The 53,535-nt window shown below is 70.6% G+C and carries 66 protein-coding genes (1 of these 66 cut by a window edge); 60 read left to right on the plus strand and 6 right to left on the minus strand.

Going from position 1 to position 53,535, the window contains the following annotated elements; genetic code table 11:
* From ACFC1T_RS01415 to glmM, 42 genes are all read left to right on the plus strand, one after another.
* Positions 1 to 215: the end of a hypothetical protein gene (locus ACFC1T_RS01415; protein WP_375882065.1), read on the plus strand. The gene continues 1,858 nt to the left of window position 1, outside the view; the window shows 215 of its 2,073 coding nt (coding positions 1,859-2,073); its start codon lies off the left edge, out of view; it ends in the stop codon at positions 213 to 215.
* A gap of 135 nt (positions 216 to 350) precedes the next feature.
* Positions 351 to 1,673: a hypothetical protein gene (locus ACFC1T_RS01420; RefSeq protein ID WP_375882067.1), complete on the plus strand. Its 1,323-nt coding sequence runs from the start codon at positions 351 to 353 to the stop codon at positions 1,671 to 1,673.
* 84 nt (positions 1,674 to 1,757) lie between these two features.
* On the plus strand, positions 1,758 to 2,447 hold the full coding sequence (locus tag ACFC1T_RS01425; RefSeq protein WP_375882069.1) for a glycosyltransferase family 2 protein: 690 nt from the start codon (positions 1,758 to 1,760) through the stop codon (positions 2,445 to 2,447).
* The gene (locus tag ACFC1T_RS01430; protein WP_375882070.1) at positions 2,444 to 2,821 is read left to right on the plus strand and encodes a DUF2304 domain-containing protein; all 378 of its coding nucleotides are present in this window, start codon (positions 2,444 to 2,446) and stop codon (positions 2,819 to 2,821) included. The genes ACFC1T_RS01425 and ACFC1T_RS01430 overlap by 4 nt, the downstream gene beginning before the upstream one ends.
* Before the next feature lie 185 nt (positions 2,822 to 3,006).
* Positions 3,007 to 3,900 carry a glycosyltransferase family 2 protein gene (locus ACFC1T_RS01435; protein ID WP_375882072.1) on the plus strand — a complete coding sequence of 298 codons (894 nt, stop codon included), beginning with the start codon at positions 3,007 to 3,009 and terminating at the stop codon, positions 3,898 to 3,900.
* Between the two features lie 280 nt (positions 3,901 to 4,180).
* Positions 4,181 to 6,004 (plus strand): hypothetical protein, encoded by a 1,824-nt coding sequence (locus ACFC1T_RS01440; protein ID WP_375882074.1) that lies wholly within the window; start codon positions 4,181 to 4,183, stop codon positions 6,002 to 6,004.
* A gap of 392 nt (positions 6,005 to 6,396) precedes the next feature.
* Complete coding sequence (gene rpsJ / locus ACFC1T_RS01445) at positions 6,397 to 6,705, plus strand: 30S ribosomal protein S10 (protein WP_012785157.1); 309 nt, start codon at positions 6,397 to 6,399, stop codon at positions 6,703 to 6,705.
* A gap of 14 nt (positions 6,706 to 6,719) precedes the next feature.
* Positions 6,720 to 7,367 (plus strand): 50S ribosomal protein L3, encoded by a 648-nt coding sequence (gene rplC / locus ACFC1T_RS01450; protein WP_350503569.1) that lies wholly within the window; start codon positions 6,720 to 6,722, stop codon positions 7,365 to 7,367.
* 4 nt (positions 7,368 to 7,371) lie between these two features.
* Positions 7,372 to 8,049 (plus strand): 50S ribosomal protein L4, encoded by a 678-nt coding sequence (gene rplD, locus ACFC1T_RS01455; RefSeq protein WP_375882076.1) that lies wholly within the window; start codon positions 7,372 to 7,374, stop codon positions 8,047 to 8,049.
* Positions 8,049 to 8,369 (plus strand): 50S ribosomal protein L23, encoded by a 321-nt coding sequence (gene rplW, locus ACFC1T_RS01460; protein WP_063348967.1) that lies wholly within the window; start codon positions 8,049 to 8,051, stop codon positions 8,367 to 8,369. The genes rplD and rplW overlap by 1 nt, the downstream gene beginning before the upstream one ends.
* Before the next feature lie 43 nt (positions 8,370 to 8,412).
* Positions 8,413 to 9,249, plus strand: coding sequence for a 50S ribosomal protein L2 (rplB, locus tag ACFC1T_RS01465; protein WP_375882079.1), 837 nt, complete (start codon positions 8,413 to 8,415; stop codon positions 9,247 to 9,249).
* Between the two features lie 11 nt (positions 9,250 to 9,260).
* Positions 9,261 to 9,542 carry a 30S ribosomal protein S19 gene (rpsS, locus tag ACFC1T_RS01470; protein ID WP_030055821.1) on the plus strand — a complete coding sequence of 94 codons (282 nt, stop codon included), beginning with the start codon at positions 9,261 to 9,263 and terminating at the stop codon, positions 9,540 to 9,542.
* A gap of 50 nt (positions 9,543 to 9,592) precedes the next feature.
* The gene (rplV, locus tag ACFC1T_RS01475; protein WP_030055822.1) at positions 9,593 to 9,940 is read left to right on the plus strand and encodes a 50S ribosomal protein L22; all 348 of its coding nucleotides are present in this window, start codon (positions 9,593 to 9,595) and stop codon (positions 9,938 to 9,940) included.
* A complete protein-coding gene (gene rpsC / locus ACFC1T_RS01480; protein WP_188301636.1) occupies positions 9,940 to 10,764 on the plus strand; it encodes a 30S ribosomal protein S3 in 825 nt (274 codons plus the stop codon). Before rplV ends, rpsC begins: the two co-directional genes overlap by 1 nt.
* A 5-nt stretch (positions 10,765 to 10,769) precedes the next feature.
* On the plus strand, positions 10,770 to 11,189 hold the full coding sequence (gene rplP, locus ACFC1T_RS01485; RefSeq protein ID WP_030055824.1) for a 50S ribosomal protein L16: 420 nt from the start codon (positions 10,770 to 10,772) through the stop codon (positions 11,187 to 11,189).
* Positions 11,189 to 11,413, plus strand: a complete 225-nt coding sequence (gene rpmC, locus ACFC1T_RS01490) for a 50S ribosomal protein L29 (RefSeq protein WP_049649042.1) — start codon at positions 11,189 to 11,191, stop codon at positions 11,411 to 11,413. Before rplP ends, rpmC begins: the two co-directional genes overlap by 1 nt.
* Complete coding sequence (gene rpsQ / locus ACFC1T_RS01495; protein WP_030055826.1) at positions 11,413 to 11,685, plus strand: 30S ribosomal protein S17; 273 nt, start codon at positions 11,413 to 11,415, stop codon at positions 11,683 to 11,685. The genes rpmC and rpsQ overlap by 1 nt, the downstream gene beginning before the upstream one ends.
* 102 nt (positions 11,686 to 11,787) lie before the next feature.
* Entirely contained in the window at positions 11,788 to 12,159 is a 372-nt protein-coding gene (gene rplN, locus ACFC1T_RS01500; RefSeq protein ID WP_030393301.1) for a 50S ribosomal protein L14, read from the plus strand.
* Between the two features lie 15 nt (positions 12,160 to 12,174).
* Positions 12,175 to 12,486 carry a 50S ribosomal protein L24 gene (gene rplX, locus ACFC1T_RS01505; RefSeq protein ID WP_030232484.1) on the plus strand — a complete coding sequence of 104 codons (312 nt, stop codon included), beginning with the start codon at positions 12,175 to 12,177 and terminating at the stop codon, positions 12,484 to 12,486.
* Positions 12,486 to 13,055 (plus strand): 50S ribosomal protein L5, encoded by a 570-nt coding sequence (gene rplE / locus ACFC1T_RS01510; RefSeq protein ID WP_030300393.1) that lies wholly within the window; start codon positions 12,486 to 12,488, stop codon positions 13,053 to 13,055. Before rplX ends, rplE begins: the two co-directional genes overlap by 1 nt.
* A gap of 3 nt (positions 13,056 to 13,058) precedes the next feature.
* Complete coding sequence (locus ACFC1T_RS01515) at positions 13,059 to 13,244, plus strand: type Z 30S ribosomal protein S14 (protein WP_030393303.1); 186 nt, start codon at positions 13,059 to 13,061, stop codon at positions 13,242 to 13,244.
* A 269-nt stretch (positions 13,245 to 13,513) separates the two neighbouring features.
* A complete protein-coding gene (rpsH, locus tag ACFC1T_RS01520) occupies positions 13,514 to 13,921 on the plus strand; it encodes a 30S ribosomal protein S8 (protein ID WP_030280781.1) in 408 nt (135 codons plus the stop codon).
* 22 nt (positions 13,922 to 13,943) lie between these two features.
* Positions 13,944 to 14,483: a 50S ribosomal protein L6 gene (rplF, locus tag ACFC1T_RS01525; protein WP_375882084.1), complete on the plus strand. Its 540-nt coding sequence runs from the start codon at positions 13,944 to 13,946 to the stop codon at positions 14,481 to 14,483.
* Between the two features lie 3 nt (positions 14,484 to 14,486).
* Positions 14,487 to 14,870, plus strand: coding sequence for a 50S ribosomal protein L18 (rplR, locus tag ACFC1T_RS01530; RefSeq protein WP_030232494.1), 384 nt, complete (start codon positions 14,487 to 14,489; stop codon positions 14,868 to 14,870).
* A gap of 48 nt (positions 14,871 to 14,918) precedes the next feature.
* Complete coding sequence (rpsE, locus tag ACFC1T_RS01535) at positions 14,919 to 15,542, plus strand: 30S ribosomal protein S5 (protein WP_030055834.1); 624 nt, start codon at positions 14,919 to 14,921, stop codon at positions 15,540 to 15,542.
* Positions 15,542 to 15,724 carry a 50S ribosomal protein L30 gene (gene rpmD, locus ACFC1T_RS01540; protein ID WP_030055835.1) on the plus strand — a complete coding sequence of 61 codons (183 nt, stop codon included), beginning with the start codon at positions 15,542 to 15,544 and terminating at the stop codon, positions 15,722 to 15,724. The genes rpsE and rpmD overlap by 1 nt, the downstream gene beginning before the upstream one ends.
* A gap of 2 nt (positions 15,725 to 15,726) precedes the next feature.
* A complete protein-coding gene (gene rplO / locus ACFC1T_RS01545) occupies positions 15,727 to 16,179 on the plus strand; it encodes a 50S ribosomal protein L15 (protein ID WP_375882087.1) in 453 nt (150 codons plus the stop codon).
* A 339-nt stretch (positions 16,180 to 16,518) separates the two neighbouring features.
* Complete coding sequence (gene secY, locus ACFC1T_RS01550; protein ID WP_375882088.1) at positions 16,519 to 17,829, plus strand: preprotein translocase subunit SecY; 1,311 nt, start codon at positions 16,519 to 16,521, stop codon at positions 17,827 to 17,829.
* Positions 17,829 to 18,482, plus strand: coding sequence for an adenylate kinase (locus ACFC1T_RS01555; RefSeq protein WP_375882090.1), 654 nt, complete (start codon positions 17,829 to 17,831; stop codon positions 18,480 to 18,482). Before secY ends, ACFC1T_RS01555 begins: the two co-directional genes overlap by 1 nt.
* Before the next feature lie 116 nt (positions 18,483 to 18,598).
* A complete protein-coding gene (map, locus tag ACFC1T_RS01560) occupies positions 18,599 to 19,438 on the plus strand; it encodes a type I methionyl aminopeptidase (RefSeq protein ID WP_375882092.1) in 840 nt (279 codons plus the stop codon).
* A gap of 139 nt (positions 19,439 to 19,577) precedes the next feature.
* Positions 19,578 to 20,003, plus strand: coding sequence for a large conductance mechanosensitive channel protein MscL (gene mscL / locus ACFC1T_RS01565; RefSeq protein ID WP_375882094.1), 426 nt, complete (start codon positions 19,578 to 19,580; stop codon positions 20,001 to 20,003).
* A 194-nt stretch (positions 20,004 to 20,197) separates the two neighbouring features.
* Entirely contained in the window at positions 20,198 to 20,419 is a 222-nt protein-coding gene (infA, locus tag ACFC1T_RS01570) for a translation initiation factor IF-1 (RefSeq protein WP_003956442.1), read from the plus strand.
* A gap of 32 nt (positions 20,420 to 20,451) precedes the next feature.
* Complete coding sequence (rpmJ, locus tag ACFC1T_RS01575) at positions 20,452 to 20,565, plus strand: 50S ribosomal protein L36 (RefSeq protein WP_003956441.1); 114 nt, start codon at positions 20,452 to 20,454, stop codon at positions 20,563 to 20,565.
* 175 nt (positions 20,566 to 20,740) lie between these two features.
* Positions 20,741 to 21,121 carry a 30S ribosomal protein S13 gene (rpsM, locus tag ACFC1T_RS01580; RefSeq protein WP_316523629.1) on the plus strand — a complete coding sequence of 127 codons (381 nt, stop codon included), beginning with the start codon at positions 20,741 to 20,743 and terminating at the stop codon, positions 21,119 to 21,121.
* Between the two features lie 72 nt (positions 21,122 to 21,193).
* A complete protein-coding gene (gene rpsK / locus ACFC1T_RS01585) occupies positions 21,194 to 21,601 on the plus strand; it encodes a 30S ribosomal protein S11 (RefSeq protein ID WP_030232513.1) in 408 nt (135 codons plus the stop codon).
* A 130-nt stretch (positions 21,602 to 21,731) separates the two neighbouring features.
* Positions 21,732 to 22,754: a DNA-directed RNA polymerase subunit alpha gene (locus ACFC1T_RS01590; RefSeq protein WP_030055844.1), complete on the plus strand. Its 1,023-nt coding sequence runs from the start codon at positions 21,732 to 21,734 to the stop codon at positions 22,752 to 22,754.
* 127 nt (positions 22,755 to 22,881) lie between these two features.
* Entirely contained in the window at positions 22,882 to 23,361 is a 480-nt protein-coding gene (rplQ, locus tag ACFC1T_RS01595; protein WP_375882098.1) for a 50S ribosomal protein L17, read from the plus strand.
* Between the two features lie 79 nt (positions 23,362 to 23,440).
* Entirely contained in the window at positions 23,441 to 24,352 is a 912-nt protein-coding gene (gene truA, locus ACFC1T_RS01600; protein ID WP_375882101.1) for a tRNA pseudouridine(38-40) synthase TruA, read from the plus strand.
* 41 nt (positions 24,353 to 24,393) lie between these two features.
* Positions 24,394 to 26,052 (plus strand): ABC-F family ATP-binding cassette domain-containing protein, encoded by a 1,659-nt coding sequence (locus tag ACFC1T_RS01605; RefSeq protein ID WP_375882104.1) that lies wholly within the window; start codon positions 24,394 to 24,396, stop codon positions 26,050 to 26,052.
* Between the two features lie 232 nt (positions 26,053 to 26,284).
* Positions 26,285 to 26,728, plus strand: a complete 444-nt coding sequence (gene rplM, locus ACFC1T_RS01610; protein WP_030055846.1) for a 50S ribosomal protein L13 — start codon at positions 26,285 to 26,287, stop codon at positions 26,726 to 26,728.
* A gap of 45 nt (positions 26,729 to 26,773) precedes the next feature.
* Positions 26,774 to 27,283, plus strand: coding sequence for a 30S ribosomal protein S9 (gene rpsI, locus ACFC1T_RS01615; RefSeq protein ID WP_350503556.1), 510 nt, complete (start codon positions 26,774 to 26,776; stop codon positions 27,281 to 27,283).
* Positions 27,284 to 27,445: 162 nt separating this feature from the next.
* On the plus strand, positions 27,446 to 28,810 hold the full coding sequence (gene glmM, locus ACFC1T_RS01620) for a phosphoglucosamine mutase (protein WP_375882106.1): 1,365 nt from the start codon (positions 27,446 to 27,448) through the stop codon (positions 28,808 to 28,810).
* Between the two features lie 62 nt (positions 28,811 to 28,872).
* On the opposite strand, the gene coaA is transcribed toward glmM, so the two are convergent.
* A complete protein-coding gene (gene coaA, locus ACFC1T_RS01625) occupies positions 28,873 to 29,868 on the minus strand; it encodes a type I pantothenate kinase (RefSeq protein ID WP_375882109.1) in 996 nt (331 codons plus the stop codon).
* A 108-nt stretch (positions 29,869 to 29,976) separates the two neighbouring features.
* On the opposite strand from coaA, the gene glmS reads away from it, so the two are divergent.
* Positions 29,977 to 31,833 carry a glutamine--fructose-6-phosphate transaminase (isomerizing) gene (gene glmS, locus ACFC1T_RS01630; RefSeq protein WP_375882113.1) on the plus strand — a complete coding sequence of 619 codons (1,857 nt, stop codon included), beginning with the start codon at positions 29,977 to 29,979 and terminating at the stop codon, positions 31,831 to 31,833.
* 39 nt (positions 31,834 to 31,872) lie between these two features.
* Here glmS and ACFC1T_RS01635 read toward each other — a convergent pair whose 3' ends face one another.
* Positions 31,873 to 32,430 carry a Uma2 family endonuclease gene (locus ACFC1T_RS01635; RefSeq protein ID WP_375882116.1) on the minus strand — a complete coding sequence of 186 codons (558 nt, stop codon included), beginning with the start codon at positions 32,428 to 32,430 and terminating at the stop codon, positions 31,873 to 31,875.
* Positions 32,431 to 32,601: 171 nt separating this feature from the next.
* Here ACFC1T_RS01635 and ACFC1T_RS01640 point away from each other — a divergent pair, with 171 nt between their 5' ends.
* From ACFC1T_RS01640 to ACFC1T_RS01660, 5 genes are all read left to right on the plus strand, one after another.
* Complete coding sequence (locus tag ACFC1T_RS01640) at positions 32,602 to 34,077, plus strand: NAD(P)H-hydrate dehydratase (protein WP_375882118.1); 1,476 nt, start codon at positions 32,602 to 32,604, stop codon at positions 34,075 to 34,077.
* Between the two features lie 184 nt (positions 34,078 to 34,261).
* Entirely contained in the window at positions 34,262 to 35,473 is a 1,212-nt protein-coding gene (gene alr, locus ACFC1T_RS01645; RefSeq protein ID WP_375882120.1) for an alanine racemase, read from the plus strand.
* Entirely contained in the window at positions 35,470 to 36,792 is a 1,323-nt protein-coding gene (locus tag ACFC1T_RS01650) for an alpha/beta fold hydrolase (RefSeq protein ID WP_375882121.1), read from the plus strand. Before alr ends, ACFC1T_RS01650 begins: the two co-directional genes overlap by 4 nt.
* A 118-nt stretch (positions 36,793 to 36,910) precedes the next feature.
* Positions 36,911 to 37,405, plus strand: coding sequence for a tRNA (adenosine(37)-N6)-threonylcarbamoyltransferase complex ATPase subunit type 1 TsaE (tsaE, locus tag ACFC1T_RS01655; protein WP_375882122.1), 495 nt, complete (start codon positions 36,911 to 36,913; stop codon positions 37,403 to 37,405).
* 176 nt (positions 37,406 to 37,581) lie between these two features.
* The gene (locus ACFC1T_RS01660) at positions 37,582 to 37,776 is read left to right on the plus strand and encodes a hypothetical protein (protein ID WP_375882124.1); all 195 of its coding nucleotides are present in this window, start codon (positions 37,582 to 37,584) and stop codon (positions 37,774 to 37,776) included.
* 248 nt (positions 37,777 to 38,024) lie between these two features.
* Here ACFC1T_RS01660 and ACFC1T_RS01665 read toward each other — a convergent pair whose 3' ends face one another.
* Positions 38,025 to 38,591 carry a hypothetical protein gene (locus ACFC1T_RS01665; protein ID WP_375882352.1) on the minus strand — a complete coding sequence of 189 codons (567 nt, stop codon included), beginning with the start codon at positions 38,589 to 38,591 and terminating at the stop codon, positions 38,025 to 38,027.
* Between the two features lie 156 nt (positions 38,592 to 38,747).
* Here ACFC1T_RS01665 and tsaB point away from each other — a divergent pair, with 156 nt between their 5' ends.
* The 5 genes from tsaB to ACFC1T_RS01690 all read left to right on the plus strand — a co-directional run bounded on the left by tsaB (position 38,748) and on the right by ACFC1T_RS01690 (position 42,274).
* Positions 38,748 to 39,422 (plus strand): tRNA (adenosine(37)-N6)-threonylcarbamoyltransferase complex dimerization subunit type 1 TsaB, encoded by a 675-nt coding sequence (gene tsaB / locus ACFC1T_RS01670; protein ID WP_375882127.1) that lies wholly within the window; start codon positions 38,748 to 38,750, stop codon positions 39,420 to 39,422.
* A gap of 23 nt (positions 39,423 to 39,445) precedes the next feature.
* On the plus strand, positions 39,446 to 39,925 hold the full coding sequence (gene rimI / locus ACFC1T_RS01675; protein ID WP_375882355.1) for a ribosomal protein S18-alanine N-acetyltransferase: 480 nt from the start codon (positions 39,446 to 39,448) through the stop codon (positions 39,923 to 39,925).
* Positions 39,918 to 41,024, plus strand: a complete 1,107-nt coding sequence (gene tsaD, locus ACFC1T_RS01680; protein ID WP_375882129.1) for a tRNA (adenosine(37)-N6)-threonylcarbamoyltransferase complex transferase subunit TsaD — start codon at positions 39,918 to 39,920, stop codon at positions 41,022 to 41,024. The genes rimI and tsaD overlap by 8 nt, the downstream gene beginning before the upstream one ends.
* Positions 41,021 to 41,281: a hypothetical protein gene (locus ACFC1T_RS01685; RefSeq protein ID WP_375882131.1), complete on the plus strand. Its 261-nt coding sequence runs from the start codon at positions 41,021 to 41,023 to the stop codon at positions 41,279 to 41,281. Before tsaD ends, ACFC1T_RS01685 begins: the two co-directional genes overlap by 4 nt.
* Before the next feature lie 78 nt (positions 41,282 to 41,359).
* Positions 41,360 to 42,274: a polysaccharide deacetylase family protein gene (locus ACFC1T_RS01690; RefSeq protein WP_375882134.1), complete on the plus strand. Its 915-nt coding sequence runs from the start codon at positions 41,360 to 41,362 to the stop codon at positions 42,272 to 42,274.
* A gap of 186 nt (positions 42,275 to 42,460) precedes the next feature.
* Here the strand turns inward: ACFC1T_RS01690 and ACFC1T_RS01695 are convergent, their stop codons facing one another.
* On the minus strand, positions 42,461 to 43,630 hold the full coding sequence (locus ACFC1T_RS01695) for a methyltransferase domain-containing protein (protein WP_375882358.1): 1,170 nt from the start codon (positions 43,628 to 43,630) through the stop codon (positions 42,461 to 42,463).
* 296 nt (positions 43,631 to 43,926) lie between these two features.
* On the opposite strand from ACFC1T_RS01695, the gene groES reads away from it, so the two are divergent.
* The 3 genes from groES to ACFC1T_RS01710 all read left to right on the plus strand — a co-directional run bounded on the left by groES (position 43,927) and on the right by ACFC1T_RS01710 (position 47,113).
* Positions 43,927 to 44,232 carry a co-chaperone GroES gene (groES, locus tag ACFC1T_RS01700; protein WP_014136232.1) on the plus strand — a complete coding sequence of 102 codons (306 nt, stop codon included), beginning with the start codon at positions 43,927 to 43,929 and terminating at the stop codon, positions 44,230 to 44,232.
* A gap of 112 nt (positions 44,233 to 44,344) precedes the next feature.
* Complete coding sequence (gene groL / locus ACFC1T_RS01705) at positions 44,345 to 45,973, plus strand: chaperonin GroEL (RefSeq protein ID WP_375882138.1); 1,629 nt, start codon at positions 44,345 to 44,347, stop codon at positions 45,971 to 45,973.
* Positions 45,974 to 46,114: 141 nt separating this feature from the next.
* Entirely contained in the window at positions 46,115 to 47,113 is a 999-nt protein-coding gene (locus ACFC1T_RS01710) for a LysR family transcriptional regulator (protein WP_375882141.1), read from the plus strand.
* An 89-nt stretch (positions 47,114 to 47,202) separates the two neighbouring features.
* Here ACFC1T_RS01710 and ACFC1T_RS01715 read toward each other — a convergent pair whose 3' ends face one another.
* Positions 47,203 to 47,529, minus strand: coding sequence for a WhiB family transcriptional regulator (locus ACFC1T_RS01715; protein ID WP_375882144.1), 327 nt, complete (start codon positions 47,527 to 47,529; stop codon positions 47,203 to 47,205).
* Positions 47,530 to 48,091: 562 nt separating this feature from the next.
* Here ACFC1T_RS01715 and ACFC1T_RS01720 point away from each other — a divergent pair.
* The 4 genes from ACFC1T_RS01720 (at position 48,092) to ACFC1T_RS01735 (ending at position 52,822) form a co-directional block, all read left to right on the plus strand.
* Positions 48,092 to 48,703, plus strand: a complete 612-nt coding sequence (locus tag ACFC1T_RS01720) for a response regulator transcription factor (RefSeq protein WP_014136228.1) — start codon at positions 48,092 to 48,094, stop codon at positions 48,701 to 48,703.
* Between the two features lie 335 nt (positions 48,704 to 49,038).
* Positions 49,039 to 49,752 carry an RNA polymerase sigma factor ShbA gene (gene shbA, locus ACFC1T_RS01725; protein ID WP_375882147.1) on the plus strand — a complete coding sequence of 238 codons (714 nt, stop codon included), beginning with the start codon at positions 49,039 to 49,041 and terminating at the stop codon, positions 49,750 to 49,752.
* A gap of 291 nt (positions 49,753 to 50,043) precedes the next feature.
* Positions 50,044 to 51,546: an IMP dehydrogenase gene (gene guaB, locus ACFC1T_RS01730; protein WP_375882150.1), complete on the plus strand. Its 1,503-nt coding sequence runs from the start codon at positions 50,044 to 50,046 to the stop codon at positions 51,544 to 51,546.
* Positions 51,547 to 51,694: 148 nt separating this feature from the next.
* Complete coding sequence (locus ACFC1T_RS01735; protein ID WP_375882152.1) at positions 51,695 to 52,822, plus strand: GuaB3 family IMP dehydrogenase-related protein; 1,128 nt, start codon at positions 51,695 to 51,697, stop codon at positions 52,820 to 52,822.
* Positions 52,823 to 52,895: 73 nt separating this feature from the next.
* Here ACFC1T_RS01735 and ACFC1T_RS01740 read toward each other — a convergent pair whose 3' ends face one another.
* Positions 52,896 to 53,462 (minus strand): hypothetical protein, encoded by a 567-nt coding sequence (locus tag ACFC1T_RS01740; RefSeq protein WP_375882154.1) that lies wholly within the window; start codon positions 53,460 to 53,462, stop codon positions 52,896 to 52,898.
* Between the last annotated feature and the right edge of the window lie 73 nt (positions 53,463 to 53,535).

The raw sequence follows: 53,535 nt of genomic DNA on the forward strand, positions 1-53,535 counted from the left end.
AGGAGGACTACCAGCGCTCCCTCGGCAGGTTGAAGGGCGCCATCGAGAAGCTCCCCGCGCCGCACCCGACGCCGACCATCCTGACCGCCGACCGTTCCGTGGGGGAGCGGATCAAGCGGGACCTGGCCAAGAACGGCGTGACGGTCGACGTCGTGAGCGATCAGGGGATCCTCTGGACCCAGCCGTGGGGCCGTACGTTCCCCGGGACCGTCTGAGATGGCGTCCGAGGGAACGCCCGCGCGCACCGAGCATTCACGGCCACCCGCTACTATTCACAGCAATCGCACGGCTTGGCCGGCCTCGTGCGGAGGCGTGCTGCACGGCCGGCCGGTGAATTCGGTGGTCATGTGATGAAGAACCCGATCGCCAAGCTGCTTGGGGCGCTTCCCCCGGGGGCGCGGCTCGTGGTCGGTGGCACGGTCGTGCTCGGAGCTTCGGCGTACGTCTACATGGCGCTCGTGGGCTACAGCCTGAGTGCCGTGGGCAAGGCCAACGTCACCATGCTCTGGACCATCGTGATGTCCGTGGGGTGGGGACTCTTCCAGCCGGTCGAACTCGAACTGACCCGGCTGGTGGCCGCCCGCAAGGTGGCCGGACACGGGGCACTGCCCGCGGTGCGCCGGATGCTGCTCCTCGCGATGGCACTCCTGGTCGCGGTGTGCGCACTGCTGGCCGCGGCCGCGGGCCCGGTCGCCGACCTGCTGTTCAGCGGGGACAAGGCACTGGTGGTCGCCCTGGCCGGCGGCCTGGCCGGCCTCGCGGTGAGCTCGGTGGCCCGCGGTGCCCTGGCCGGCCTCGGGCTGTTCGGCCCGTACGGCACGCAGCTGGCGGTCGACGGCGGGCTGCGGATCGGCCTGGCCGCGGTGGCCGCGGCGGCCGGCCTGCACTCGGCGCTGGCCTTCGGCCTGATCCTCTTCGTCTCCCCGCTGGCCGCCTCGCTGATCGGCCTGCGCGGCACCCTCGCGGACCGCACCCCCGGCCCGGAGGTGCCCTGGAAGCAGCTGACCGGCGGCCTCGGCCTGCTGATCGCCTCGGTGATGCTGAGCCAGCTGGTGGTCAACGCGACCGTGGTCTGCGTGCGCCTGCTCTCTCCGAAGCACTCCGAGGCCTCCGACGCGCTGGTGTTCGCGATCGGCCAGGCGGTGGTGATGGCCCGGGCGCCGCTGTTCGCCTACAGCGCCCTGCAGGCCTCGATGGTCTCCGCGCTCTCCGGCGCCGCCGCGGCCGGCGACCACGCCGAGTTCCGCAAGGTGCTGACCCGTACCACCGCGATCGTCGCCGCGATGTGCATCGGCGGCGGCCTGCCGGTGATCGTGCTCGGCTCCAAGCTCAACCCGCTGCTGTTCAACGCCAAGGACGTGCTCGGCCCGCTGGACTTCGTCTGGCTGGTCTTCGGAACGCTCTGCTACGTCCTGGCGACGGTCTTCGGCCAGGCGCTGATGTCGAGCGCCCAGCACCGCCGCCAACTGGTCGGTTGGACCGCCGGTTCCGTAGCATTGGTGGCTGTCGCGCTCGCACCGGGCGATGTGGGTCTCCGGGCAGAGCTCGCGTACCTGGCGGGCTCACTGGTCAGTGCCGTCCTGATGTTGTGGTCGCTGTACCGTGCCTTCCCCTCCCGCCCCGCTGCCGTGTCGGCAGACCGGTCCGCGGCAGAGCCGCTGCGGACCTCCTGAGGGTGGGCCCAGACACCATGACCAGCACCGATAGACAGACCCGAGGCACGGGCCGCCGTGCCGTTCGCCAAGCATGGAGCACCTGTGTCCGAGTATGACAACGTCTGGCTGGTGATCCCGGCCTACAACGAAGGCCAGGTGATCGCCGACGTCGTGGAGGGGGCACGCAAGACCTTCCCGAACATCGTGGTGATCGACGACGGCTGCACCGACGACACGGCCGAGCACGTCATGACGACCGGCGCCCACCTGGTGCGGCACCCGGTCAACCTGGGGCAGGGCGCCGCGCTCCAGACCGGTCTCAAGTACGCGCTCGCCCAGGAGGGCGCCGAGTACTTCGCGACCTTCGACGCGGACGGCCAGCACCAGACCGCCGACGTCGAGAAGATGGTGGCGCTGCTGCGCGAGGGCGAGGCCGACATCGTCCTCGGCTCCCGCTTCATCGAGCAGACCGGCCAGGTGCCGTGGATCAAGCGGGTGGTGCTCCGCACCGCCGCCGCGGTCAGCCCGACCGCCCGCAAGCTCAAGCTCACGGACGCGCACAACGGGCTGCGGGTGATGAACCGCGAGGCCGCCGGCCGGATCAAGATCACCATGAACGGCATGGCGCACGCCTCGGAGATCGTCTCCTTCCTCGCCGGCTCGGACCTGCGGGTCGCCGAGGTTCCGGTGGACATCCTCTACACCGACTACTCGCGCGCCAAGGGCCAGTCCCTGATCAACGGCGTGAACATCCTCTTCGACATCTCGCTGCGGGAGCGTAACGGCCGATGAACCACCTCTGGATCCAGCTCATCCTGGTCGTGGCCGCGGTGGCCATGGCGCTCGTCTTCGTCTGGCGCTGGGACAAGGCGAACACCCGGGCGTGGAAGCGCATCGCCTTCACGCTGTTCGTGATCGTCAACGTCGTCGCGATCCTGTGGCCGAGCGGCGTGACCAAGCTGGCCACCGCGCTGGGCGTCGGCCGCGGCACCGACCTGGTGCTCTACCTGATGGTCATCGCCATGGGCTTCCTGACCCTCAACACCTACCTGCGCTTCCGCTCGCTGGAGAAGAAGATCACCGACCTGGCCCGCACCGTGGCCATCACCGAAGGTGTCCGGCACAACAACGACCGGCTCAACGCCCCGGTCGGCTCCGAGCACTGATCCCGGGCGGTCACCACAGCGCAGTACCAGTGGCGGAGGGCCGGTCCCGTTCGGGACCGGCCCTCCGCCACTGCCGACCCCGGCCGACGCGGTCGTTCGAAAAAAGCTGGTTGACTTGACCCGCCCGGCGGCCGCGGCCGGGCGGCACCGAAGCGTGATCCAGGACCAGGAGGTGCGGCGCCGTCATGAGCGTCGATTTCGTCATCCCGTACTACGGCGACCCGGAGTACCTGTTCGCCACCATCGACAGCATCCGGGCGCAGCACCAGCAGGACTGGCGGCTGACCGTGGTGGACGACCAGTACCCGGGCAACCGGGCGCTGGAGTACATCGAGGGCCTGGACGACGAGCGGATCCGCTACGTCCGCAACGAGGAGCGGCTGGGCCCCAACGGCAACACCTACAAGGCGTCGACCCTGGCCGAGCGCGAGTTCGTCTCGATGATGGGCGCCGACGACCTGCTGGAGCCGAACTACCTGGACGTCGTTCTGGAGCGGATGAAGGCCGACCCGAAGGCGATCGCGGTCCAGCCGGGCGTCAAGGTGATGGACAGCGACGGGAACCTGGTGCCGTCGCTCGGCATCGGTGACAAGGTCAAGCGCCGGATCGCCGCCCCGGCCCGGAAGGCCGGCCTGATCAGCGGCGAGGACGCGGTGAAGAGCCTGCTGTCCGGGAACTGGCTGTACACCCCGTCGCTGCTGTACCGGCAGTCCGCGCTGTCGAAGATCCCGTACCGCCCGGACATCGACGCCGTGCACGACCTGGCGTTCATGGTCGACATGCTGATGGAGGGCGGCAACCTGCTGGTCGACGAGCGCGAGGTGTTCCGCTACCGCCGCCACCAGGCCAGCGACTCCTCGAACCGGGTCAAGGACGGCAAGCGCTTCGACGAGGAGCTCCAGTACTACACCCTGATCGCCAAGGAGCTGCGGGCCAAGGGCTGGAACGCCGCGGCCCGCTCGGCCGACCTCCACCTCTCCTCCCGGCTGCACGCCCTGATGGTCGCCGCCGGGCGCCTCGGCGCGGGTGACTTCGCCCACGCCGGCGCCATGGTCGGCCGCGCCGTCCGCAGCAGCTGACCCGGTCCGCGGCGGGGCGGGGCTGAACGCCGGGCCGTCGGCTCCGCGTTGTCCGGAAGGAAGGGCGGCGCGGGCCGGCGGGCCGTTTCGCGGACGCGGTCGGACGGGCGGCACCGGTTCGGACGCACCTGGTCCACCGGATGATCACGATGACTCCACACCGGGCCGCATGGCAGACTTCCCGTGCGATCCAACGACTGGGGGTGCGTGTGGGCGACTCGCGGGCACCTGTGAAAAAGTCATGACAAGTGCTGGTTCCAACAACGAGGGAAGTGTCCCGGTGCAGCCGCTGATCGATTCTGCCCATGCGACCGACGGGCGGACATTGAAGGAGGGCGGTGACGGGAACGGGACCGCCGAGCCGAAGGCTCCTCCGGCCGCGCTCCTGCGGCTGCGGGTCCTCGCCGCCCACCGCTGGTTCTGGCCGGCGGCCGTGCTGCTCGGCTACCTCGCGCAGACGGCGTTCCGGCTGTCGCTGTCGATCCACAACTACTACCCGTCGGTGCACGCGGACGAGGACGGCTACCTCGCGATCGCGCGGGTGCTGGCCGGCAAGCCGGCCTCCGAGATGCCCACCGGCGTGATCATCCCCGGCGGCTACCCGCTGCTGATCTCGCCGGCGCTCCGGATAGCCGACAACCCGGACACCGCGTACCACCTGATCATGGTGATCAACGCGGTGCTCAACGCGCTGGTCTTCCCGCTGGCCTTCGCGGCGGCCCGCCGCCTGGGGCTGTCCCGGCCGCAGGCGTTCCTCGCCGGGTCCGCCGTCGCGCTGGTGCCGCCGGTGATCTTCTACTCCCAGTTCGTGATGACGGACGCCGTCCTCCCGGTGCTCCTGCTGATCTGGCTGATCTCGATGCACGGCTGGCTCTCGCCCGGATCGACCCGCCGCCGCGCGCTGTACGCGGCCGCGATGAGCCTGGCCGCCGGCTACTCGATGGCCACCCACGACCGCGGCGGCGTGGTCGTGGCGCTGACCGCACTGGCCCTGCTGGTGGTGCTCGCCATCGGCTGGGCGCCGCGGCTCGCCTCGCTGGCCGGGCTCGGCGCGCTCGCGGTGGCCTACCTGGGCACCAAGCTGCTGGACGGTTACGTCACGGCCCAGTTCAAGGACGTCCCGGGCGCGGGGGTCGGCAACAAGGTCTTCGACAACCTCGAGAACGGCAAGTACACCACCACGATCGTCGTCCGGACCCTCGGCGAGCTGTGGTACTTCATGACCTCCACCTACGGCCTGGGCGCGATCGCCTTCGTGCTGTGCGTGGTGGCGGTGTTCCACCGCCGCTCCACGGCGGCCGACCGGGTGGTCTCCTTCGTCATGGTCGCCCTGCTGTGCGGCACCGCGCTGGCCTCCGCCGCGGGCCTCGCGGACGACAACCGCGTCGACAACTGGGTGTACGCCCGGTACTGCGCCGTGCTGGTGCCGGTGTTCATGGTGGTCGGCCTGGTCGTGCTGTTCCGGGCCGGGAAGCGCCGGCTGCTGCAGCTGGCCGCGCTCGGCACGGTGGTCGTCGGGATCACCGGGCTCGCCGTCACCGAGTACGCGGGGCGCAAGCTCAACGTCTGGATCATCCCGTGGACGGTGCCGGACGCCCAGTTCCTCTCCTCGACCTACGACGGCCTGCACATGGGCCGCACGACCTTCGGCGCGCTCGCCGTGCTGGGCGCCTGCCTGCTGCTGCGGGTGGTCGGCGGCCGCCGGATCATCGCGGCCGTGGTGGGCTGCCTGACGCTCTTCGCGGCCTACGCGACGGTCGCCGTCACCAACAACATCGCCGAGCCGCACTCCAAGTTCCGCAAGTACGAGGCCGTCGGCCTGCCCAAGGAGGCCGGCCTGGGCAAGGGCGACAACGTGGTCCTGGACTGGGACCTCGACTGGGGCAGCCGGATGTCGCTGGCCTTCGAGGTCTACTGGGGCCGGGTCTGGACCAGCAACGTGAAGAACGGCAACACCCCGCCGGAGTCGGCCACCGCGATCCTGCTGGCCGTCTCCAAGGACCCGGGCACCAAGCCGGAGTCCAGCTGGCAGAAGCCGCTCCCGGGCTGGCACGTCGCGAAGTACAACATGGAGCGCGGCTGGGTGCTCTGGCGCAAGGGCTGAGCTGCGGTTCCACCCCTTCGGGGCCGGTGAGGTACGCCTCACCGGCCCCGATTGGCATCCGGGCTGCTCCATGTGGCAGTATGTCCAAGTTGCTCGGTTGAGTGCCGATGCTGCGCGCCTCCCGCCGGGAGGACTGGAAGCGAGTCCCATGTACTCGTCGTTCCCGTGATGGCCGTCAAGCGTGAGTTCTACGCCACGGCAGCTGCGGGGCGAAAGTACGGGAATCTTCCGGGAAGCGTGTGCGGGGCCTCGGCCCGGCCACCCCCACCCCGAAAGTTTGAAACCGACGAAGTACTTCGCCGGTTTTTTGCAAGCGCGAGTGCGACACGCCCGAGCGCGGGGGTCGGAGGAGGGTCGTGCAGTGACTAAGGACAAAGGACTACTGAGTAGCCATGGCGGGACAGAAGATCCGCATCCGGCTCAAGGCCTACGACCACGAGGTCATCGATTCCTCGGCGAAGAAGATCGTCGAGACGGTGATCCGTACTGGTGCGCAGGTCGCAGGCCCGGTGCCGCTGCCCACTGAGAAGAACGTGTACTGCGTCATCCGCTCGCCGCACAAGTACAAGGACTCGCGCGAGCACTTCGAGATGCGCACTCACAAGCGTCTGATCGACATCCTCGACCCCACGCCGAAGACGGTTGACTCGCTCATGCGTCTCGACCTGCCGGCTGGCGTCGACATCGAGATCAAGCTCTGAGAGGCGCACCGAAGATGGCTAAGCAGATTAAGGGCATCCTGGGCGAGAAGCTCGGCATGACCCAGGTCTGGGACGAGAACAACCGGGTCGTTCCGGTGACCGTCGTCAAGGCTGGGCCCAATGTCGTGACCCAGGTCCACACCGCCGACAGCCCGGCCGGCTACGACGCCGTCCAGATCGGCTTCGGCGAGATCGACCCCCGCAAGGTGAACAAGCCCCTCGCGGGCCACTTCGCCAAGGCCGGTGTCACCCCCCGTCGCCACCTGGTCGAGCTCCGTACCTCGGACGCCTCCGAGTACACCCTGGGCCAGGAGATCACCGCCGAGCTGTTCGAGGCGGGTGTCAAGGTCGACGTGACCGGCACCTCCAAGGGCAAGGGCTTCGCCGGTGTCATGAAGCGCCACAACTTCCGGGGCCTCGGCGCCGGTCACGGTGTGCAGCGCAAGCACCGCTCGCCCGGCTCGATCGGTGGCTGCGCCACCCCGGGTCGCGTGTTCAAGGGCGTGAGGATGGCCGGCCGGATGGGCCACGAGCGTGTGACCACCCAGAACCTGACCATCCATGCCGTTGACGCGGAGAAGGGGCTGCTCCTGATCAAGGGCGCAATCCCGGGCCCGAACGGCGGCCTCATCCTCGTCCGCACCGCGGCGAAGGGGCTGTGAGGATATGAGCACCATTGACATCCTGTCGCCCTCGGGTGACAAGACCGGCAGCCTCGAGCTGCCGGCCGAGATCTTCGACGCGAAGGTCAGCGTTCCGCTGATGCACCAGGTCGTCGTGGCGCAGCTCGCTGCGGCCCGTCAGGGCACCCACAAGACCAAGACTCGCGCCGAGGTCCGCGGTGGCGGCAAGAAGCCGTACCGCCAGAAGGGCACCGGCCGCGCCCGTCAGGGCTCGACCCGTGCGCCGCAGTTCGCCGGCGGTGGCGTCGTGCACGGTCCCGTGCCGCGTGACTACTCGCAGCGGACCCCGAAGAAGATGATCGCCGCCGCCCTGCGCGGTGCGCTCACCGACCGGGCCCGCCACAACCGCATTCACGTCATCACCGACGTGACCGCGACCGAGGCGCCGTCGACCAAGGCCGCCAAGGGCCTGTTCGGCAAGATCACCGAGCGCAAGAACGTCCTCCTGGTCGTCGAGCGTTCGGACGAGCTGGGCCTCAAGTCCGCTCGCAACCTGCCGAACGTCCACATCCTGGACGCCGGTCAGCTGAACACCTACGACGTGCTCGTCTCCGACGATGTGGTCTTCACCCAGGCCGCCTTCGAGCGTTTCGTGGCCGGTCCGGCCGCGTCCGCCAAGGCCGTGGCTGCTGAGGGCGAGCTCGAAGGGAGCGCCGCCTGATGGCTGCAGAGATCACGAGCAAGACGTTCACGGACCCCCGTGACGTCCTGGTGAAGCCGGTCATCTCGGAGAAGAGCTACTCGCTCCTCGACGAGAACAAGTACACGTTCGTCGTGTCGCCCGGTGCCAACAAGACCCAGATCAAGCAGGCCGTCGAGGCGGTCTTCTCGGTCAAGGTCGAGTCCGTCAACACGCTCAACCGTCAGGGCAAGCGCAAGCGCTCCAAGACGGGCTTTGGCAAGCGCAAGGACACCAAGCGCGCCATCGTGACGCTGGCTGAGGGCAACCGCATCGACATCTTCGGTGGTCCGGTCTCCTAACGGGGATCGTGATCGTCGATAAGGACGAGGACGAGAGAGCCAAATGGGCATCCGCAAGTACAAGCCGACTACGCCGGGCCGTCGTGGCTCCAGCGTGGCCGACTTCGTAGAGATCACGCGGTCCACCCCGGAGAAGTCGCTGGTTCGCCCCCTGCACAGCAAGGGCGGCCGTAACAACGCCGGTCGGATCACCGTTCGCCACCAGGGTGGCGGCCACAAGCGCGCCTACCGCGTGATCGACTTCCGTCGTCACGACAAGGACGGCGTGCCGGCGAAGGTCGCGCACATCGAGTACGACCCGAACCGCACCGCGCGCATCGCGCTCCTGCACTACCTGGACGGCGAGAAGCGCTACATCATCGCGCCGCGTGGCATCGCGCAGGGTGACCGGATTGAGAACGGCCCTGGCGCCGACATCAAGCCGGGCAACAACCTGCCGCTGCGCAACATCCCGGTCGGTACCACCATCCACGCGGTGGAGCTGCGTCCCGGCGGCGGTGCCAAGCTGGCCCGCTCCGCGGGCTCCGGCATCCAGCTGCTGGCGCGTGAGGGCAAGATGGCGCACCTGCGCATGCCCTCCGGTGAGATCCGCCTGGTCGACGCGCGCTGCCGCGCCACCGTCGGCGAGGTCGGCAACGCCGAGCAGTCGAACATCAACTGGGGCAAGGCCGGCCGTATGCGCTGGAAGGGCGTCCGCCCGACCGTGCGTGGTGTCGCCATGAACCCGATCGACCACCCGCACGGTGGTGGTGAGGGTAAGACCTCTGGTGGCCGCCACCCGGTCTCGCCGTGGGGCCAGAAGGAGGGTCGCACCCGTCGCCCGAAGAAGGCGTCGGACGCTCTCATCGTGCGCCGCCGCAAGACCAACAAGAAGCGCTAGGAGCAGGTCAGATGCCGCGCAGTCTCAAGAAGGGCCCCTTCATCGACGGCCACCTTCTCAAGAAGGTGGACGCTCAGAACGAGGCGGGTACCCAGAACGTCATCAAGACCTGGTCCCGTCGCTCCGTGATCTTCCCGGCCATGCTCGGCCACACGATCGCGGTGCACGATGGCCGTAAGCACGTCCCGGTGTTCGTCACCGAGTCGATGGTCGGCCACAAGCTCGGCGAGTTCGCGCCGACGCGTACCTTCCGCGGTCACGTCAAGGACGACCGCAAGTCGAAGCGTCGCTAGTCGCCAGCGAGATTACCGACTCAATGACTTACACCAGCAAGGGGACAACCATGGAAGCCAGGGCCCAGGCGCGGTACATCCGCGTCACGCCCATGAAGGCCCGCCGCGTGGTGGACCTCATCCGTGGCCTGCCGGCCACGGAGGCCCAGGCCGTCCTGCGTTTCGCTCCGCAGGCCGCCACCGTGCCGGTCGGCAAGGTGCTCGACAGCGCCATCGCCAACGCCGCGCACAACTACAACCACTCCAACGTGGACGACCTCGTCATCAGCGAGGCGTACGTTGACGAGGGTCCGACCCTGAAGCGGTTCCGTCCGCGTGCGCAGGGTCGTGCCTACCGGATCCGCAAGCGGACCAGCCACATCACCGTGGTCGTCAGCAGCAAGGAAGGGACCCGGTAATGGGCCAGAAGGTTAACCCGCACGGGTTCCGCCTCGGCATCAGCACGGACTTCAAGTCCCGCTGGTACGCCGACAAGCTGTACAAGGACTACGTCAAGGAAGACGTTGCCATTCGTCGCATGATGACGAAGGGCATGGAGCGCGCCGGCATCTCCAAGGTCGAGATCGAGCGCACCCGCGACCGCGTCCGCGTCGACATCCACACCGCCCGTCCCGGCATCGTCATCGGGCGTCGTGGCACCGAGGCCGACCGCATCCGCGGCGACCTCGAGAAGCTGACCGGCAAGCAGGTCCAGCTGAACATCCTCGAGGTCAAGAACCCCGAGCTGGACGCCCAGCTCGTGGCTCAGGGCGTCGCGGAGCAGCTGTCCTCCCGCGTCTCCTTCCGTCGTGCCATGCGCAAGTCGATGCAGGGCACCATGAAGTCCGGCGCCAAGGGCATCAAGGTCCAGTGCTCCGGTCGTCTCGGCGGCGCCGAGATGAGCCGTTCGGAGTTCTACCGCGAGGGCCGTGTGCCGCTGCACACCCTGCGCGCGAACGTCGACTACGGCTTCTTCGAGGCCAAGACGACCTTCGGCCGCATCGGTGTGAAGGTCTGGATCTACAAGGGCGACGTCAAGAACATCGCCGAGGTCCGCGCTGAGAACGCCGCTGCCCGCTCGGGCAACCGCCCGGCCCGTCCCGAGGGTGGTCGTCCCGCCCGCGGTGGCGAGCGCCGTGGTGGCGAGCGCGGTGGCCGTGGCCGTCGCCCCGCCGCTGCCGAGGCCCCCGCGGCCGCGGCCGCCGAGGCTCCGGCTGCCGAGAACACCGGAACGGAGGCCTGACCCCAATGCTGATCCCCCGTAGGGTCAAGCACCGCAAGCAGCACCACCCGAAGCGCCGCGGCGCTGCCAAGGGTGGCACCGAGCTCGCGTTCGGCGAGTACGGCATCCAGGCCGTCACCCCGGCCTACGTGACGAACCGGCAGATCGAGTCCGCTCGTATCGCCGTCACCCGTCACATCAAGCGTGGCGGCAAGGTCTGGATCAACATCTACCCGGACCGCCCGCTCACCAAGAAGCCGGCCGAGACCCGCATGGGTTCCGGTAAGGGTTCGCCCGAGTGGTGGATCGCGAACGTGCACCCGGGTCGGGTCATGTTCGAGCTGTCGTACCCCAACGAGAAGGTGGCTCGTGAGGCGCTGACCCGCGCAGCTCACAAGCTCCCGATGAAGTGCCGGATCATCCGGCGCGAGGCAGGTGAGAGCTGATGTCGGCCGGCACCAAGGCTGCTGACCTCCGCGAGCTGGACAACGAGGGTCTCGTTGCCAAGCTCCGTGAGGCCAAGGAGGAGCTGTTCAACCTCCGCTTCCAGGCGGCGACCGGGCAGCTCGACAACCACGGACGGCTCAAGCTCGTCCGTAAGGACATCGCGCGGATCTACACCCTGATGCGCGAGCGCGAGCTGGGCATCGAGACGGTGGAGAGCGCCTGATGACTGAGAACACCAACGAGACGCGCGGTTTCCGCAAGACCCGTGAGGGTCTCGTCGTCAGCGACAAGATGGACAAGACCGTCGTCGTCGCCGTCGAGGACCGCGTCAAGCACGCTCTGTACGGCAAGGTCATCCGCCGTACGAACAAGCTGAAGGCGCACGACGAGGCGAACGCCTGCGGCATCGGCGACCGGGTGCTCCTCGCGGAGACCCGCCCGCTGTCCGCGACGAAGCGCTGGCGCGTCGTCGAGATCCTCGAGAAGGCCAAGTAACGAAGTTGATGCGGTACGGCCGTATGTGCACCAGGTCCCTCGCGGGCGCTGGTGTGAGCAGCGGCCGGCCCGTCAGCTCTCGTTGACGATCAGGAGAAAGCTGTGATCCAGCAGGAGTCGCGACTGCGTGTCGCCGACAACACGGGCGCGAAGGAAATCCTTTGCATCCGCGTTCTCGGTGGTTCCGGTCGCCGCTACGCCGGTATCGGGGACGTCATCGTCGCGACCGTCAAGGACGCGATCCCCGGCGGTTCGGTCAAGAAGGGTGACGTCGTCAAGTGCGTCGTCGTCCGTACCGTGAAGTCGCGTCGTCGTCCGGATGGCTCGTACATCCGCTTCGACGAGAACGCCGCGGTCGTTCTGAAGAACACCGATGGTGACCCCCGTGGCACCCGCATCTTCGGCCCGGTGGGCCGCGAGCTGCGTGACAAGAAGTTCATGAAGATCATCTCGCTTGCGCCGGAGGTGCTCTAACTCATGGCGAACAGCATGAAGATCAAGAAGGGTGACCTGGTCCAGGTCATCACCGGCAAGGACAAGGGCAAGCAGGGCAAGGTCATCCAGGCCATGCCGGCTGAGAACAAGGTCCTGGTCGAGGGTGTCAACCGGGTCAAGAAGCACACCAAGCCGGGTCCGGGCACTCAGGGTGGCATCGTCACCGTCGAGGCCCCGGTGCACGTCTCCAACGTCCAGCTGGTCGTGGAGAAGGACGGCAAGAAGGTCGTCACCCGCGTTGGCTACCGCTTCGACGACGAGGGCAACAAGATCCGCGTTGCCAAGCGAACCGGTGAGGACATCTGATGTCTGAGACGTCTGTTGAGAAGGTGACCCCCCGCCTCAAGGAGCGTTACAACTCCGAGATCAAGGGTCAGCTGCAGGAGCAGTTCTCGTACGAGAACGTCATGCTGACGCCCGGCCTGGTCAAGGTCGTCGTCAACATGGGTGTCGGCGAGGCCGCCCGTGACAGCAAGCTGATCGAGGGCGCGATCCGCGACCTGACCGCGATCACCGGTCAGAAGCCGGCCGTGACCAAGGCTCGTAAGTCCATCGCGCAGTTCAAGCTGCGCGAGGGCCAGCCGATCGGCACCCACGTCACCCTCCGTGGTGACCGCATGTGGGAGTTCCTGGACCGTCTGGTTTCGCTGGCCCTGCCGCGAATCCGTGACTTCCGTGGCCTCTCCCCGAAGCAGTTCGACGGCCGTGGCAACTACACCTTCGGTCTGACCGAGCAGGTCATGTTCCACGAGATCGACCAGGACAAGGTCGACCGTCAGCGCGGTATGGACATCACCGTCGTGACCACCGCCCAGACCGACGACGAGGGCCGGGCGCTCCTGCGCGCTCTGGGCTTCCCGTTCAAGGAGGCGTAACACATGGCGAAGAAGTCCCTCATCGCGAAGGCCGAGCGGAAGCCGAAGTTCGGCGTCCGGGCCTACACCCGGTGCCAGCGCTGCGGCCGTCCGCACTCGGTGTACCGCAAGTTCGGCCTGTGCCGTGTCTGCCTTCGTGAGATGGCGCACCGCGGCGAGCTGCCGGGCGTGACCAAGAGCTCCTGGTAACCAGGACCTCGCGGTAACGCCATAGCGAAGCAGGTGTGCCCGACCCCACAGAGCCCCTTTTTTGGGGCTACGTACGGAATCCCGTAGGGTAGTGAGGTCGGGCCCCCTGTCGCGGTAGCTCCATAGCTGCCGTCGACCCTCTTCGGAGGGCTCGCACCCAGTCTTACGACGCCGCAGGTCCCCTGCGTCTGTGCCCCTGCCGCACTCCCCGGAGTGCGGCAGGGGGACCTGGCGCGGAGAAACCACGGCGAGAGAGGCCTGAGGCCATCATGACCATGACCGACCCCATCGCAGACATGCTCACGCGTCTGCGTAACGCTAACTCGGCGTACCACGACTCTGTGGCGATGCCGGCCAGCAAGATCAAGGCGCACGTCGCCCAGATCCTGCAGCAGGAGGGGTACATCTCCTCCTACAAGGTTGAGGAGCCCGCTGAGGGCGAGGTCGGCAAGAAGCTGACCATCGAGCTCAAGTTCGGTCCCAACCGTGAGCGCTCGATCGCTGGCATCAAGCGGATCAGCAAGCCGGGCCTGCGGGTCTACGCAAAGTCCACCAACCTGCCGAAGGTGCTCGGCGGCCTGGGCGTGGCGATCATCTCCACGTCCTCGGGTCTCCTCACCGACAAGCAGGCTGCCAAGAAGGGCGTAGGCGGAGAAGTTCTCGCCTACGTCTGGTAATTCGGGAAACGGAGGTACAGCAATGTCGCGCATTGGACGGCTGCCCATCCCGGTTCCCGCCGGCGTGGACGTCACCATCGATGGCCAGGCGGTCTCGGTGAAGGGCCCCAAGGGCTCCCTCACCCACGTTGTCGCCGCGCCGATCGAGATCGGTAAGGGCGAGGACGGCAACCTGGTCGTCACCCGCCCCAACGACGAGCGTCAGTCGAAGGCCCTGCACGGCCTTTCCCGCACGCTGGTGGCGAACATGATCACCGGCGTGACCGCGGGCTACCGCAAGTCGCTGGAGATCAGCGGTGTCGGCTACCGAGTTCTGGCGAAGGGCTCCGACATGGAGTTCCAGCTGGGCTACAGCCACCCGATTCTGGTCGAGGCCCCCGAGGGCATTTCCTTCGTCGTCGAGTCGGCCACCAAGTTCCACGTGGACGGCATCGACAAGCAGAAGGTCGGCGAGGTCGCCGCGAAGATCCGCAAGCTGCGCAAGCCCGACCCGTACAAGGCCAAGGGCGTCAAGTACGCGGGCGAGGTCATCCGCCGCAAGGTCGGAAAGAGTGGTAAGTAAGCGATGAGCGTCTCTGTCAAGATCGGCAAGGGCAACGCCTACAAGAGCGCCGCTCGCAAGCGCCGCGCGATCCGCGTTCGCAAGCGCGTCGTCGGCACCGAGGTGCGTCCGCGCCTCGTCGTGACGCGCTCGAACCGTCACATGGTCGCCCAGGTCATCGACGACGCCAAGGGTCACACCCTGGCGTCGGCGTCCACCCTCGACGTGTCCATCAAGGGCGCCGAGGGCGACAAGACCGAGCTGGCCAAGAAGGTCGGGAGCCTGGTCGCCGAGCGCGCCAAGGCCGCCGGCATCGAGGCGGTCGTCTTCGACCGCGCGGGCAACCGGTACGCCGGCCGCATCGCCGCCCTGGCGGACGCGGCTCGCGAGGCCGGGCTCGACTTCTAAGCCGCTCGTCGACTCAGTCGACGGACGTAATCGAGAGAGGTAATTCCAATGGCTGGACCCCAGCGCCGCGGTAGCGGCGCCGGCGGTGGCACCGGCGGTGGCGAGCGGCGCGACCGTAAGCGTGACGACCGGGGCAACGCCCCCGCCGTCGAGAAGACCGCTTACGTCGAGCGCGTTGTCGCGATCAACCGTGTCGCCAAGGTTGTCAAGGGTGGTCGTCGTTTCAGCTTCACCGCGCTGGTCGTGGTGGGCGACGGTGACGGCACCGTGGGTGTCGGTTACGGGAAGGCGAAGGAGGTTCCGGCCGCCATCGCCAAGGGTGTTGAGGAGGCCAAGAAGAACTTCTTCAAGGTCCCCCGTATCCAGGGCACCATCCCGCACCCGATCCAGGGTGAGAAGGCCGCCGGCGTCGTGCTGCTGAAGCCCGCCGCCCCCGGTACCGGTGTTATCGCCGGTGGTCCGGTGCGCGCCGTCCTGGAGTGCGCCGGCATTCACGACATCCTGTCGAAGTCGCTCGGCTCGGACAACGCGATCAACATCGTGCACGCCACCGTGGCTGCTCTGAAGGGCCTCGTGCGCCCCGAGGAGATCGCCGCCCGTCGTGGCCTGCCGCTGGAGGACGTGGCCCCCGCCGCTCTGCTTCGGGCGCGTGCTGCAGGGGTGAGCGCCTGATGGCTCGCCTGAAGATCACGCAGACCAAGTCGTACATCGGCAGCAAGCAGAATCACCGTGACACCCTGCGTTCGCTTGGTCTCAAGCGCATGCACGACGTCGTGGTGAAGGAGGACCGTCCCGAGATCCGCGGGATGGCCCACACGGTCCGTCACCTGGTGACGGTTGAGGAGGTGGACTGATCATGGGCGACAACCCGATCAAGATCCACAACCTGCGTCCCGCCCCGGGTGCCAAGACCGACAAGATCCGCGTGGGTCGTGGTGAGGGCTCCAAGGGTAAGACCGCCGGTCGTGGTACCAAGGGCACCAAGGCCCGCTACCAGGTTCCGCAGCGCTTCGAGGGTGGCCAGATGCCCCTCCACATGCGCCTGCCGAAGCTGAAGGGCTTCAAGAACCCGTTCAAGATCACGTTCCAGGTCGTCAACCTCGACAAGCTGGCCGAGCTCTACCCGCAGGGTGGCGCCGTCACGGTCGAGGACCTGGTCGCCAAGGGCGCGGTTCGCAAGAACTCCCTCGTCAAGGTGCTCGGCACCGGCGAGGTCTCGGTTGCGCTGCAGGTGACGGTCGACGCCGTCTCCGGCTCGGCCGCCGAGAAGATCAAGGCCGCCGGCGGTACGGTCACCGAGCTCGTCTGAGCCCGCTGAACCCGCCGACAACCGGCTTCGAGCCCCGCACCTCCTTCGGGAGGTGCGGGGCTCGTGCTTTTACCCCGGCTTTCACTCCGGGGCCGAAATCAGCCGGTACCGGGCCTCGTTCTTTTGTGTGGCAAAACCGGGCATCCCGTACCCCCGTGAGTGGGGGAGGGACGGTACGCGCTTCTTTCGAGTGGCCGCGCACTGTTAGAGTCCGTGGAGTTCCCTTGTAGGCTGCGCGTAGGCTCGCCTGTGCCGTCTGTACGGGGGCCCGTACCGCAAAAACTCCCCATTCAGGACCGACCCTCCCGCCGACGACGTGCGGGAGGCGCAGGAGGCACCGTGCTCAGTGCGTTCGCGCGGGCGTTCCAGACGCCCGACCTGCGCAAGAAGCTGCTGTTCACGCTGGGCATCATGGTGCTGTTCCGGCTGGGCTCGCACATTCCGATTCCGGGCGTGAGCTTCACGGCCGTGAACGAGTGCATCAAGGACACCAAGAACAACGGCCTCTTCGGACTCGTCAACCTGTTCAGCGGTGGCGCGCTCCTCCAGCTGACGATCTTCGCGCTCGGCATCATGCCGTACATCACCGCGAGCATCATCCTCCAGCTCCTCACCGTCGTGATCCCGCGACTCGAGGCGTTGAAGAAGGAGGGCCAGGCCGGCACCGCGAAGATCACCCAGTACACCCGCTACCTGACCATCGCGCTCGCCGTGCTCCAGGGCACCGGCATCGTGGCGACGGCCTCCAGCGGTGCGCTGTTCTCCGGCTGCCCGGTGGGCAACCAGATCGTGCCGGACACCTCGGTGTTCCGGATCGCCGTCATGGTGCTCACGATGACGGCCGGCACCACGGTCATCATGTGGCTGGGCGAGCTGATCACCGACCGCGGCATCGGCAACGGCATGTCGCTGCTGATCTTCACCTCGATCGCCGCGCAGTTCCCGACCTCGATGTGGGCCATCAAGCAGTCCGGCACCATCGGCGGCGGCTGGGTCGAGTTCCTCTCCGTGGTCGCGGTCGGCGTCATCGTTGTGATGCTGGTCATCTTCGTCGAGCAGGCGCAGCGCCGGATCCCGGTCCAGTACGCGAAGCGGATGATCGGCCGCCGGGCCTTCGGCGGCACCTCGACCTACATCCCGCTCAAGGTGAACCAGGCCGGTGTCATCCCGGTCATCTTCGCCTCGTCGCTGCTGTACATCCCGGCGCTGGTGGTCCAGCTGACCAACAGCCAGTCGGGCTGGGCGGTGTGGGTCAAGCAGAACTTCGTCAAGGGTGACCACCCGATCTACATGGCCACCTACTTCCTGCTGATCGTCTTCTTCGCCTTCTTCTACGTCGCCATCTCCTTCAACCCCGAAGAAGTTGCCGACAATATGAAGAAGTATGGTGGCTTCATCCCGGGCATCCGGGCCGGCCGTCCGACGGCCGAGTACCTGAACTACGTGCTGACCCGAATCACGTGGCCGGGTTCGCTCTACCTGGGCCTGATCGCGTTGATCCCGATGATCGCCCTGGTCGCCTTCGGACAGCAGACCAACTTCCCGTTCGGCGGCACCAGCGTGCTCATCGTCGTCGGCGTCGGACTCGAAACTGTGAAGCAGATCGAGAGCCAGCTCCAGCAGCGCAATTACGAAGGGTTCCTCCGCTGATGCGTATCGTCCTCGTTGGTCCTCCCGGGGCCGGGAAGGGTACTCAGGCGCACCTGCTCGCCAAGACCCTGTCCATCCCCCACATCTCCACCGGCGACCTGTTCCGCGCCAACATCGGTCAGGGCACCCCGCTGGGGCTCGAGGCCAAGGGCTACATGGACGCGGGTCGCCTGGTACCGGATGAGGTCACCATCGGGATGGCCAAGGACCGCATGCTGCAGGCCGACGCGGCCAACGGCTTCCTGCTCGACGGCTTCCCCCGCAACCTGGGCCAGGCCAAGGCGCTCGACGAGTTCCTCGCCGAGCAGGGCATCGTGCTGGACGGCGTGCTGGACCTGGAGGTCCCCGAGGACGAGGTGGTGCGCCGGATCGCCGGCCGCCGCCTGTGCCGCAAGAACGGCAGCCACGTGTTCCACGTCGCGTACAACCCGCCGAAGGAGGAGGGTTTCTGCGACGAGTGCGGTGGCGAGCTGTACCAGCGCTCGGACGACACCGAGGAAGCGGTGCGCACGCGCCTGGAGGTCTACCACACGGAGACCGAGCCGATCATCGACTACTACGTCCAGCAGGGCCTGGTGGCGACGATCTCGGCCCTCGGCAAGGTGGACGAGGTCACCCAGCGCGCGATCGAGGCGCTGAAGAAGAACGGCTGAGTTCGCTCGGCGAGGTACGCGTGACGGCCGGGTCGCCCGTGGAGCGGGCGGCCCGGCCGTTTTCGACGTCGTACGGTGGTAGGCAGTGGTAATCCGGACTTGGAAGGCGTGACCTGATGGTGGAGATCAAGACCCCCGAGCAGATCGCGAAGATGCGGGCGGCCGGGCTGGTCGTCGCCGAGGCGCTCAAGGCCTGTCGCGAGGCGGTCGCTCCCGGGGTGACCACCCAGGAGCTCAACGACATCGCCGACAAGGTCATCACCGACCACGGTGCCACCTCGAACTTCCGCGCCCACCACGGCGGCCTGTGGTTCCCGGGCGTGATCTGCGCCTCGGTGAACAACGAGGTCGTGCACGGCATCCCGGGCGAGCGGGTGCTGCAGGAGGGCGACATCATCTCGATCGACTGCGGCGCCATCCTGGACGGCTGGCACGGCGACTCGGCGATCACCGTCGCGGTCGGCGAGGTCCGCCCCGAGGTCGAGATGCTCAGCCGGGTGACCGAGGGCTCGATGTGGGCCGGCATCGCCCAGATGAAGAAGAACAACCGCCTGGTGGACGTCTCCAAGGCGATCGAGGGCTTCATCCGGCGCCAGCCGCTGCCGCCCAAGGGCAAGTGGGGCATCACCGAGGGCTACGGCGGCCACGGCATCGGCACCGCGATGCACATGGAGCCGCACGTGCTGAACTACGTCGAGCGCGGCCGCGGCAAGGGCCCGAAGCTGGTCCCGGGCACCGTGCTGGCGATCGAGCCGATGGTCTCGCTCGGCACCCCGCACACCGCGGTGCTGGAGGACGACTGGACGGTCGTCACCAACGACGGCACCTGGGCCTCGCACTGGGAGCACTCGGTGGCCGTCACCGAGGAGGGCCCGCTGGTGCTGACCGCCTTCGACGGCGGCCGGGCCGAGCTCGCCAAGCTGGGCATCACCGCAGCTCCGGACCCGCTGGCGTAGTCGCCCGGGCGGTCAACTGCCGCTGCTGACAAGGGATCAGAGCCCTGGAGGTTTGGACCTCCAGGGCTTTTGTCCTATTTTTAACGGCTGGCAGTGGCAGTTACTGGCCCAGTGGCTTACGAGCGAGCAGGAGAGCGCAGTGCTCAAGGGATTCCGCGACTTCATGATGCGCGGCAACGTCATCGACATGGCCGTCGGTGTGGTCATCGGTGCCGCGTTCACCGCGGTGGTGACCGGCTTCGTGTCCGCCTTCCTCACCCCGCTGGTCGGCGTGGTGGTCGGCGCGGCCGGCGACTTCAGCTCGTACACGGCGGAGATCGGCGGGGTGAAGTTCCCGTACGGCCAGTTCCTGAACGTGCTGATCGCCTTCTTCATGACCGCCGCGGTGCTGTACTTCTGCGTGGTGCTGCCGATCACCAAGGCCACCGCCCGCTACCTGCCGAAGAAGCCGAAGGTCGCGAAGCGCCCGTGCCCCGAGTGCCTGACCGAGATCCCCGAGGCCGCCCGCCGCTGCTCGGCCTGCACCGCCCACGTCGACCCGCTGGCCGTCCCCACCGGGGTCTGACGGGGCCGGTGTGACGGCGGACTCCTTCCGGTACCCCCGTTTTGGACCCCGGGACGCGCTGGCGTAGGATGGACCGTCGGCTCACTCGTAGCGTGCTTCAGCACGCCCTCTTCCCCTCGGGGGCGGGGTGAACCCAGGTTCGCACGAGCGTTCCGCATACGGTAGCCGGTCCCGGAAGGTGGATCTCGCAGTTCATGGCTAAGAAGCAAGGCGCCATTGAGATCGAGGGCACCGTGATCGAGTCTCTTCCGAACGCGATGTTCAAGGTCGAGCTGCAGAACGGTCACAAGGTCCTCGCGCACATCAGTGGCAAGATGCGCATGCACTACATCCGCATCCTGCCGGACGACCGGGTGGTCGTGGAGCTCAGCCCCTACGACCTCACGCGCGGCCGGATCGTCTACCGCTACAAGTAAGAACGTCAGATCTAGACCCGGAGAACCTGAACATGAAGGTCAAGCCGAGCGTCAAGAAGATCTGCGACAAGTGCAAGGTGATCCGCCGTCACGGCCGGGTCATGGTGATCTGCGACAACCTGCGCCACAAGCAGCGCCAGGGCTGATCTCCCTCCCGCATTTCTCGTAGTACTTCGCGCGACGCGAAAACGTCATACGCGGGTCACCCGATCCGTCCCGGACGGGACGGACTGCCGCCCCCGGTCAGAGGCCGGGGCTCCCTCACCGTGAGGTGTCGGAGTAGGTGCCCGTCAGACCTCTGAAGAACCACAGGAGCCTTGAATGGCACGCCTCGCCGGCGTTGATCTCCCCCGTGAGAAGCGGATCGAGATCGCCCTTACGTACGTGTACGGCATCGGCCGTACCCGCGCCCAGCAGACCCTCGCCGAGACCGGCGTCAACCCGGATGTCCGCGTTCGCGACATCACCGAGGACGACCTGGTCAAGCTGAGCCAGTACATCGACGCCAACTACACGGTCGAGGGTGACCTCCGCCGTGAGGTGGCCGCCGACATCCGCCGCAAGGTCGAGATCGGCTGCTACGAGGGTCTGCGTCACCGCCGTGGCCTGCCGGTCCGCGGCCAGCGCACCCACACCAACGCGCGTACCCGCAAGGGCCCGCGTCGCGCGATCGCCGGCAAGAAGAAGCCGGGCAAGAAGTAGTCCGTCCCGTCACCGGACATCCCTCCGGCCCGCGGGTCAGCGGACCGACCACCTCAGTAGGAGAACAGACTTATGCCCCCCAAGGGTCGTCAGGCTGCCGGCGCGAAGAAGATCCGCCGCAAGGAAAAGAAGAACGTCGCTCACGGCCACGCGCACATCAAGAGCACGTTCAACAACACCATCGTTTCGATCACCGACCCCGCGGGCAACGTGATCTCCTGGGCCTCCGCCGGCCACGTCGGCTTCAAGGGCTCGCGCAAGTCCACCCCGTTCGCCGCGCAGATGGCCGCCGAGGCCGCTGCCCGTCGCGCGCAGGAGCACGGCATGCGCAAGGTCGACGTCTTCGTGAAGGGTCCGGGCTCCGGCCGCGAGACCGCGATCCGTTCGCTCCAGGCCACCGGCCTGGAGGTCGGCTCGATCCAGGACGTCACCCCCACCCCGCACAACGGCTGCCGTCCGCCGAAGCGCCGCCGCGTCTGACGCAGCGCCTTCGGGCACGCGGGTAACGCTTTAAACCACGTACGGGGTCCTGTTTTCTGCGGGACCCCGTACGCTTGGTCCTGTCGGCATCAAATAGTGGGTGCCGAAGACAACTGGAGGAACACCCCCCATGCTTATCGCTCAGCGCCCCTCGCTGACCGAAGAGGTCGTCGACGAGTTCCGCTCGCGGTTCGTGATCGAGCCGCTGGAGCCGGGCTTCGGCTACACCCTCGGCAACTCCCTGCGCCGCACGCTCCTGTCGTCGATCCCGGGTGCCGCTGTCACCAGCATCCGCATCGACGGCGTCCTGCACGAGTTCACCACCGTGCCGGGCGTCAAGGAGGACGTGACCGACCTCATCCTCAACATCAAGCAGCTGGTCGTCTCCTCGGAGCACGACGAGCCGGTCGTGATGTACCTGCGCAAGCAGGGCCCGGGCGTCGTGACCGCCGCCGACATCGCCCCGCCGGCGGGTGTCGAGGTGCACAACCCCGAGCTGGTCCTCGCCACGCTGAACGGCAAGGGCAAGCTGGAGATGGAGCTGACCGTCGAGCGCGGTCGCGGCTACGTCTCCGCCGTCCAGAACAAGGCCTCCGGCCAGGAGATCGGCCGCATCCCGGTCGACTCGATCTACAGCCCCGTGCTGAAGGTCACCTACAAGGTCGAGGCCACCCGTGTCGAGCAGCGGACCGACTTCGACAAGCTGATCGTCGACGTCGAGACCAAGCCCGCCATGCGTCCGCGCGACGCCATGGCCTCGGCCGGCAAGACCCTGGTGGAGCTGTTCGGCCTCGCCCGCGAGCTGAACATCGACGCCGAGGGCATCGACATGGGCCCGTCCCCGACGGACGCCGCCCTGGCCGCCGACCTGGCGCTGCCGATCGAGGAGCTGGAGCTCACCGTTCGGTCGTACAACTGCCTCAAGCGCGAGGGCATCCACACCGTGGGTGAGCTCGTCGCCCGCTCCGAGGCCGACCTGCTCGACATCCGCAACTTCGGTGCGAAGTCGATCGACGAGGTCAAGGCGAAGCTGGCCGGCATGGGCCTGGCCCTCAAGGACAGCCCGCCCGGGTTCGACCCGACCGCCGCCGCCGACGCCTTCGGCGCCGACGACCTGGACGACGCGGGTTACGCGGAGACCGAGCAGTACTAAGAGATTTGGCCGCGGGGGCGGTTCCACGGAGCCGCCCCCGTCGTCATGGCAAGTCGTACCGGCAACAGTGCCGGTACGCCCGCTGCGGTACCTGGTACGGCCGTAGTCGGAGATCCAAGGAGTCACCATGCCGCGTCCCACCAAGGGTGCCCGCCTCGGCGGCGGCCCGCACCACGAGCCGCTGCTGCTCGCCGGTCTGTGCCGGGAGCTGTTCCAGTACGGCCGCATCACCACGACCGAGGCCAAGGCCCGTCGGATGCGCCCGCTGGCGGAGAAGCTGATCACCAAGGCGAAGAAGGGCGACATCCACAACCGTCGCCTGGTGCGCAAGACCATCACCGACATCTCGGTGCTGCACACCCTCTTCACCGAGATCGCGCCGCGCTACGAGAACCGCCCGGGTGGTTACACCCGTATCACCAAGATCGGTCCCCGTCGTGGCGACAACGCCCCGATGGCCGTGATCGAGCTGGTCGAGGCGCTGACCGTCGCGCAGACCGCCGTCGGCGAGGCCGAGGGCGCCACCAAGCGTGCCGTCAAGGAGGCCGACCAGGCCGCCGCCGTCGAGACCAAGGCCGACGAGGCCGAGGCCGCCGAGCAGGCCTGACACCTCCAGGTGTGATGCGGGCCCGCTCTCCCAGCGATGGGGGAGCGGGCCCGTTCCTTATTCGTAGGAGCAGGAGCAAGTGGTCAACGATTGCGCCGAGCAGCCACCGGTGAAGGACGGCCCGGCCGAGGGCCGCGTCCGGGTCCGGCTCGACCTCGCCTACCAGGGCGCCGAGTTCTCCGGCTGGGCCCGCCAGAAGGGCGGCCGCCGGACGGTCCAGGAGGAGATCGAGACCGCGCTGCAGGTCGTCACCCGCAGCCCGGAGCTGTTCCCGCTGACCGTGGCCGGCCGCACCGACGCCGGCGTCCACGCCCGCGGCCAGGTCGCCCACGTCGACCTGCCGGCCGAGCTGTGGGAGGCGCACCGGGAGAAGCTGCTGCGCCGGCTGGCCGGCCGGCTGCCCGGGGACGTCCGGATCTACCGGGTCGGCGAGGCGCCGGCCGGGTTCGACGCCCGCTTCTCGGCGATCTGGCGCCGCTACGCCTACCGGGTCGCCGACCACCCCGGCGGGGTCGACCCGCTGCTGCGCGGGCACGTGCTGTGGCACGACCGGCCGCTGGACGTGGACCGGATGAACGAGGCCGCGAAGCTGCTGCTCGGCGAGCACGACTTCGCCGCGTACTGCAAGAAGCGCGAGGGCGCCACCACCATCCGGACCCTGCTGGAGCTGCACTGGGACCGCGTCCCGGTGGACAGCTACGCCAGCCAGGAGGGCAGCCTCGCGGTCGCCACCGTGCGGGCCGACGCCTTCTGCCACAACATGGTCCGGGCGCTGGTCGGCGCGATGCTGCTGGTCGGCGACGGGCACCGGCCGGTGGAGTTCCCCGGCGAGGTGCTGGCCGGCGGGGTGCGCAACTCGGCCGTCAACGTGATCCGGCCGTACGGGCTCACGCTGGAGGAGGTCGGCTACCCGCCGGACGACCAGCTCGCCGAGCGGAACCGGCAGGCGCGGCGGATGCGCACGCTGCCCGGGCAGCCGGCCGTCGCGTAATCCGTTTTGGCCCGGGGCGTCCGCTTGGGACAATCGCTCCCATGGGACACGTCGAGATTTCGCACCTGGAGTACTACCTGCCGGACGGGCGGGTGCTGTTCGACGACGCGTCCTTCCGGGTCGGCGAGGGCGCCGCGGTCGCGCTGGTCGGCGCCAACGGCGCCGGCAAGACCACCCTGCTGCGCATGATCGCGGGGGACATCCAGCCGCACGGCGGCACGGTGACGATCAGCGGCGGGCTCGGCGTGATGCGCCAGTTCGTCGGCACCACCGGCCGCGAGGACCAGAGCGCCACCCCGGGCGCCCTGCCGGCCGACGCCTCGGTGCGCGACCTGCTGGTCTCGGTCGCCCCCGAGCGGATCGCCGTGGCCGCCCGCGCGGTGGACGCCGCCGAGCTGGCGATGATCGCCCAGGACGACGAGAAGACGCAGATGGCCTACGCCCAGGCGCTCTCCGACTGGGCGGACGTCGGCGGCTACGACTACGAGACCGACTGGGACGTCTGCACCATGGCGGCCCTCGGGATGCCCTTCGACAAGGCCCAGTGGCGCGGCCTGAACACCCTCTCCGGCGGCGAGCAGAAGCGGCTGGTGCTGGAGGCGCTGCTGCGCGGCCCCGAAGAGGTGCTGCTGCTCGACGAGCCGGACAACTACCTGGACGTACCGGCCAAGCGCTGGCTGGAGGAGGCCCTCAAGGCCACCTCGAAGACCGTCCTGTTCATCTCGCACGACCGTGAGCTGCTCTCCAAGTCCGCGGACAAGATCATCAGCGTCGAGTCCGGTGCCGCCGGAAGCAGCGTCTGGGTGCACGGCGGCGGCTTCGACAGCTTCCACGAGGCCCGCAAGGACCGCTTCGCGCGGTTCGAGGAACTGGGCCGCCGGTGGGACGAGGAGCACGCCAAGCTCAAGAAGCTGGTCGTCACCCTGCGCCAGGCCGCCTCCGTCAGCCACGCCCTCGCCACCCGCTACGCGGCCGCCCAGACCCGGCTGAAGAAGTTCGAGGAGGCCGGCCGCCCGGAGGAGCCCCCGCGCGAGCAGAGCATCACCATGCGGCTCAAGGGCGGGCGCACCGGCATGCGGTCCTTCACCCTGGAGCGGCTGGGGCTCACCGGCCTGATGCAGCCCTTCGACCTGGAGGTCTTCTACGGCGAGCGGGTCGCCGTGCTGGGCGCCAACGGGGCCGGCAAGTCGCACCTGCTGCGGCTGCTCGCGGGGGACGCCACGGTCGAGCACACCGGCGACTGGAAGCTCGGCGCCCGGGTCGTCCCCGGCCACTTCCGGCAGACCCACGCCCATCCGGAGCTGTTCGGCCGCACCGTGCGCTCGATCATCGAGGAGGAGCACGCGCTCAGCCGCGGCGCCGCGATGGGCGCGCTGCGCCGGTACGAGCTGGACCGCCAGGAGGAGCAGAAGTTCGAGTCGCTGTCCGGCGGACAGCAGGCCCGGCTGATGATCCTCAAGCTCGAACTCTCCGGCGTGACGGCCCTGTTGCTCGACGAGCCGACCGACAACCTGGACCTGGAGAGCGCCGAGGCGCTGCAGACCGGGCTGGAGGCCTTCGAGGGCACGGTGCTGTGCGTCACCCACGACCGCTGGTTCGCCAAGACCTTCGACCGCTTCCTGGTGTTCGGCGCGGACGGGAAGGTCTTCGAGTCGTCCGAACCGGTCTGGGACGTCACCCGGGTGGAGCGCGAACGCTGAGTGACGGCGGGGTGGGCGGCCGGCGATTTTTGACCGCTCCCCGCCCGCCCGGTAACCTGGACGCTTGATGTGCGTATTGGCTCGCTCTATCTCACGTGAGAGGTCGGTACGCCGGAGACATCAGGTCGACGACCAGCGGTCACCCTTGAATTGCGTCCAAGGCTGATCAGGCTGCTCTTCCGTCCGGGTGCTCCTGTCAGGACTCACTCACTGAAAAGCGAAGGCTACGACCGTGCGTACGTACAGCCCCAAGCCCGGCGACGTCCAGCGTCAGTGGCACGTCATCGACGCGACCGACGTCGTGCTGGGCCGCCTGGCCTCCCAGGCCGCCAACCTCCTCCGGGGCAAGCACAAGGCGATCTACGCGCCGCACGTTGACACTGGTGACTTCGTCATCATCATCAACGCCGACAAGGTGCACCTGTCCGGTAACAAGAAGACCCAGAAGCTGGCCTACCGCCACTCGGGCTTCCCGGGCGGTCTGCGCTCGGTGCGCTACGACGACCTGCTGGCGAACAACCCGGAGAAGGCCGTCGAGAAGGCCATCAAGGGCATGATCCCCAAGAACAGCCTGGGCCGCCAGATGCTCTCCAAGCTGAAGGTCTACTCGGGCGACCAGCACCCCCACGCTGCCCAGCAGCCGGTGCCGTTCGAGATCACCCAGGTCGCGCAGTAATTCGGCCACCAAGCCCCCCAACACTGAAAAGAGCTGAGGAACATCGTGGCCGAGACCACTGAAACCCTTGAGGTCGACTTCGACGAGGCCGTTGAGGCCGTCGAGGGCGAGTACACCTCCGAGGAGAGCTACACCTCCGAGTCCCTGGCCGGCCGCTTCGGCGAGGCCACCCCGGGCGCCGGCCTCGGCCGTCGCAAGGAGGCGATCGCCCGCGTGCGCATCGTCCCCGGCACCGGCCAGTGGAAGATCAACGGTCGCACCCTCGAGGGTTACTTCCCGAACAAGGTGCACCAGCAGACCGTGAACGAGCCCTTCAAGCTCCTCGAGCTGGACGGCCGTTACGACGTCGTCGCCCGCATCAGCGGTGGCGGCGTCTCCGGCCAGGCCTACGCGCTGCGCCTCGGCGTCGCCCGTGCCCTGAACGAGGCCGACGTGGACAACAACCGCGCCGCCCTCAAGAAGGCCGGCTTCCTGATGCGTGACGCCCGTGCCGTCGAGCGCAAGAAGGCCGGTCTCAAGAAGGCCCGCAAGGCGCCGCAGTACAGCAAGCGCTAATCGCGTCCCCGGGGGTGCGTACCGCCCTGGCGGCGCACCCCCGGGTTGCGCAAACCGTCGCCCCGGAGTACCTCGTGTACTCCGGGGCGACGTGTTCCCCGGCTAACGTGCGGCGGCCGGGATCAACGGTGGGTTCCGAGCATGGTGATGGAGGACGGGACAGTGGGACGACTCTTCGGTACGGACGGCGTACGCGGTGTGGCCAACGAGGGCCTGACGGCGGAGCTGGCGCTCGGCCTGTCGGTCGCGGCCTCCCACGTGCTCGGCGAGGCCGGCGCGTTCGACGGGCACCGGCCGGTCGCGGTGGTCGGCCGTGACCCCCGTGCCTCGGGCGAGTTCCTGGAGGCCGCGGTCATCGCGGGCCTGGCCAGCTCCGGCGTCGACGTGCTCCGGGTCGGCGTCCTCCCCACCCCCGCCGTGGCGTACCTCACCGGCGCGCTCGGCGCCGACTTCGGCGTGATGCTGTCCGCCAGCCACAACGCCATGCCGGACAACGGCATCAAGTTCCTCGCCCGCGGCGGCCACAAGCTGGACGACCGGATCGAGGACGCGATCGAGGCCCACTACCGCAAGCACACCGTCGGCGGCGAGGACTGGAACCGCCCGACCGGTGCCGCCGTCGGCCGGGTCCGCGAGTACACCGAGGGCTTCGACAAGTACGTCGCCCACCTGATCGGCGTGCTGCCCAACCGCCTGGACGGCATCCGGGTCGTCATCGACGGCGCCCACGGCGCGGCCGCCTACGTCGCCCCCGAGGCCTTCGCCCGGGCCGGCGCCGAGGTCGTCCACACCCTGGGGGCCGAGCCCACCGGCCTCAACATCAACGACGGCGTCGGCTCCACCCACCTGGACCGGCTGCGCGTCGCGATGAAGGAGTACCGGGCCGACCTCGGCATCGCCCTGGACGGCGACGCGGACCGCTGCCTGGCCGCCGACGCCGAGGGCGACGAGGTGGACGGCGACCAGATCATCGCCATCCTCGCCGTCGCCATGAAGGAGGCCGGCACCCTGCGCCGCAACACCGCGGTCGCCACCGTGATGTCCAACCTCGGCTTCAAGCTGGCGATGGAGCGCGAGGGCATCGACCTGGTGGAGACCGCCGTCGGCGACCGCTACGTGCTGGAGGCGATGAAGGAGCACGGCTTCGCGCTGGGCGGCGAGCAGTCCGGCCACGTCATCCTGCTGGACCACGCCACCACCGGCGACGGCACCCTGACCGGCCTGATGCTGGGCGCCCGACTGGCCGCCACCAAGCAGCCGCTGGCCGACCTGGCCGCCGTGATGACCCGGCTGCCGCAGGTGCTGATCAACGTCAAGGGCGTCGACAAGGGCCGGGTGGGCACCAGCACCGAGCTGGCCGCCGCGGTCGCCGCCGCCGAGGCCGAGCTGGGCGCCACCGGCCGGGTGCTGCTGCGCCCCTCCGGCACCGAGCCGCTGGTCCGGGTCATGGTCGAGGCCGCCGACCCGGTGCAGGCCGAGGCCGTCGGGCAGCGCCTCGCCGAGGCGGTCCGCACCCACCTGGGCTGAGCCCGCCCCGGAGACCACGAAGGGCCCCCGCGCGGGGGCCCTTCGCCGTGTCCTGCGCCCGGTCAGAGCTTGCGCAGCAGCGCCCGGCGGACCTTGTGGTCGGCGCCCTTCTGCAGGACCAGGGTGGCCCGGCCGCGGGTCGGCAGCACGTTCTCCAGCAGATTCGGCTTGTTGATGGTGCGCCAGACCTGTCGGCCGTACTCCATCGCCTCCTCCTCCGGCACCTCGGTGAACCGGGTGAAGTAGGAGTTCGGGTCCTGGAAGGCCGTCTGCCGCAGCTTGCGGAAGCGGTCCAGGTACCAGTGCTCGATGTCGTCGGTGCGGGCGTCGACGTAGATCGAGAAGTCGAAGTAGTCCGCCACCGCGAGCCTGGTCCGGCCGTCGGTGCCCGGCAGGGCCGGCTGGAGCACGTTCAGGCCCTCGACGATCAGGATGTCCGGGCGCTCCACCGTCAGCCGCTGGTCCTGCACGATGTCGTACACCAGGTGCGAGTACACCGGCGCCGTCACCAGCTCCTTGCCCGCCTTCACGTCCGCGACGAAGCGCATCAGGGCCCGGCGGTCGTACGACTCCGGGAAGCCCTTGCGGGCCATCAGGCCGCGGCGGCGCAGCTCGGCGTTGGGCAGCAGGAAGCCGTCGGTGGTGACCAGCTCCACCCGCGGGTGCTCGGGCCAGCGGGCCAGCAGGGCCTGGAGCAGGCGGGCGGTGGTGGACTTGCCGACGGCCACCGAGCCGGCCACGCCGATGATGAACGGCGTACGGGTGCGCTCGGTGTCCGGGGTGTCCAGGAACGTGCCCAGTGCGCCGCGCAGTTCGTGCGTGGCGTGGATGTAGAGGTTCAGCAGCCGGGACAGCGGCAGGTAGACGTCACGCACCTCGTCGAGGTCGAGTGCCGTGCCGAGGCCGCGCAGCTGCTCCACCTCCTCGGCGGTCAGCGGAAGTGGCGTACGCTCGCGCAGTGCGCTCCACTCGGCCCGGCTGAGGTCCACGTAGGGGGACGGGGACGGGCCGGGCGTGGCGGCGCCCCGCGTACAGAGTTCGGTCAGCACATGCTCCATTGTGAGCCGTAGCGGTGTTCACCGTGGTTGTGGTGTCGGTCACGCAGGGTTGGGGCGAGCCGGGAAAGACGGGAAAACGGCCACAGAACCGCCCTTATGCTGGCACGCATGTGCGGAATTGTTGGATACGTGGGCGCGCAGTCCGCCCTCGACGTAGTAATCGCGGGCCTGCAGCGACTGGAGTACCGGGGCTATGACTCGGCCGGTGTCGCGGTGCAGGCGCAGGACTCCCAGGGGCAGTGGAGTCTGGTCACCGACAAGCGGGCCGGAAAGCTCGGCAACCTGGAGAAGTCGCTCGCCGAATCCCCCCTCCCCGGCGGCACCACCGGCATCGGCCACACCCGTTGGGCCACCCACGGCGGCCCGACGGACGCCAATGCCCACCCCCACCTGGACGACGACCGCCGGGTGGCAGTGGTCCACAACGGCATCATCGAGAACTTCGCCCAGCTGCGGGCCGAGATCGCCGAGCGCGGCCACACCCTCCGGTCCGAGACCGACACCGAGGTCGTCGCCCACCTGCTCGGTGAGGCCTACGACGGCGACCTGGCCGAGGCCATGCGCGTCGTCTGCCGCCGGCTGGACGGCGCCTTCACCCTCGTCGCCGTCCACGCCGACTCGCCCGACGTGGTGGTCGGCGCCCGCCGCAACTCCCCGCTCGTGGTGGGCCGCGGCGAGGGCGAGAACTTCCTCGCCTCCGACGTCGCCGCCTTCATCGCGCACACCCGCGAGGCGATCGAGCTGGGCCAGGACCAGGTCGTCGAGCTGCGCCGGGAGGGCGTGACCGTCACCGACTTCGACGGCAACCCGGCCGAGGTGCGCGAGTACCACGTCGACTGGGACGCCTCCGCCGCCGAGAAGGGCGGCTACGACTACTTCATGCTCAAGGAGATCGCCGAGCAGCCGAAGGCCGTCGCCGACACCCTCCTCGGCCGGATCGGCACCGACGGCCGGCTGACCCTCGACGAGCTGCGGATCTCCGACGCCGACCTGCGCTCGGTCGACAAGGTCGTCATCGTCGCCTGCGGCACGGCCTTCCACGCGGGCATGATCGCCAAGTACGCGATCGAGCACTGGACCCGCATCCCCTGCGAGGTCGAGGTCGCCTCGGAGTTCCGCTACCGCGACCCGATCATGGGCCCCGGCACGCTGGTCATCGCCATCTCGCAGTCCGGCGAGACCATGGACACCCTGATGGCCCTGCGGCACGCCCGTGAGCAGGGCGCCAAGGTGCTGGCGATCTGCAACACCAACGGCTCGACCATCCCGCGCGAGTCGGACGCGGTGCTGTACACCCACGCCGGACCGGAGGTCGCGGTCGCCTCCACCAAGGCGTTCCTGACCCAGCTGGTCGCCTGCTACCTGGTCGCCCTGTACCTGGGCCAGGTGCGCGGCACCAAGTGGGGCGACGAGATCTTCACCATCATCCGCGAGCTCGGCGACGCGCCGAAGCAGGTCGAGCAGGTGCTGGAGACCATGGAGCCGGTGCGCGAGCTGGCCCGCTCGCTGGCCGATGCCCGCTCGGTGCTGTTCCTCGGCCGTCACGTCGGCTTCCCGGTGGCCCTGGAGGGCGCGCTCAAGCTCAAGGAGCTCGCCTACATGCACGCCGAGGGTTTCGCGGCGGGCGAGCTCAAGCACGGCCCGATCGCGCTGATCGAGGAGGGGCTGCCGGTCGTGGTGGTCGTGCCCTCGCCGCGCGGGCGGTCGATCCTGCACGACAAGATCGTCTCCAACATCCAGGAGATCCGGGCCCGCGGCGCCCGCACGATCGTGATCGCCGAGGAGGGCGACGAGGCCGTCGTGCCGTACGCGGACCACCTGATCCGCATCCCGGCCACCCCGACCCTGCTCCAGCCGCTGGTCTCCACCGTCCCGCTCCAGGTCTTCGCCTGCGAGCTGGCCACGGCCAAGGGCCACGAGGTCGACCAGCCGCGCAACCTGGCGAAGTCGGTCACCGTCGAGTAGACGCCCGGCCGTTCGCGGCGCCCCTGCGGTGGCTGTGCCCTACCGCAGGGGCGCCGTGTCGAGCGTGAAGGAGAACGGGGCGGGCAGGTCGATCGACTTGCCGAACTCGACCTTGGTCCGGGTGATGTAGTCCCCGCCGTCGGGTTCGGTGAACAGCGTGACCGTGCCGTCGGTGCGGTCGATCAGCAGGTAGCAGGGGATTCCCGCAGCGGCGTAGCCCAGGCGTTTCGGTTCGCGGTCCTTGTACGGGTTGGTCGAGGTGATCTCGAAGACCAGCAGCACGCCCGCCGCCTGGGCCCAGGAGTCCGAGTGCTCGAAATGCCCGACCGGGCTCACCACGCCGTCGGGGATGAAACGGCCCTTGGGCGTGATCAGACCCTTGGTGCCTGACAGGTCGAACTCGGTCTCGGCCTTGCGCATGAACTGCCTGTTGATGAGCGAGAACGCGGTCTCGTGGGCCCCGTCCGGTGGCGGCGTCACGACGATCTCCCCTTCGATGAATTCGGCCTTGCTTCCCAGCGGCGTGTCCAGCTCCAAAAACGCCTGGAGGAGGCTGTCCTCGCCCAGCGGGTGCTCGATTGCCGGCATGGCGACCATGGCCCTTCTCCCTCCTGTGGGTCCGTGCCGAGCCACAAGGTAGGCGTACGGACCGACACCGGTGGGGGATCGAAGTGGGTGTCACCCGAAAGTGTGCCGCAGGCCCGGCTCCCGCGGGGCCGGGACGCGGGCTAGCGTCGGCGGTAGCCGACTGCCGAAGGAGTTCTCCCCATGCGTCATGCACACCCTGTGGAAACCGTCCGGGCCGCGGAGGCGGAGCTGATGGCGCGGTTGCCGGAGGGCACGCTGATGCAGCGGGCGGCGGCCGGGCTGGCGGCGACGTGTGCGCGGCTGCTGATCGGGGGTCGGGGGCGGGTGTACGGCAGTCGGGTGACGGTGCTGGCGGGCAGTGGGGACAACGGGGGTGACGCGCTGTACGCCGGGGCGGCGCTGGCCCGGCGCGGGGCGCGGGTGACGGCGGTGCTGCTGGCGCCGGCGAAGGTGCACCCGGGCGGGCTGGCCGCGCTGCGGGCGGCCGGCGGGCGGGTGACGGCGGAGCAGGAGGTCGGCCTGGCCGACTTCTCGTGCGCGGACCTGGTGCTGGACGGGATCGTCGGCATCGGCGGCCGGGGCGGGCTGCGCCCCGAGGCCGTGCCGTACGCCCGGGCCGGGCGGCGCGGCACCGTGGTGGCGGTGGACCTGCCCAGCGGGGTCGAGGCGGACAGCGGCGAGGTGCCCGGGGCGGCGCTGCGCGCGGACGTCACGGTCTGCTTCGGCACCTACAAGCCCGGGCTGCTGGTCGACCCCGGGGCCTCCTACGCGGGCACCGTGCAACTGGTGGACATCGGCCTGGAACCGCCGGAGCCGGAGGTGACGGCCCTGCAGCACGCGGACGTGGCGGCGCTGCTGCCGCTGCCGGGCGCGGAGAGCGACAAGTACCGGCGCGGTGTGGTCGGGGTGGCGGCCGGCTCGGCGCGGTACCCGGGGGCGGCCCTGCTGGCGGTCGCCGGTGCGCTGCACGGCGGTGCGGGCGCCGTCCGGTACGTCGGCACGGCGGCGGAGGAGGTGGTGCGCCGCTTCCCGGAGACGCTGGTCACCGAGGGCGGTCCGGCCGGGGCCGGCCGGGTGCAGGCCTGGGTGGTCGGGCCGGGCGGGGGCGAGGGGGCGCGGCAGGCGCTGGTCGAGGCGCTGGCGAGCGACGTCCCGGTGCTGGTGGACGCGGACGGGCTGACCGAGCTGGGCCGGCTCGGTCCGCGGGCGCTGGCCGGCCGTACCGCGCCCACCCTGCTGACCCCGCACACCGGCGAGGCCGCCCGGCTGCTGGCCGGCGCCGACGGCACCGCGCCGCCCGCCGCCGACGACCTGGCCGCCACCCGGCTGGCCACCGCCCGCCGACTGGCCGCCGCCTACCGGGCCACCGTGCTGCTCAAGGGCTCCACCACGGTGGTCGCCGACCCGGGCGGGGCCGTCCGGGTGAACCCCACCGGCACCTCCTGGCTGGCCACCGCGGGCAGCGGGGACGTCCTGGCCGGGCTGGCCGGTTCGCTGCTGGCCGCGGGCCTGCCGCCGCTGGACGCCGCCTCGGTGGCCGCCTACCTGCACGGCCTGGCGGGCCGGGAGGCGGCGGGCGAGCCCGGGGCGCCGGTGCCGGCGCTCGCGGTGGCCGGGGCGCTGCCCACGGTCTGGCGGGCCGTCCGGCGGCCGTAGCCGTAGCCGTAGCCGGGCCCGCCGCCGCGCCCGGGCCGGAACCGGGACGTCCGTTCACCGCGTCCTGAACTGGGCGGACGAGCCGTCCGCCGCAGGTCGGCGGGGTGCGGGGGGTCGCGGTGCCGACCGCCGCGCCGAAGGCCCGTTCGGCGAGGACTCCGGGACGTCTGGGAGACTGACCCTGATGACAACTGCGAACACGACCGGCACGGCCACCCTCACCGACGGCGTACGGGCCGAGGCGACCATCGATCTCGCCGCCCTGCGCGGCAACCTCGCCTCCCTGCGGGAACGCGTCGGGAGCACGGCGGTGATGCTCGCGGTCAAGGCGGACGCCTACGGCCACGGCGCGGTCGAGTGTGCCCGCGAAGCGGTCGCGAACGGGGTCGGCTGGCTCGGCTGTGCGACGCCGGACGAGGCGCTGGCGCTGCGGGCCGCGGGCATCCGCCCCGAGCAGGCCCGCATCCTGTGCTGGCTGTGGACGCCGGGCGGGCCGTGGCGCGAGGCGCTGCGTGCGGACCTGGACATCTCGGTCAGCGGCCGGTGGGCGCTGGAGGAGCTGCTGACGGCCGTTCGGCAGACCGGCGTTCCGGCGCGCGTCCACCTCAAGGCCGACACCGGCCTGGGCCGCAACGGCTGCCAGCCGCACGACTGGCCGCAGCTGGTCGCCGAGGCCCGGCGGGCCGAGGCGGAGGGGCTGCTGCGGGTCGTCGGCGTCTGGTCGCACTTCGCCGCCGCCGACGAGCCCGGCCACCCGTCGATCCAGGCCCAGTTGGACTCCTTCCGCGCCGCGCTGGCGCAGGCCGAGGCCGCCGGGCTGCGCCCCGAGGTCCGGCACCTGGCCAACTCCCCGGCCACCCTGCTGCTGCCCGAGTCGCACTTCGACCTGGTCCGCACCGGCCTGGCCGCGTACGGGCTGTCGCCGGTGCCCGAGGTGGGCTCGCCGGCCGACTTCGGGCTGCGCCCGGTGATGGCGCTGTCCGCCCGGCTGGCGCTGGTCAAGCACGTCCCCGGCGGGCACGGGGTCAGCTACGGCCACCACTACGTGACGCCCGGTCCGACCACGCTGGGCCTGGTCCCGGTCGGCTACGGCGACGGCGTCCCGCGGCACGGCAGCGGCACCGGCCCGGTGCAGATCGGCGGCAAGTGGCGCACGGTGGCCGGCCGGGTCGCGATGGACCAGTTCGTGGTGGACCTGGGCGGCGACACCCCCGAGACCGGCGACGAGGTGCTGGTGTTCGGCAACGGCGAACGCGGTGAACCGACCGCCGAGGACTGGGCCCGCGCCTGCGGCACCATCTCGTACGAGATCATCACCCGGATCGGCGCGCGGGTGCCCCGCCGCTACCTGGACGGCAGCCACGACGGCGGCCGTGACGGGGGCCGCGCGGCATGACCGACACGCCGGCCGACAGCAACCCGGTCGCGGCGGTGGCCAAGGCGGCCGGCGCGGCCACCGGGGTGAGCCGGGCCGGTGTGATCGGGATCTCGGTCGGCGTGCTGGCGGCCGGCGCGGCCGCGGGCGTCGCGATCGAGCGGCTGACGGTCGGCCGGGCGATGCGCCGCCGGGCCCGGGCCGAGCTGGAGGCGACCGCCCCGTACGGCTCGCTGCGCGGGCGCCCGCTGACGGTGGCCGCGCCGGACGGCACCGAGCTGTACGTCGAGCTGGACGGCACCGGCTGGGACGAGGCGGACGGCGACGCGGCGGAGCAGGCCGGAGGCGAGCGGGCCGGAGGAGAGCGGGCGAGTAACGGCCCCGAGCCGCTGACCGTGGTGTTCAGCCACGGCTACTGCCTCAACCAGGACAGCTGGCACTTCCAGCGGGCGGCGCTGCGCGAGGGCCTGCGGCTGGTCTTCTGGGACCAGCGCAGCCACGGCCGCTCCGAGCGCTCCCGCTCCTACCTGGCGGGCGAGCCGGCCAGCATCGACCAGCTGGGCGGTGACCTCAAGGCGGTGATCGACGCCGTCGCGCCGACCGGGCCGCTGGTGCTGGTGGGCCATTCGATGGGCGGCATGACGGTGATGGCCCTGGCCGACCAGCACCCGGAGCTGTTCCGGACGAGGGTCGCCGGGGTCGCGCTGGTCGGCACCCTGGCGGGGGACTGGAACGAGGTGAGCCTCGGCCTGCCGAAGGCCGGGGCCAAGCTGTTCAAGAGGGTCGCGCCCGGGGTGGTGAAGCTGCTCGGCCGTCAGGTCGACCTGGTGGAGGCGAGCCGGCGGATCGGCTCGGACGTGGCCGCCGTGTTCTACCGGCGGTTCTCCTTCGGCGGCCGGGACGTCGATCCCGGCGTGGTGCGCTTCGCCGAACAACTGCTGGACGCCACCCCGATCGACGTGGTCGCCGAGTTCTACCCGGTGTTCGGCGCGCACGAGAAGTACGGGGCGCTGGCCGCCCTGCGCGGGGTGCCGGCCCTGGTGCTGGCCGGGACGAAGGACCTGCTGACGCCCTCGGCGCACAGCGAGGCGATGGCCGAGCGGCTGCCGGGGGCCGAACTCGTGCTGGCCGAGGGCGCCGGGCACCTGGTGCTGCTGGAGCGCCCGGAGCTGGTTGACCACGAGCTGGCGCGGCTGCTGCGCCGGGCCGCCGACTTCGCCGGTGCCGCGCCGCTGCCGCCGGCCGTCCTCGAACTCGCGGCCGAACCTCCCCGGGAGGACCGGGCTCCGGTGGGTGCGACCCCGGACGCGGACCCGGATCCGGCCGTCGACCCCGCCTGAGACCGGCCCGGGCCCGCCCGGGCACCCGCGCGCCACGGCGGGGTGCGGTGATGTGGCACGGTAGCGGTGGCGGCCGGTGGTCGGTGCGCCGCTACGGACCGAAGGGCAAGACACGCGCATGGGCTCGCACGCCACTCTGACCGTCCCCACTCCGGAGCGGATGGGCCGTCTCGGCCGGGAGCTGGCCGCGCTGCTGCGGCCGGGGGACCTGGTGCTGCTCTCCGGTGAGCTGGGGGCGGGGAAGACGACGCTGACCCGGGGCCTGGGGGAGGGGCTGCAGGTCCGCGGGGCGGTGACCTCGCCGACCTTCGTGATCGCCCGGGTGCACCCCTCGCTGGTCGGCGGCCCGGCCCTGGTGCACGTGGACGCGTACCGCCTCGGCGGGGACCTCGACGAGATGGAGGACCTCGATCTGGACGTCTCGCTGCCGGAGTCGGTGGTCGTGGTCGAGTGGGGCGAGGGCAAGGTCGAGCGGCTGTCCGAGGAGCGCCTGGAGGTCCGGATCGAGCGGGCGATCGGTGACACCGCCGGGGAGGACCACGACCCGCGCCGGGTGCTGCTCACCGGCATCGGGGCGCGCTGGGCGGACGTCCCGCTGGCCGAGCTGGCCTAGGGCGCGACCAGGCCGCGACCAGGGCCGCGCACGGGGCGTGTGCTGCGGGCTTGCCGGGCCCCGGTCGATCGGGTTCCACCGTTTTGCCGACAGGCCGTCGGCAAGGTGTTGCGGGCGGGGCGCCGGGCGTGGTGGGATGGGTGCTGCGGTTAGGTCTGCCTAACTAGGGAGGCGCCATGTCGAGCACCACCCCCGCCCCGGAGCGCGCCGTGCGTGCCACCGGGGCCGGAGAGTCCGCCCACCGCGCTCCGGGCGCGCCGATGCGGGCCCTGCTGGCCGCCTGCGCGGCCGCCGAGGCGGTGTCCACCCCGCCCGAACCGAAGGCCCGGCAGGCCGAGGGGCCCGAGGCGGGGACGCCCCGGGCCGCCTAGGGCCCGTCTTCAAACTCCCGCCTGCGGGCCGACGCTCCCCCAGCCTTCGGCCGGGAGGTACCCCCAGGGCACAAGCGCGCCTCGCCGCGTTGTCGTCGGTCGCCAATGCGCTGCATTGGGCTCCGCCCCCAGCCTTCGGCCGGGAGGTGCCCCCACCTCCGCCTTGCGATGCACGCACCCCAACGCCGCCCCGCCCGCCCTCCGGGCGGACGACGGGAGTTCGAAGACGGGCCCTAACGCGCCGGGTCTCAGGCGACCACGACCACCTTGGTGCCGTTCGGCGCGAAGTCCCAGAGCAGCTGTCCCTCGGAGCGGCCGCTGCGGATGCCGCCGGTCTTGGCCTTCGGGTCGGCGGTCGGCGTGCTGCCGTCCAGTGCCGCGCTGAATCCGAACACCACGCCGTTCTGCTGCGCGAAGCGCACCACGTGCTCGATCTGCTTGCCGTCCGTCCCGGTGGCGGTCTGGGTGCGGCTGTACACCGAGTAGCTGCCCGGGGTGGGCTCGACCGAGCCCGGAGTGACCGGGAAGGCGGCCGCGACCTGCGGGTTCTTCTTCGGGTCGACCAGCCAGACGAAGTGGCCGCCGGCCGAGTAGACGACCCGGGTGCCGCTGCCCGAGGTGGCCGGCAGCGGCGGGACGGTCGGGGTGGCGGAGGCGCTCGGCGTCGCGGAGGCGGCCGGGCCGGAGGACGTCGAGGCGACGGTCGGCTTGGCGCCGCCCGCGCGGTCCTGGGCGCCGTTGGCCTGGAAGGCCAGCAGGCTCACCACTGCCAGGGCCCCCAGGGTCAACCCCGTGACCACCACTCCAGGACCCATCTTCGCCACGTGCCCGCTCCCGCCGCCGTCCGCTGTACGTACCGCCCTTATCGTGCCAGGTCCCCGGGGCGGGTCGGCAGTGGCCAGTACGTGTGTTCCGGATGGGGACACCAGCTCGATCGTCCGGTCGGCCCAACGTCGGTCTAACCTTGACCCGTGCTGCTGCTCGCGTTCGACACCGCTACCCCCGCCGTCACCGCCGCCGTCCACGACGGCACGGCCGTCCTCGCCGAGACCCACCAGGTCGACGCCAGGCGCCACGGCGAACTGCTGCTGCCCGCGATCGACCAGGTCCTGCGGGCCGCCGGAGTGGACAAGAGTCGGCTCACCGGCATCGCGGTCGGCGTCGGCCCGGGCCCGTACACCGGCCTGCGGGTCGGCCTGGTGACCGCCGCCGCGCTCGGCCACGCGCTCGGCCTGCCGGTGCACGGCGTCTGCACCCTGGACGCGATCGCCTTCCAGGCCCGCGCCGAGGGCCTGACCGGACAGCCGTTCACGGTCGCCACCGACGCGCGCCGCAAGGAGGTCTACTGGGCCTCCTACGACGCCGACGGCAACCGCACCGAGGGCCCCGGCGTGGACCGCCCGGCCGAGCTGACGCCCGCCGCCCGCTCGGTGGGCGCCGGCGCGCTGCTCTACCCCGAGGCCTTCCCGGGCGCCGGCGGCCCCGAGCACGTCTCGGCCGGCGCCCTGGCCGGCTTCGCCGCCGCCGAGCTGGCCGCCGGGCGCGAGCTGCTGCCGAACGTGCCGCTGTACCTGCGCCGCCCGGACGCCCAGGTCCCGGCGGGCTACAAGAACGTTCTGGGGGGCAAGGCGGTGCTCCCGGCGTGAACCACGGCACCACCCTGCGCCCGATGCGCTGGTGGGACATCGAGCCGGTGCTGGACCTGGAGCTCAGGCTGTTCCCCGAGGACGCCTGGTCCTCCGGGATGTTCTGGTCCGAGCTCGCCGAGGCCCACCCCGGCGGCACCCGCCACTACTCGGTCGCCACCGCCGCGGACGGCACGATCGTCGGCTACGCCGGTCTGATGGCCGTCGCCGGTGACGGCGACGTCCAGACCATCGCCGTGGACGAGCGCCACCAGGGCGCCGGCCTCGGCACCGCCCTGCTCACCGACCTGATCCACGAGGCCGCCCGGCGCGGCTGCGCCGACCTGCTGCTGGAGGTGCGGGTGGACAACCAGCGCGCCCAGCGGCTGTACGAGCGCCACGGCTTCGAACCGGTGGGCATCCGGCGCGGCTACTACCAGCCCGCCAACGTCGACGCGCTGGTGATGCGCCTCGAACACCCCAGCACTGACCCGAAGGAACCGAAGGACACCCCCCATGGCTGACGAACCGCTCGTCCTCGGCATCGAGACCTCCTGCGACGAGACCGGCGTCGGCATCGTGCGCGGCACCACGCTGCTGGCCGACGCGGTCGCCTCCAGCGTCAACGACCACGCCCGCTTCGGCGGCGTCGTCCCGGAGATCGCCAGCCGCGCCCACCTGGAGGCGATGGTCCCGACCATCCAGCGCGCCCTGGACACCGCCGGCATCAAGGCCAGTGACCTGGACGGCATCGCCGTCACCGCCGGCCCCGGCCTGGCGGGCGCGCTGCTGGTCGGCGTCAGCGCGGCCAAGGCGTACGCCTGGGCGCTCGACAAGCCGCTGTACGGGGTCAACCACCTCGCCTCGCACATCTGCGTCGACCAGCTGGAGCACGGCCGGCTGCCCTCGCCGACGATGGCCCTGCTGGTCTCCGGCGGGCACTCCTCGCTGCTGCTCAGCGAGGACATCACCACCGACGTCCGCCCGCTCGGCGCGACCATCGACGACGCGGCCGGCGAGGCCTTCGACAAGGTCGCCCGGGTGCTCGGCCTGGGCTTCCCCGGCGGCCCGATCGTCGACCGGAAGGCCCGCGAGGGCGACCCGAAGGCGATCGCCTTCCCGCGCGGCCTGACGGGGAAGAACGACCCCGCGTACGACTTCTCCTTCTCCGGCCTGAAGACCGCCGTCGCCCGCTGGGTGGAGGCCAAGCGCCGGGCCGGCGAGGAGGTGCCGATCGCCGACGTCGCCGCCTCCTTCCAGGAGGCCGTCACCGACGTGCTCACCCGCAAGGCCGTCAAGGCCTGCAAGGACAGCGGCGTCGACCACCTGATGATCGGCGGCGGCGTCGCGGCCAACTCCCGGCTGCGCGAGATGGCCCAGCAGCGCTGCGACCGGGCCGGCATCCGGCTGCGGGTGCCCCGGCCGGGCCTGTGCACCGACAACGGCGCGATGGTGGCGGCGCTGGGCTCCGAGATGGTGTGGCGCGGCCGCACCCCCTCCGCCTTCGAGCTGTCCGCGGACTCCTCGCTGCCCGTCACCGACGTCCACGTCCCGGCCGGGGGAGCCGGGCACGGCGACGTCCACGGCCAGGCCTACCAGGCCCTCGGCGGCGGCACCGCGTGACCGTCGCCGCGATGTGGGAGGCCCGCGCGGCGGACGGCCGCGGGGCCGAACTCGCCGCCTGGGCAAGGGAGTCCGCTCTTCCCGCACTGCGCGGCGCGGCCGGGCTGGAGCGCCTCGAACTGCTCTCCGCCCCCGGTGAGCGGGTGCTGCTGATCACCTGGTGGAGCGGTGCGCCCGTGCCGGTCGCCGACCCGCCGGCCGAACTGCTGGGCCGCCCGGTGCACCGCTGGTCCTTCACCAGCGACCACGTCGAGTAGGGCCCGAACGGGAACCGCCGCGGCGGCGCTACCGTGCATAGCTGAGAGAACGCTGGACGGGACCGGGAGCGCGGTGCGGTGAACAGGGACGGGCGGAGCAGGACCAGGACGTACGTGGCGGGGGCGGTGGCCCTGCTGGCCTTCGCCACCGCGTGCGGCGACAACGGGGGCGGCGGCAGCGCCGCCCCGGCCGCGAGCACGGCCGGGACGGCGGAGCAGACCCGGCCGCCCGCCGGCGGCACCCCCAGCGCCGCGGCCACCACGCCCGGCGCGGCCCCGGCCCAGGGCGACGCCGCGGCCTGGGCGAAGTGGAACCTCAAGCCGCTCGCCCCGGCCCCCGCGCCGCCCGCCGACAAGCCCGTCAAGCTCGAACGCACCGGCACCGTACCGGTGTTCAGCGACGTGAAGACCACCGACAAGGTCGTCTTCATCACCATCGACGACGGCGCCGAGAAGGACCCGAAGTTCGTCGAGATGCTGACCGACCTCAAGGTGCCGATCTCGATGTTCCTGACCAAGGACATCGTCAAGAACGACTACGGCTACTTCAAGCCGCTCCAGGCACTGGGCAACCACATCCAGAACCACACCGTCACCCACCCGGTGATGAGCAAGCTGTCGGCCGACAAGCAGAAGTCCGAGATCTGCGAGGACCAGGCCGCGCTCACCCAGCAGTACGGCACCGCCCCGCTGCTGTTCCGCCCGCCGTTCGGCGACGGCGCCAACACCCCGATGCTCAACACCTCGGTGCAGCAGTGCGGCCCGCGCGCGATCGTGCTGTGGCGCGAGTCGATGCAGATCCACGACATGCAGTACCAGGCGGGCGACAAGAAGCTGAAGTCCGGCGACATCATCCTGGCGCACTTCCGCGGCCCCAAGGAGCTCAAGGGCGCCACCATGACCCAGATGTTCGCGGACCTGCTGGCCCGGATCCAGGAGCAGGGCTTCTCGGTGGCCCGGCTGGAGGACTACATCCAGGCGCCGGCCTCCTAGGGTCCGTCTTCAAACTCCCGTCTGCGGGGCGACGCCGGGGCACGCGCCTCGCCGCGTTGTCGTCGGTCGCCAATGCGCTGCATTGGGCTCCCTCCTCCGCCTTGCGATGCACGCACCCCAACGCCGCCCCGCCCGCCCTCCGGGCGGACGACGGGAGTTTGAAGACGAACCCTAGGCCCTGTCCGCTCAGACCGGCCGGCCCAGCATCATCAGCGGCCCGTTGTCGGTGCGGCTGAGGATCACCGTGACGGAGTTCGGCCCGGAGGGCTTGAGCTGGCGGCGCAGTTCCTCCGGGGTGATCGCCATCCCGCGCTTCTTGATCACCACCGTGCCGACCGCGCGCTCGCGCAGCAGTGCCTTCAGCTTCTTGACGTTGTACGGGAGCACGTCGGTGAGTTCGAAGGCGTGCGCGTACGGGGTGGCGACCAGGCGGTCCGAGGTCACGTAGGCGATCTTCGGGTCGATCAGCCGGCCGTCGACCTGCCCGGCCACCTCGGCCACCAGGTGCGCCCGGATCACCGCGCCGTCCGGCTCGTACAGGTAGCGCCCGACCGGGCCGGCCGGCGGGTCGGGCAGGTCGCCGCCGGTCAGGCTGTCGCCGTGCGGCAGCAGGGTCGCGCGGTGCGGGCGGACCGCCCCGGTGCCGAACCAGAGCACCGCCTCCTTGACGTCCCCGTGGTCGGAGACCCACTCGGCCTCGGCGTCCGCCGGGACGGCCTCGTGCGGGATGCCCGGGGCGACCTTCAACGCGCCGATCGGGGTCCGCCGCCCGGCCTCGACCGCCCAGGACAGCGGCGGGGCGTACGCCTCCGGGTCGAACACCCGGCCGCGCGAGGTGCGCCGCGCCGGGTCGGTGAACACCGCGTCGTAGCCGGTGACGTCCACCTCGGCGACGTCCGCGCAGCGCACCTCCACCAGCTCCGACAGGCCCAGCGCGGCGGCGTTGGCGGCGGTGGCGGCGCAGGCCGCCGGGTCCTTGTCGACGGCCAGCACCCGGATCCCGGCCCGGGCCAGGGCCAGCACGTCCCCGCCGATGCCGCAGCAGAGGTCCGCCAGGCGCCGTACGCCCAGCTCGGCGAAGCGGCGGGCCCGCCACTCGGCCACGCTGCGCCGGGTGGACTGCTCGACCCCGTTGGGCGTGAAGTACATCAGGTCGGCGTCCGCCCCGAACTTCGCCCGCGCCCGCTGCCGCAGCCGCGCCTGGCCGAACGCCGCCGACACCAGCTCCGCCGGGTGCTCCCGCCGCAGCCGGGTGGCCAGCGCCAGCTCCTCCTCGGGGGTGAACTCGCGCAGCTCGGCGAGCAGGGCCTGACCCTCGGGGGTCAGCAGGGGCTGGAGGTTCTCGGTGTCCACCAGGTCATTCTGACCGGTCGGCCCGTCAGCAGGGCCGGCAGCGTCGGCGTGAACGGCGTCGCCGGCGGGGCCCGGGGAGTGGATCCGGAGTGTGGCCGCTCGTCCGCGGGTCGAGCCCGCAGGGCGCGTCGTTGGCACTCTGGTTGACTGAGTGCTAACGGCAGCCTATGGTCGTCCTTGGCACTCCCCACTGGGGGAGTGCTAATGCGAAGACGTGTGCCTGACCCCCGCGACGGCAGGTACGCAGGTTCGCCCCTACCCGTTAGAAAACCCCGTAATCTCCGAAGGGGAGCTCGGACGTGACCACCAGCAGCAAGGTTGCCATCAAGCCGCTCGAGGACCGCATTGTGGTCCAGCCGCTCGACGCCGAGACCACCACGGCCTCCGGCCTGGTTATCCCGGACACCGCCAAGGAGAAGCCCCAGGAGGGCGTCGTCCTGGCTGTCGGCCCGGGCCGCTTCGAGGACGGCCAGCGTCTGCCGCTCGACGTCGCCGTGGGTGACATCGTCCTGTACTCGAAGTACGGCGGCACTGAGGTGAAGTACCAGGGCGAGGAGTACCTCGTCCTCTCCGCCCGCGACGTTCTCGCCATCATCGAGAAGTAAGTCGTTCCGACCCGCCCCGGATCCGTGTCCCTAGTGACAGGGGCCCGGGGCGTGGTTGTTGGTTCACGTAGTTCGGCGGCCGGCCGGCCGCAGCCCCGAGGGAATAGGGAACATGGCGAAGATCCTGCAGTTCGACGAGGACGCCCGCCGCTCGCTGGAGCGCGGTGTCAACAAGCTGGCCGACACCGTCAAGGTGACCATCGGCCCCAAGGGCCGCAACGTCGTCATCGACAAGAAGTTCGGCGCCCCGACCATCACCAACGACGGTGTCACCATCGCCCGTGAGGTCGAGCTGGACGACCCGTACGAGAACCTTGGCGCGCAGCTCGTCAAGGAGGTCGCCACCAAGACCAACGACGTCGCGGGTGACGGCACCACCACCGCCACCGTGCTGGCCCAGGCCCTGGTCAACGAGGGTCTGCGCAACGTCGCCGCCGGTGCCGGCCCGGCCGCCCTCAAGAAGGGCATCGACAAGGCCGTCGCCGCCGTCTCCGAGCACCTGCTGTCCATCGCCCGCGAGATCGAGGGCAAGGACGACGTCGCCGCCGTCGCGTCCCTCTCCGCGCAGGACACCCAGGTCGGCGAGCTGATCGCCGAGGCGATCGACAAGGTCGGCAAGGACGGTGTCATCACCGTCGAGGAGTCGAACACCTTCGGCGTGGAGCTGGACTTCACCGAGGGCATGCAGTTCGACAAGGGCTACCTGTCGCCGTACTTCGTCACCGACGCCGAGCGCCAGGAAGCGGTCCTCGAGGACCCGTACATCCTGATCAACCAGGGCAAGATCTCCTCCATCCAGGAGCTGCTGCCGCTGCTGGAGAAGATCCTGCAGAGCGGTGCCTCCAAGCCGCTGCTGATCATCGCCGAGGACGTCGACGGCGAGGCGCTGTCGACCCTGGTCGTGAACAAGATCCGCGGCACCTTCAACGCCGTCGCCGTCAAGGCCCCGGGCTTCGGCGACCGCCGCAAGGCGATCCTCGGCGACCTGGCCGTCCTCACCGGCGGCACGGTCATCTCCGAGGAGGTCGGCCTCAAGCTCGACCAGGCCGGTCTGGACGTGCTGGGCACCGCCCGCCGCGTGACCATCACCAAGGACGACACCACCGTCGTCGACGGTGCCGGTGACTCCGAGGCCGTGGCCGGCCGCGTCGCCCAGATCAAGGGCGAGATCGCCGCGACCGACTCCGACTGGGACCGCGAGAAGCTGCAGGAGCGCCTGGCCAAGCTGGCCGGCGGCGTCTGCGTCATCAAGGTCGGCGCCGCCACCGAGGTGGAGCTCAAGGAGCGCAAGCACCGCCTGGAGGACGCCATCTCGGCGACCCGCGCCGCGGTCGAGGAGGGCATCGTCGCCGGCGGTGGCGCCTCGCTGGTGCACGCCGCCAAGGTGCTGAACGACGGCCTGGGCCTGTCGGGTGACGAGGCCACCGGTGTCGCCGTGGTCCGCAAGGCGCTGCACGAGCCGCTGCGCTGGATCGCCCAGAACGCCGGCCTCGAGGGCTACGTCATCACCCACAAGGTCGCCGAGCTGGAGGCCGGTCACGGCTTCAACGCGGCCACCGGTGAGTACGGCGACCTGCTGAAGGCCGGCGTCATCGACCCGGTCAAGGTCACCCGCTCCGCGCTGGAGAACGCCGCCTCGATCGCCTCCCTGCTCCTCACCACCGAGACCCTCGTGGTGGAGAAGAAGGAGGAGGAGGCCGACGCCGGTCACTCGCACGGCGGCCACGGCCACTCGCACTGAGGCACCGACGCCTGACCGGAGGCCCGGCCCACTCCCCCGAGGGAGTGGGCCGGGCCTCCGGCTGTTGTTCGGTGGGTGCGCTTGAGGCTTCAACTATCAGTAGAATTTTGCAGAATGCAAAGATTGCCTTATAACTGAGGGATGATCGAGGCCCGCCACCTGCGCGTCCTGCGTGCCGTCGCCCGCACCGGCTCCTTCTCCGCCGCCGCCCGCGAGCTGGGGTGCACCCAGCCCGCCATCAGCCAGCAGATGAAGGCCCTGGAGAAGTCGGTGGACACCCCGCTGGTGGTCCGCTCGGGCCGCGGGATGCAGCTCAGCGAGGCCGGGCGGGTGCTGCTCAAGCATGCCACCGGGATCCTGGCCGGGCTCTCCGCCGCCGAGGAGGAGGTGGCCGCGATCGCCGGGCTGCGGGCCGGCCGGGTGCGGCTGGTCTCCTTCCCGACCGCGAGTTCCACCCTGGTGCCGCCCGCGGTCGCCCGCCTGCGGGACAGCCATCCGGGGGTGCGCGTGTCGCTGGTCGAGGCCGAGCCGCCGGAGTCGCTGGCGATGCTGCGCGGCGGCGAGTGCGAGATCGCACTGGCCTTCCGCTACCCGCAGTCCGACGGTGCGGCCGCGGCGCCCGCCCCCGCGCACGGTACGCCGCGCGAGGCCCGGGCCGAGGCGAACCTGGAGGCCCAGCAGCTGTCGGCCGGCACCGACTGGTCCGACCTGGTGGTCACCCCGCTGCTGGACGACCCGCTGGTGGGCCTGCTGCCGGCCGCCCACCCGCTGGCCGGGCGGGGCGGTCCGGTGGAGCTGGCGGAGCTGGCGGGGGAGCAGTGGATCGCCGGCTGCCCGCAGTGCCGGGGGCACCTGGTGGAGCTGTGCGCGGGGGCGGGTTTCGAGCCCCGGATCGACTTCGCGACCGACGACTACCCGGCGGTGGTCGGCCTGGTGGCGGCCGGGCTCGGGGTGGCGGTGCTGCCCCGGCTGGCCCTCCAGTCGGTGCGTCCTGACGGCGTGTCGACGGTTCCGGTGCGGACGGCCTCGGGGGCGCCGGCGGTGCGCCAGGTGGTGGCGCTCACCCTGCCGGACCTGGCCGAGGTGCCGGCCGTCGCGCTGATGCGGGAGCGGCTGGCGGGTGCGGCCGCCGATCGCTGACGATCGGTGACCGGGTTCCCCGGAAGGGGGCGGAGCGGCCTGATGCGCCGCGAAGGAACGTTTCTTCACGGCGCGCCGCGGACGCGGGTCTAACGGTGCGCGACCGCCGGCGGGGTCAACGGGACCTCCACCAGGCGGTGCCGCGAGCGGCCCAGCATCTCCTCGCGCTCGTCCTCGGTCATCCCGCCCCAGACCCCGTACGGCTCGCGGACCGCCAGGGCGTGCGCCGCGCACTCGGCGATCACCGGGCAGCGCATGCAGACCTCCTTGGCGCTGGTCTCGCGCGAACTGCGGGCCGCTCCGCGCTCACCCTCCGGGTGGAAGAAGAGCGAGCTGTCCACGCCGCGGCAGGCCGCCGAGAGCTGCCAGTCCCAGAGGTCCGCGTTGGGACCGGGGAGGCGGGAGAAATCTGCCATGGCTCATTCCCTTCAGAGGCGGTCGGCGGCGGCCGGGCGTTTCGGCGGGCTGCTGCCGAACGGTGCCCGGCGGGGCGTCCCGCGCTGGTGTGGACACCTGGAAATATGACTTAAGGCAACTCCATGGACAAGTCACCCACACACTGGCACAACAGTCAATGACCATACGAAAGCTATAAAAACGGGCAAAGTGGGCAAGGGGTTCGACGGGCGCGGGGTGTGGCAATCGGGTGGTCGACGGGCGCGCGACGACCCGTACCGGCGTGCGGGTCGTGCGCCCACCGCGCGCGAGCTGCGTAAAAGTGCGGCGTGTGCACCGCGATGCGGCTGATCGGTAATGGGTTGGCCACGTACAGTGGTGGAGATGGCCCGAAGGCCGTAACTCATTCGAGTGACGGTCGTTGGTAGTGCGGAGGCGGTTAGCGGGCGCCGGACGTCGGGAACGATCGCGGGCAAGTCGGGGCGATCAGGACGAAGTCCGTCGCCGATCGGCCGTGTCGGAGAGGTTCGTACCAGCCAGGAGGCTCAACGTGACGCGGATCAGCTGCGGAGGACGACGGTCATGACTTCCGTTCTCGTTTGCGACGATTCCCCGCTCGCCCGCGAGGCGCTTCGCCGCGCCGTCGCGACCGTACCCGGTGTGGACCGGGTCACCACCGCGACGAACGGGGAGGAGGTCCTCCGCCGCTGGGTGGCCGACCGCTCCGATCTCGTCCTGATGGACGTCCGGATGCCCGGCCTCGGCGGGGTCGAGACCGTCCGGCGGCTGCTGTCCGCCGATCCGGGCGCGCGGATCATCATGCTCACCGTCGCCGAGGACCTCGACGGGGTCGCGCTCGCGGTGGCCGCGGGTGCCCGCGGGTACCTGCACAAGGACGCCTCGCGCGCCGAGCTGCGGGCCACCGTCACCCAGGCCCTCGCCGACCCGACCTGGCGGCTCGCCCCGCGCCGGCTGCGCAGCCCCGACATGGGCGCGGCACCGACCTTGACGGCGCGTGAGATCCAGGTGCTGGAGGGCATGAGCCACGGGCGCAGCAACGCCGAGATCGGGCGCGAGCTGTTCCTGTCCGAGGACACCGTCAAGACCCACGCCCGACGGCTGTTCAAGAAGCTCGGCGCCTCCGACCGTGCGCACGCGGTGGCGCTGGGTTTCCGCTGGGGCCTGGTCCGCTGACCGTCGGCGGCGCCGCCGGCCGCGGCGCGCCGCCCTCGAATTCCGGAGCGGACGCCGCACGGGCGTGTGACGTTACGGTCCCGAGGTTGCACCATGGAGGAGTGGAGCACCTCGGGGACCAGCGGACAGGCACTGCGGCGAACCACGCAGCCGCAGGACACTCGGCGGACGGCGCGACGGACAGGACCACCCACGGCGGCGCGGCGGGAGGCGGCACGGTGCAGGAGGGGCCGGTGGTGCGCGGCACGCCGCACGGTGCCGCAGCGCATAACGTTCCGGTGCACAACTCCGGACGCGGTGCCGCGTTTTCCCGATCGACCAGGCACCATGGACCGATGCGCGACGATGTCGCCGGTGCGGCCGGCCAGGCGGACCCGGGTGAGGCCGAGCCCTCCGACCCGGGTCGTGACGCGTACGCGGAATCCGGCGACTCCGTGACCGGGGACGGTCCGGGCCGCCCGCCGGTGCTCGGCACGGGCGGCTCCCCCCTGGTGGGCGAACTGGTCGCGGCCGCCGTGCGCGGCGAGGGCCCGGCGATCGACGCGCTGCTCGCCTACGTCCACCCGCTGGCGCTGCGGTACTGCCGCGCCCGGCTGGTCCGGCTGCCCGGCGGGGCCCGGCACCACGTGGACGACGTGGCCCAGGAGGTCTGTGTCGCGGTGCTGTGCGCGCTGCCCCGGTACAAGGACCAGGGGCGGCCGTTCGAGGCCTTCGTCTACGGCATCGCCGCGCACAAGATCGCCGATCTGCAGCGGGCCGCGATGCGCGGGCCCGGCTCCACCGTCGTGCCGCAGGACGACCTGCCGGAGGTGCCGGACGAGGCGCTCGGCCCGGAGGAGCAGGCGCTGCTGAGCAGCGACGCGGCCTGGGCCAAGGAACTGCTCTCCAACCTGCCGGCCCGTCAGCGCGAGCTGGTGCTGCTGCGGGTGGCCGCCGGGCTGTCGGCGGAGGAGACCGGTGAGGTGCTCGGGATGTCGCCGGGGGCCGTCCGGGTCGCCCAGCACCGCGCGCTCAGCCGGCTGCGGGCGCTCGCGGAGGAGTCCTCCTGAGGCCGGGCGCCGCCTCCTCCTGACCGGAGGCGCAGGCCAGGGGGCCCGGCCGGGCGGAATGAGCCCGCGGGGGCGCTTGTTGTCAAGGGCACACGAGGGCACATTCGCGGTGCCAGTACCATGGGGTATCGGCGCCTGGGCAGGTTGCCAAAGTTTTGCGGGTGCACACGGGGTTCCGTTGGAGCTTCCTCCAAGCCACCCGGCTTTCGGCCGTCTGCGCGAGTGAGCGATCAACGCGCCCCCTCCCTCTGGGCGCGAGCGGATAAGGCCGGCCACGGAAGGTACCCCCAAATGTCTTACAACGCCGCAGGCGTACCCGAGAAGTTCGCCATGCTCGGGCTCACGTTCGATGACGTCCTGCTGCTGCCCGGGGCCTCCGCGGTGCTGCCGAACCAGGTCGACACCTCCTCGCGGGTCTCCCGGAACGTCCGGGTCAACATCCCGCTGCTGTCCGCGGCGATGGACAAGGTCACCGAGGCGCGGATGGCCATCGCCATGGCCCGCCAGGGCGGCGTCGGCGTGCTGCACCGCAACCTGTCGGTCGAGGACCAGGCCAACCAGGTCGACCTGGTGAAGCGCTCCGAGTCCGGCATGGTCACCGACCCGATCACGGTCGGCCCGGACACCAGGCTCGCCGAGGCCGACGCGCTGTGCGCCAAGTTCCGCATCTCCGGCGTCCCGATCGCCGACGAGTCCGGCAAGCTGCTCGGCATCGTCACCAACCGCGACATGGCCTTCGAGTCGGACCGCACCCGCCGGGTCCGCGAGATCATGACCCCGATGCCGCTGATCACCGGCAAGGTCGGCATCTCCGGCGAGGACGCGATGGCGCTGCTGCGCCGCCACAAGATCGAGAAGCTCCCGCTGGTCGACGACGAGGGCCGGATCAAGGGCCTGATCACGGTCAAGGACTTCGTCAAGGCCGAGCAGTACCCGAACGCCGCCAAGGACGCCGAGGGCCGTCTGCTGGTCGGCGCCGCCGTCGGTGCCAGCGCCGAGGCCTTCGACCGGGCCCAGGCCCTGGTCGAGGCGGGCGTGGACTTCCTGGTCGTCGACACCTCGCACGGCCACAGCCACAACGCGCTGGCCTGGATCGAGAAGATCAAGTCCGCCGTCAAGGTCGACGTGGTCGGCGGCAACGTCGCCACCCGCGACGGCGCCCAGGCGCTGATCGACGCCGGCGTGGACGGTGTCAAGGTCGGCGTCGGCCCCGGCTCCATCTGCACCACCCGCGTGGTCGCCGGCATCGGCGTCCCGCAGATCACCGCCATCTACGAGGCCGCGCTGGCCTGCCAGGCGGCCGGCGTGCCGGTCATCGGCGACGGCGGCCTGCAGTACTCGGGCGACATCGGCAAGGCGCTCGCCGCCGGTGCCGACACCGTGATGCTGGGCTCGCTGCTGGCCGGCTGCGAGGAGTCCCCGGGCGAGCTGCTGTTCATCAACGGCAAGCAGTTCAAGTCCTACCGCGGCATGGGCTCGCTGGGCGCCATGCAGTCCCGCGGCCAGGGCCGCTCCTACTCCAAGGACCGCTACTTCCAGGCCGAGGTCGCCTCGGACGACAAGCTCGTCCCCGAGGGCATCGAGGGCCAGGTCCAGTACCGCGGCCCGCTGTCGGCCGTGCTGCACCAGCTGGTCGGCGGCCTGCGCCAGACCATGGGCTACGTCGGTGCCGCCACCATCGCCGAGATGGAGAGCAAGGGCCGCTTCGTCCGGATCACCTCGGCGGGCCTCAAGGAGAGCCACCCGCACGACATCCAGATGACCGTCGAGGCGCCGAACTACTCGTCGCGCTGACCCGCTCGACCCCGGAAGGGCCCGCCACGGCGGGCCCTTCCGCGCGTCCGGGGACCGGGCCGTCGGGGCGCCACCAGCGCTGGTACGGGATACTGGGGGCGGCCGGGGTGACCCGGCGGGCATGAGCAACAAACCAGAAGGGCTCGAAGTGACTGAGATCGAGATCGGGCGAGGCAAGCGCGGCCGCCGGGCGTACGCCTTCGACGACATCGCCGTCGTCCCCAGCCGGCGTACGCGTGACCCGAAGGAGGTCTCGATCGCCTGGCAGATCGACGCCTACCGCTTCGAGCTGCCGTTCCTGGCCGCCCCCATGGACAGCGTGGTCTCGCCGCAGCAGGCCATCGCCATCGGTCGCCTCGGCGGCCTGGGCGTGCTGAACCTCGAAGGCCTCTGGACCCGCTACGAGGACCCGCAGCCGCTGCTGGACGAGATCGCCTCGATCACCGACGAGGCCACCGCGACCCGCCGCCTCCAGGAGATCTACTCCGCGCCGATCCGCGCCGAGCTGATCAAGCAGCGGATCCAGGAGGTCCGCGACTCCGGCGTCGTCACCGCCGCCGCGCTCTCCCCGCAGCGGACCGCCGAGTTCTCCAAGGCCGTCGTGGACGCCGGGGTCGACGTCTTCGTCATCCGCGGCACCACCGTCTCGGCCGAGCACGTCTCCAGCGCCGCCGAGCCGCTGAACCTCAAGCAGTTCATCTACGAGCTGGACGTTCCGGTGATCGTCGGCGGCTGCGCCACGTACACCGCCGCGCTGCACCTGATGCGGACCGGCGCGGCCGGCGTGCTGGTGGGCTTCGGCGGGGGCGCCGCGCACACCACCCGGAACGTGCTCGGGATCCAGGTGCCGATGGCGACCGCGGTGGCGGACGTCGCGGCCGCGCGTCGGGACTACATGGACGAGTCCGGCGGGCGCTACGTGCACGTGATCGCGGACGGTGGCGTCGGGTACAGCGGCGACATTCCGAAGGCGGTGGCCTGCGGTGCCGACGCGGTCATGATCGGGGCGGCGCTGGCGCGGGCGACGGACGCTCCGGGCAAGGGCTTCCACTGGGGGATGGAGGCGGTCCACGAGGAGCTGCCGCGCGGGAAGCGGGTCGACCTCGGGACGGTCGGCAGCACCGAGGAGATCCTGACCGGGCCCTCGCACACTCCGGACGGGACGATGAACCTGTTCGGGGCGCTGCGCCGGGCGATGGCCACCACGGGCTACACGGAGCTGAAGGAGTTCCAGCGGGTCGAGGTGACGGTCAACCCGGCGCTGGACCACCGCTGACGGTCCGGTCCTCGGCTCACGGCCCGTTCTCCCTCCGGGGGGAGCGGGCCGTCGGTGTTCCCGGGGGTGGGGATCAGGTGCGGTTGGCGGAGCGGCGGGTGAGGAGGAAGCCGCCGATCAGGGCGATGGCGTAGAAGGCCAGGTCGAGGGGGCGGAGGTCGCCGCGCCAGCCGGTGAGGGTCTGGGGGAGGAGCGGGTGGGGGGTGGGGGTGGTGGCGAGGAGCAGGCGCAGGTGCTGGGTGAGTTGGCCGAGCAGGAGGGCGCCGGCGGCGAGGAGGGCGCCCAGGGGCGGGAGCAGCGGGTTCCGGCCGCCCAGGCGGCCGAGGGGGAGGGCGACCAGGCCGGCCTGGGCGATGGTGAGCCAGCCGAGGCTGTCGGCGGCGCGCAGGGGCGCGCAGCCGTAGGCGAGGCCGCCGAGGAGCGTGGCGAGCAGGGCGAGGGCGAGGGCCAGGGCGGTGCGGCGGCGGGGGGCCCGGCGGCGGGGGGTGGGGGTGTCGGGGGTGTAGCCGGTGACCGGGACGCCGGGCATGCCGGGGGCGACGTAGCCCTCGGGGGTGTCCAGGACCGGGGCCACCGAGAAGTGCTGGGCGGTGCGCGGGCGTGGCGACGGGCCGTCAGCGCCCGGTGCGGGTGCGGTCATGGGCATCGAGTCCCCCCGGAAAAACGATGAGCTGCCGAACGGTAGCAGCGCTCCGGGCAGATCATGGCGAGTT

This window comes from Kitasatospora sp. NPDC056076, from assembly GCF_042266305.1.
Classification (GTDB): Bacteria; Actinomycetota; Actinomycetes; order Streptomycetales; family Streptomycetaceae; genus Kitasatospora.

Bases quoted from the DNA above. Each gene is read 5' to 3' on its own strand.
- ACFC1T_RS01420 (WP_375882067.1), top strand. From the start codon at position 351: ATGAAGAACCCGATCGCCAAGCTGCTTGGGGCGCTTCCCCCGGGGGCG.
- ACFC1T_RS01430 (WP_375882070.1), top strand. From the start codon at position 2,444: ATGAACCACCTCTGGATCCAGCTCATCCTGGTCGTGGCCGCGGTGGCC.
- ACFC1T_RS01435 (WP_375882072.1), top strand. From the start codon at position 3,007: ATGAGCGTCGATTTCGTCATCCCGTACTACGGCGACCCGGAGTACCTG.
- rpsJ (WP_012785157.1), top strand. From the start codon at position 6,397: ATGGCGGGACAGAAGATCCGCATCCGGCTCAAGGCCTACGACCACGAG.
- rplC (WP_350503569.1), top strand. From the start codon at position 6,720: ATGGCTAAGCAGATTAAGGGCATCCTGGGCGAGAAGCTCGGCATGACC.
- rplD (WP_375882076.1), top strand. From the start codon at position 7,372: ATGAGCACCATTGACATCCTGTCGCCCTCGGGTGACAAGACCGGCAGC.
- rplW (WP_063348967.1), top strand. From the start codon at position 8,049: ATGGCTGCAGAGATCACGAGCAAGACGTTCACGGACCCCCGTGACGTC.
- rplB (WP_375882079.1), top strand. From the start codon at position 8,413: ATGGGCATCCGCAAGTACAAGCCGACTACGCCGGGCCGTCGTGGCTCC.
- rpsS (WP_030055821.1), top strand. From the start codon at position 9,261: ATGCCGCGCAGTCTCAAGAAGGGCCCCTTCATCGACGGCCACCTTCTC.
- rplV (WP_030055822.1), top strand. From the start codon at position 9,593: ATGGAAGCCAGGGCCCAGGCGCGGTACATCCGCGTCACGCCCATGAAG.
- rpsC (WP_188301636.1), top strand. From the start codon at position 9,940: ATGGGCCAGAAGGTTAACCCGCACGGGTTCCGCCTCGGCATCAGCACG.
- rplP (WP_030055824.1), top strand. From the start codon at position 10,770: ATGCTGATCCCCCGTAGGGTCAAGCACCGCAAGCAGCACCACCCGAAG.
- rpmC (WP_049649042.1), top strand. From the start codon at position 11,189: ATGTCGGCCGGCACCAAGGCTGCTGACCTCCGCGAGCTGGACAACGAG.
- rpsQ (WP_030055826.1), top strand. From the start codon at position 11,413: ATGACTGAGAACACCAACGAGACGCGCGGTTTCCGCAAGACCCGTGAG.
- rplX (WP_030232484.1), top strand. From the start codon at position 12,175: ATGAAGATCAAGAAGGGTGACCTGGTCCAGGTCATCACCGGCAAGGAC.
- rplE (WP_030300393.1), top strand. From the start codon at position 12,486: ATGTCTGAGACGTCTGTTGAGAAGGTGACCCCCCGCCTCAAGGAGCGT.
- ACFC1T_RS01515 (WP_030393303.1), top strand. From the start codon at position 13,059: ATGGCGAAGAAGTCCCTCATCGCGAAGGCCGAGCGGAAGCCGAAGTTC.
- rpsH (WP_030280781.1), top strand. From the start codon at position 13,514: ATGACCATGACCGACCCCATCGCAGACATGCTCACGCGTCTGCGTAAC.
- rplF (WP_375882084.1), top strand. From the start codon at position 13,944: ATGTCGCGCATTGGACGGCTGCCCATCCCGGTTCCCGCCGGCGTGGAC.
- rplR (WP_030232494.1), top strand. From the start codon at position 14,487: ATGAGCGTCTCTGTCAAGATCGGCAAGGGCAACGCCTACAAGAGCGCC.
- rpsE (WP_030055834.1), top strand. From the start codon at position 14,919: ATGGCTGGACCCCAGCGCCGCGGTAGCGGCGCCGGCGGTGGCACCGGC.
- rpmD (WP_030055835.1), top strand. From the start codon at position 15,542: ATGGCTCGCCTGAAGATCACGCAGACCAAGTCGTACATCGGCAGCAAG.
- rplO (WP_375882087.1), top strand. From the start codon at position 15,727: ATGGGCGACAACCCGATCAAGATCCACAACCTGCGTCCCGCCCCGGGT.
- ACFC1T_RS01555 (WP_375882090.1), top strand. From the start codon at position 17,829: ATGCGTATCGTCCTCGTTGGTCCTCCCGGGGCCGGGAAGGGTACTCAG.
- map (WP_375882092.1), top strand. From the start codon at position 18,599: ATGGTGGAGATCAAGACCCCCGAGCAGATCGCGAAGATGCGGGCGGCC.
- infA (WP_003956442.1), top strand. From the start codon at position 20,198: ATGGCTAAGAAGCAAGGCGCCATTGAGATCGAGGGCACCGTGATCGAG.
- rpmJ (WP_003956441.1), top strand. From the start codon at position 20,452: ATGAAGGTCAAGCCGAGCGTCAAGAAGATCTGCGACAAGTGCAAGGTG.
- rpsM (WP_316523629.1), top strand. From the start codon at position 20,741: ATGGCACGCCTCGCCGGCGTTGATCTCCCCCGTGAGAAGCGGATCGAG.
- rpsK (WP_030232513.1), top strand. From the start codon at position 21,194: ATGCCCCCCAAGGGTCGTCAGGCTGCCGGCGCGAAGAAGATCCGCCGC.
- ACFC1T_RS01590 (WP_030055844.1), top strand. From the start codon at position 21,732: ATGCTTATCGCTCAGCGCCCCTCGCTGACCGAAGAGGTCGTCGACGAG.
- rplQ (WP_375882098.1), top strand. From the start codon at position 22,882: ATGCCGCGTCCCACCAAGGGTGCCCGCCTCGGCGGCGGCCCGCACCAC.
- ACFC1T_RS01605 (WP_375882104.1), top strand. From the start codon at position 24,394: ATGGGACACGTCGAGATTTCGCACCTGGAGTACTACCTGCCGGACGGG.
- coaA (WP_375882109.1), bottom strand. From the start codon at position 29,868: ATGGAGCATGTGCTGACCGAACTCTGTACGCGGGGCGCCGCCACGCCC.
- glmS (WP_375882113.1), top strand. From the start codon at position 29,977: ATGTGCGGAATTGTTGGATACGTGGGCGCGCAGTCCGCCCTCGACGTA.
- ACFC1T_RS01635 (WP_375882116.1), bottom strand. From the start codon at position 32,430: ATGGTCGCCATGCCGGCAATCGAGCACCCGCTGGGCGAGGACAGCCTC.
- ACFC1T_RS01640 (WP_375882118.1), top strand. From the start codon at position 32,602: ATGCGTCATGCACACCCTGTGGAAACCGTCCGGGCCGCGGAGGCGGAG.
- alr (WP_375882120.1), top strand. From the start codon at position 34,262: ATGACAACTGCGAACACGACCGGCACGGCCACCCTCACCGACGGCGTA.
- ACFC1T_RS01650 (WP_375882121.1), top strand. From the start codon at position 35,470: ATGACCGACACGCCGGCCGACAGCAACCCGGTCGCGGCGGTGGCCAAG.
- tsaE (WP_375882122.1), top strand. From the start codon at position 36,911: ATGGGCTCGCACGCCACTCTGACCGTCCCCACTCCGGAGCGGATGGGC.
- ACFC1T_RS01660 (WP_375882124.1), top strand. From the start codon at position 37,582: ATGTCGAGCACCACCCCCGCCCCGGAGCGCGCCGTGCGTGCCACCGGG.
- ACFC1T_RS01665 (WP_375882352.1), bottom strand. From the start codon at position 38,591: ATGGGTCCTGGAGTGGTGGTCACGGGGTTGACCCTGGGGGCCCTGGCA.
- rimI (WP_375882355.1), top strand. From the start codon at position 39,446: ATGCGCTGGTGGGACATCGAGCCGGTGCTGGACCTGGAGCTCAGGCTG.
- tsaD (WP_375882129.1), top strand. From the start codon at position 39,918: ATGGCTGACGAACCGCTCGTCCTCGGCATCGAGACCTCCTGCGACGAG.
- groL (WP_375882138.1), top strand. From the start codon at position 44,345: ATGGCGAAGATCCTGCAGTTCGACGAGGACGCCCGCCGCTCGCTGGAG.
- ACFC1T_RS01710 (WP_375882141.1), top strand. From the start codon at position 46,115: ATGATCGAGGCCCGCCACCTGCGCGTCCTGCGTGCCGTCGCCCGCACC.
- ACFC1T_RS01715 (WP_375882144.1), bottom strand. From the start codon at position 47,529: ATGGCAGATTTCTCCCGCCTCCCCGGTCCCAACGCGGACCTCTGGGAC.
- ACFC1T_RS01720 (WP_014136228.1), top strand. From the start codon at position 48,092: ATGACTTCCGTTCTCGTTTGCGACGATTCCCCGCTCGCCCGCGAGGCG.
- shbA (WP_375882147.1), top strand. From the start codon at position 49,039: ATGCGCGACGATGTCGCCGGTGCGGCCGGCCAGGCGGACCCGGGTGAG.
- guaB (WP_375882150.1), top strand. From the start codon at position 50,044: ATGTCTTACAACGCCGCAGGCGTACCCGAGAAGTTCGCCATGCTCGGG.
- ACFC1T_RS01740 (WP_375882154.1), bottom strand. From the start codon at position 53,462: ATGACCGCACCCGCACCGGGCGCTGACGGCCCGTCGCCACGCCCGCGC.